The organism is Paenibacillus aceris (assembly GCF_017874035.1).
In the GTDB taxonomy this organism is placed as follows: Bacteria; Bacillota; Bacilli; order Paenibacillales; family NBRC-103111; genus Paenibacillus_E; species Paenibacillus_E aceris.
This window is the reverse complement of record NZ_JAGGKV010000039.1, coordinates 1-42,622: the sequence shown is the minus strand read 5'-3', so window position 1 is coordinate 42,622 and position 42,622 is coordinate 1. Positions and strand designations below refer to the sequence as shown.

The following is a 42,622-nucleotide window of genomic DNA, read 5'->3' as shown; positions in this document are numbered from 1 at the left end:
CATGAAACGCAGCCTTTTGAAAAAAACGTCATAGCTGCGCCTAGTTTCGTATTGCCATTTTTAGTTCTCTGCTATGTGAGATTTTCAGGGTAGTTGAGTCCCTTTAATTTGGTTTTGCATTGATTTCCGTTAAAGTTCATGCATCACGAAGTCCCACAGAGTTAAGGCAGCTTGCTGCCGATCGCGATGCGGTTAGTCGGTGCGGATGTGTCCCGGCAATTACTTTCTCGTTCCTTGTTTCCAGGACCGAGGGTCGCCCAGACCCGGAGCGTGAATGCGGTGTTTATATGATGCACCGACTTCTTCAAGAAACTTTCACACTGCTTTTCTGTTTCTATTCTTACTCTAGTAATGTATATTTTCAGTTAAGTCTTCTTTTAAACGTCACTTATTTATTACCGAGTTGTTCCGCCAAACCGATTAGAAGTCCTTCATTTCCACGAATGTAGCAGAGCCGATACGAGTCCTCGTACTGAACCACTTCGCCAACGAGCTGAGCACCATATTTAGTGAGTCTGGATACCATTTCATCAATGTCTTCAACGGTGAACATGACGCGTAGATAACCGAGGGCATTTACAGGAGCAGTTCGGTGATCTGATATAGTAGGTGGGGTGAGAAATCGCGAAAGTTCAAGTCGGCTGTGGCCATCTGGGGTAACCATCATAGCAATCTCTACACACTGTGAACCCAGCCCGGTTACGCGACCAGCCCATTCACCTTCGACAGTAGCTCGCCCTTCGAGCTTCAAGCCAATCTCCTCGAAGAAAGAGATTGCGTCATCAAGGGATTCCACAACGATGCCAACATTGTCCATTCTTAGTAATTTGTTTTTTGCCATAGTTTTATCTCCTTATGTGTACAAATTTACTACCTGATCATCTTCATATTTATTTTATCAAGAATTACTAATTCCTTCCAAACGATTAACATCTTGGTCACAGTTCATGATAACAAAGATAAGTCACAGTATAGTAAAATGTGAAATTTGGTTTTCGGATATGTCATATCAACTTTTATTCTACAAAATTCAATTCGTAATTACCGTAATAAGATCGTTTTACGTAATAAAATTACGTAGATACCCCTTTTCTAAACTCCTAATATTTCTATACTTTAACAATTCGGAGTTACGATATTATCTCCTGCTTATTATTTTTGATCATTAAACTAAACTCACCGTTACTTCTATAGAAAACGGCAACCGATCGTGTGCAGGCTGCCGTCGTGTCCAATATTTAAATCTCATACTCAGTTGGCGGAACAACACCTTTGAAGATAATGACTTGGTGTTTTTTGAGGTCGGGGAACTCTAATGAAATAGCTTAGAGGACTAGCAATGACCACCTTAAATTCGTTATACATAGCTTTAAACCAAACTTTTCAGCCATAAGGCAAGAGCTTCGCCAACTTCATCGGGTGCGTCTTCTTGGGGATAGTGGCGGCCTGGCACAGTAACTTCGGACTGCGACGGCCATGTACGGCAGAAATCGATATGGGATTGCGGTAATAAGCCGGGGTCGCATTGAATGAATAGTTTGGGAACAGCGCTTTGTGCCAGCCATTCACCATACTCTGTGACAATCTCCGTTACATCAGCCGGATCTCCGTCGAACGGAAGTTGGCGTGCCCAACTGAGCATAGGACGGCGGCTTTCGCCCGGCTCCTGGAACGGCTTGCGGTACTGTGCCATCTCTTCATCCGTCAGCATGCGTAATATGTTGACCGGCAAGTTGAATTCGATGAACGAATTTTGCTCTAGTACCATTCGCTCCCCTTCCGGCGTCCGTAGCGTCTGGAAGATTTTGCGTCCATTCTCCGGAATTTCACTCCAACTGCGCGACTTAATAATCGCCTCCATGTAAGCGATGCCTTTGACCGCGGCGGGATGGCGCTTGCTCCAATCGAAGCCTAGTGCTGATCCCCAATCGTGCACCACGAAAGTTACACGCTCGCCCACGCAAAGTTGATCAAGTAGCTCGTCAAGATAGCGGCGGTGTTCAGAAAAGGTGTACGCGTGAGGCCCGCTGTCCGGAAGCTTTGCGGAATCGCCCATGCCAATGAGATCAGGCGCTATGCAACGGCCAAAGTTCTGGGCATAAGGAATAATGTTACGCCAGAGATAGGAAGATGCCGGATTGCCGTGCAGGAAAACGATCGGGTCGCCGCTCCCTGCTTCCACGTAAGCCATGTCTAGGCCGAATACTTGAATTCGCTTTTTCTCGTACGGGAATGCCTCGTTAATCATTTTTCATCTCTCCCTTCAATACCATTTGATCATAATTGGAACGCGCAATTTCAATGGCATTAGCGACATCTTGCCAAGTATTCAAATAAACGGATACCCAGCCTGAATCGGGATACATGTGATGCGGCCTAGCCTTACCTTCTTCAAACTACCGATCACATTCGGATTTGATCAAAAGTAGGTCGAACAAGCGGCTGCCGTGAAGATGCCCGATTTCTGTAACGTTCAGCTGAAATTCTACCCTTCCGAACCGATGAGGATGCATAGTAACGCCAGCCCAAGTCAATAGCTCTTCCATCAAGTCTACTCCCCCTTACCCATCCATTCTACCTCTCCTCCTGCTCGGTCAGATTGCGGAGAACGATATTCAGCAAGCTTAAGAACAAGTCATACTCCTCATCGGTGATACCTTTCCGGGTTTTGTTCTTCACGCGGGCGAGTGCTTCCTGCACTTTAGGCACCACCTCACGTCCTGAGTCCGTCAAATAAAGCAAATGATAACGATTGTCGGCGGGATCGGTTTCCCTCCGCACGTAACCTTCTTCTTCCAGCTTGGTAATCGCCTTGGCGGTAGTCGTTTTGTCAATGTACAGCTTTTCGTTTAGCGCCTTCTGAGTAATCGGTTGCTGAAACGCAATCGCCATCAGAAAAATATACTGTCCACTCCCTATTCGATATGGCGCCAACTCGGATGAGATCAATACCTGCATGTGTCGGTAGATGGCTGAAATGTATTGACCGTGCGATTCCACTGTGCCCTTGTCATTCTGCTTCCAAAGCTCGCTCATATGATCCCCCTTACAATAGGATGGTATTGCAACTAATTTCAGTTTACACTGAATAGGATGGTATTGCAACTATTTTTGTGAGAATTACCCCAGTCAACCAATAAATATGCTATCGCCTTGACGAATCAAAATTCCGCGTGGGCGGTACGTTACTATTGAATACCAACGAATTTTTTCCATTATATCCACTAACTCTGCCCCTGATCCAAAAACTATATCATGATGATTGACACACAATAACCATTCATACTTTTTTGAAATTATATAATACTCTCTTAAATGTACAAGTTCAGGAATAACTTTCGTTGTCAAGCACTACGTTCTACTGCCCGTTACTTTAACGATACCAGGGTGTCTCCACTTATCGAAAAATTGACAAATATACATGGTGACTGATTTAAAAATGATCTTGATAAATTACTTCTCTCGAGAGCTGACTTATTCGTACTATTTTCAATAACAGCATCTTGATATACTTTAATAACAAAAATCGTTTAAATAAATCATCTAAGCGACAACAGATAGGCTGAATATATCAATGTCTTAACATCTTTTATCTTTTGATATCCTCTTATGGAATAACACAAACTAATAATTCAATCTATTTGAGGGCATGCTAAAATTGTCTGTACATTTACCTTAAGGAGATCATTGACGTGAACAAATCCAGAGCATTAGAAATCGCCTCATCCCCAGAAATGGCGTATGTGACCTATAATGAAATTCCAATTTACATTCAAACTGTTGATGAAAAAAATGATACGGCCATGATCTACACGCTCGATCAGCCAGAACTGGAGCAAGAAGTCCCTCTAATCAATTTAATTGAGCATTAAAATTGAAGTTTTTCTATGAAAAAGATCTATATCCTGAGGCTAGGTCAGTCTAGCGAATAGGTAACGTACGTGTAAATTGACAAGAAAGTCTCCCATCAGCAGCAAATTGTACAGGAACTTCGGTTACTCCAAAACAGATATATGTCAAAAAAAGAGGGTACCCCTCAGTCATCTTTATGACCTCTGGGACATCCTCTAATTGACGTACTTAGTTATGCTTACACTAAAACACAAGCGCCTGCAGGCATACCTGCGTATCGGATAAGAAGCGTCCAGGAATGCAGACCATTTGGCCGCTGCCTTCTTGTTTTAATGATTGAACTATAGTTCCCAGTTAGCGTAGTGATCTCACCTGTCATCTATGGTACTGATCTCCGCACTGACTGTAACGGCAAGTTTTTAAGGCCACTTTTTGCGGGATGGCCCTTACTTTCATACATTGAACGAACTTTTCCGTAAAACAGTTGATTCTAATCTCTCGATTCAAAGTAGTTGATCGGACGGATCTAAATCCCCCATCCAAACTGCTCGCCCGATGCCACTTGTACGGTTGGATGTAAGGAAGCAATCCGGATCGCTTCCTCCATGTCCCGTGCTTCTATGAGAAAAGCACTGCCGATCATCTTCTTCGTTTCGATAAAAGGATCGTTCCTTAACCTTCACTTTCCCATTCGCCCGCCGCAAGCATTTCGTTTCGGATGCGAGACCAGCATCGATAATCACTTGGCCCCTCTTGTAGTAATTTTCTAGGTGGCGCGGACATTCGTTCATTATAACATCAATCTTGTTATCGGTTAGCAATGGCACCATTCCCTCTAGAAATAAGATTTCAATCATGTAACAAATATTTAACTCTCGTTCTCAGGTAGTTCAATCTCTGTAACCAGGAATGGCCATTAGGGTGTTCCCTTTCAAGGGCCACCTTAAGCCATTGCTTTTGCTCCGCATTAAAGGAAGGTAATGCAACATCAAAGTCTTGATAATGGCCTCCTTTGGCCAAGATACAACAGTGATTCGATAGCAGAATCTATATCGGAGGGGAGTGTCGTTGATTCAAATCTTCCTTTTACAAAACCATCACGACCGATTAGAAACTTCGAAAAATTCCATTTTACTCCGTTTCCCGTATAAATTTCTGGATACTTATTCTTCAGAAAACTCTCCATCCAATGTCCTTCATTAGTTTGATGATCAAAGCCTTGGAACGGCGCTTGCTGCGCCAGATATTCAAATAAAGGATGTGAAGCGAAACCTATTACATCTGTTTTCTCAAACATAGGGAATGTTACTCCATGATTCATCTGGCAATGTTCCTTGACTTCTGAGTTGCTGCCAGGCTCCTTCTCGTTGAACTGGTTGCAAGGAAACGCGAGAATTTCGAAACCCTGTTCACGTCGACTTTCATAGAGTTTCTGCAGATCCGCAAATTGACGAGAAAAACTACATTGGCTGGCCGTGTTCACAATTAAAATTACTTTTTCCCTGTAATCCGATAACTTGATCTGTTTCCCATTAATCAAGGTTGCTTGAAAATCATAAATTGTCATACTGACTTTCCTCCCTAAGTTTTGACCTTCATTTATTTAATCCATCATATATCCATAAGGCTTATTGATCTAATATATAAAAAGAATATATTTTATAGGTTTAAGCAATAAAGTTCCCTCGCGATTGAGGAAGATAACTATATAACTTTTTTTAATCATCTGGTTTACTCAGATCTTTCCCATTAGTCTGCCCGTAAGTTCGTGTCCGATCTGTGGAGAACATTGTACCTCTTGGAAATTCATTCCAATAGGTGATTTAACCGTGAAGCGAATGTTTGCTGTTTGCAATTGACCGACAAAAAAATAATCCTCATAGTTTAGGGTTTAAAATCGCAAACGACATACTTATCTCTCTCCAATCCAGTCCCTTTTGAATTATAGGTACGATGTGTAATTGGCCAAATGAAATAAGGAAATCACTTTAAAAACTTAAATTCACTTAAACATTACTTTGATATTACTTTAACATACTTATATTTTATGGTAAACTTACTTACAAGAGGTGATGATGATGTATCAAGAAGAACGATTACTGAAAATACTCGACTATATTAATGAACACCATGCGATGAGTGTTATGGATATCTGCTCTCTTCTAGATGTATCTAGAGATACAGCCCGAAGAGATATTGTTAAATTAGTACAAGAAGGGGTCGTTATTCGTACACATGGAGGCGTCGCTTTACCTCAATTGAGGAAGGAAATAGCCACCTATCAGGAACGTTTAATTGACGAAACAGACAGTAAAAGTAAAATTGGGAAGATAGCAGCTAAACTAGTTCAAGATCGGGAAACAGTCATTTTAGACGTATCAACTACGGTACAGTCTGTAGCAGAACAAATTTCAGCTAAACATATTACAGCTGTCACACATTCCATAGACATTGTAGGGATTCTCTCAGGACGGGAAGATCTGCAAGTATATGTGCTAGGTGGCTATTTACATACCAAAAATCGTTTATTATATGGACCTTCCGTCATTGATAAGCTAAGAGAACTAAGAGCTGATAAGGCATTTATCGGAGCTACATCTATACAAACTGATGGGATTTACTTTCCTTACGAAGATGATGTTTCTGTAAAAAAAGAAATGGCCCGCAGATCGGATCAGGTAATCGTCGTGGCTGATTTCACGAAGTTTACAAGCAAATCGGTTTATCGTTTAGATTTTGACTTTGTGGATATTTTGATTACCGATCAAGAGGTGCCTAACGAAATAAGAGAAGTACTCCATAATAAAAATATAGCGATTATTCAATGTGAAGAGAAAGACAAATACGAGGAGGATAACAAAGATGAGTCTTAAAATTTTGCACAACGTAAACGTGATTCAACCAGACGACCTTGTTCTACCTGCCACACTTTGGATAAGAAACGGAATTATTGAAAAGCTAGAAAGTGGTCTTTCTTCTCTTCCGGAGGGCGAATATGAACTTATGGATGGCCAAGGACATTTATTGATACCTGGTATGATCGATGTGCATATCCACGGTGCTAACGGATTCGATATGATGGATGGCAGTGTGGCGAGTATTCAGGAGGTTTCGCGTGCTTGTGCTGAAACGGGCTGCACCTCGTTTTTGGTTACCTCCGTTAGCTCTACAATTGAAGAATTACTAGCCATGATTCGTAGTGTGAAACGTGTAATCGGGCGTGAAGTCGGGGCCAAAATTGCCGGGCTTCATCTAGAGGGTCCTTACCTGAATCCGAAGCGTAAAGGTATGCAAAATGAACGGTTTTTAAGACATCCGAATCTTACTGAAATGAAAGAAATTTTTAACGAAGCAGATGGACTGATTAAGATGGTTACAATAGCACCAGAATTACCTGGCGGGATGGAGCTCATCTCTTTTCTGAAAGAAAATGGCGTCATAATCGCCGTTGCGCATTCGGATGCTACATACGAGGAAGCAAAGCAAGCCTTTGAAGCCGGAGCGAGTCACGTTACACATTGTTTCAATGGCATGCGTCCGATTCATCATCGTGATCCCGGTCTGGTTGTAGCCGCTTTTGAAGAAGAACATGTAAGCCTCCAAGCGATTGTGGATGGTATTCATTTGCATCCTGCGATCGTTAGAATGATGCATCGTCTGAAAGGACCAGATGGCATGGTACTTATCACAGATGCTTTGCAAGCCATGGGACTAGGTGATGGGAATTATGTGTTCGGTGGCCATCATGTTACGGTTTCCGACGGTGTAGCTCGACTAGAGGATGGGACTTTAGCCTCCAGTACGGTTACGATGAATGAGGCACTTCGTCTAACCGTAGAAACCGGCATTTCTTTAAAAGACGCGGTTCAAATGGCTTCAACCACACCTGCACGAATATTAAGCCTTGATACCCTAGGCAGAATCTCCACGGGCTTTGACGCTGATCTTGTCTTGTTAAATGAACAATTCCAAGTGCAATGGACAATGATTAAGGGGCATATCATCTAATGTTTGGGTAAATTCTCAGGAATCATCATAAGGAAAGGCAATCGAGCCAAAAGTGACCGACTGCCTTCTCCGGTGTTGACACTATCGTTATCCGTTAGTTTAACGATGAACCCACGGATAATAATCATCTGAATTAATCATCTGAATTTGGATGAAGATGATTTTCGATAACAAAGAAATGATTGAAAATACCTATTACACGTAGTTTATTGTCCTCATCTCCGAAAATATGAGAATCCGCTGTCATAAAGAAAATGAGATGCGTGAGTTTTGACGCCAACAAATCATTCTTAGTGTGAAAGCAATCAGATCTTTCGGTAGGTTCGCAATTAAGCTTCTGGACGTTATGCAAATACATTTGATATTCTTTAGAACTTGGTCTTGTAGACGCCATTACAAACATTAAGAGGGCGATTATTAATACTGCATATCTTCTCTTCTTAAAAATCCTTTTCCCTCCTCTCCCCCCATTACCTTAATGATATCCCAATATTCTTCGACAACTATTTTATTCCTCTAAGTCTTTTTTAATAATTTTATTTCAATACTTCAATAATTTTTTTAGCAGTTAATAAGCATTCACTTTTATTTAATTTGCGCGAAGGATCCAAATGTTGAAGCATTTAGGCAACTTTAATTATCGGTCAACATTATAAACACCTTTGAACGCTAACCGGAATAAGTTGAACCATAGGCATCTATCTCATATGCGCTTATGTCCATGCATTTCGAATGTGAAATTTGCTGGTCGCACGATAGGCGCGCAAAGGAGTGTTTAGGTTGATGGAAAATGCATCCCACTATTTTGCTCGCGGCAATACCGCGCTCGGTGCTCATTTTTTGTATAAATCGGCTTTCCAAGGACTGGATAAGATTCTCGTCCTAATGGGCCCCCCTGGTACTGGCAAGTCCACATTCATTCGCAATTTGGCGGAAAGTCTGCTGGACAGTGGGCAGCACGTGCAATGCTTTCATTCCCCGCTTCGACCTGATGAGCTGGACGGCATTATTGCAACCGAATTAAAGGTTGGTGTTGTTGACGGGCAAACTTGTGGGGGGATCTTAGAGGGCGTCGCAGGTGAAACCCTTACGTTCGATTTCGGGATGGCGCTTGATAACAGAAGTATTTCCACGGAGTCTCTTGGAAAGATCGAAGAGCTCGAAGAAAAGCTTATCGATGCTTATTCCAAAGCCTATGAAGCCTTTGCAACCGCTTTACGGATTCATGACGAATGGGAAAAATTTTATATCGAGAGCATGGACTTCATGAAGGCAGATCAAATCACGCAGGAATTGATTCACGAATTGTACGCCGGTTATGAAAACGGGACACCTACCGTTGGACGTCACTTGTTTTTCGGGGCAGCGACTCCGAAGGGAGCGTTTGATTTTATTCAAAACTTGACAGCTCAGTTGAACAGGCGGATTTTTATCAAAGGAAGACCGGGATCTGGTAAATCCACGCTACTGAAAAAGCTTGCGGCTGCTGCCGAAAAGAATGGCATCGAAGTTCAAGTGTATCATTGCGGTTTTGATCCAAACAGCCTCGATATGCTGATCTTCCCGAAGCTCAGCACAGCTATTTTCGACAGCACCGCCCCTCACGAATACTTCCCTGAACGGGACGGGGATGAGATCTTAGATATGTATGAACGTGCCATGACCCCAGGGACAGATGAAACAAATGCAGCTGAAATAGTCGAAATTAAAGAGCGGTATACGGCAAAAATGAAGGAAGCCACCTCTCATTTGGCGGCTGCTGAAGCCATCGATTCACAAATTAAGTCCTTTTATACGGCGGCAACGAATTTTTCAATTGTTGAGGAACTGGGACCTCAACTGCAATCAGAATTAATGAAGCACAGCCTATAGCAGCTGGTGAAATCTTTTAGGGCAGCCAATAATGCGCTGCCTTTTCGTCATGATGCTATCGTTCACCGTTAGCGGAATGCTCTACCCTAATTTAACTGCCTTATGATATATCGCTCTTGGCTAGATCCAGTGCTACTGCGATTTTAATCTGATACATTTTACTGAGTCCCTTCACCCATTTTTCAATTGGATACACTTCAACTATCGGAGTAATTGTATCATCATAACGGTCCAGTTCAATCTTAATAACTGTCTTGGTATCCACAAGAAAGCTAATTATATCCTCACCTTGATCGGGTGTCCATGATATAACGTGTGCTGTCTACATTGCGGGAAATGTCTTTTTAATAATGTTTAAGAACCTTCGCATGGATATATCATTGAACAAATGAAATTTCGAGGCTATTAATGTTTTCCTATATGCCTGTTCGGTTGCCAATTTATTAATTAACTTTACCTTTCTTTATTCAAGGAAGAAGTCACCAAACTATCCTGCCCAATACTTCAAAGTTTCGTAGCTGGCTTTCCGCCACGCGCTACTGCCTGTTACTTTAATGAAGCATCGTCAGTCTAACACTACCGGTAACCAGTACATATTCTTGACCTCGATCGGCAATCGGAACAAATTCTTGTCTTTGAGAAATGATAAGAATTTATTCCGATATAGTAAAAAAATCCGCAATTTCTGCGGATGCTTATCGGTCTAAGTCGTAAGTTAGACTGTTCACCCCCTACTTACTACTTTCCAATTTTATTAATAGATGCGTGCCCAGTTCCCCATCCCCAAGCTACCAGATCCTCCTCCATCCACTTCTTCATACCACCTACAGGATGAAATCCTGCGAATTCATGAGTCTGAGTGCGGAAACTGAATCATTTCGAGGGAGCGTAACGCGGCTGTATCAGTTGTTTTATTTAGCTGTTGTTTCATTTCATGTAGCGATATTCCAGGAGATTCTTCAGATTTGAGATTTTCTGCAGCAGCTTCTCCCCGACATTGGTTTCCCTCACCAGCTTCCGCTCCAGTTCTTTGTCCACCAGCCTTTTTACAGACAATACGTCCGTTCCGTTACATAACACATCTTCTTTTGAATTAAATTTCTGATGGGCAACGAGCTGCATACCAAAGGAATTATACAACAAGGTATATCCGGCGATGCCCGTTGTGGATTGATAGGCTTTGGAAAAACCGCCGTCAATGACAACCATTTTCCCGTTTGCTTTAACGGGGTTCTCTCCACGGATTTCTTTAACTGGCGTGTGGCCGTTAATGATATGTCCATGATCCGGATTCATATCAAACTCCAGTAGGATTTTCCGGCAGATCTCCTCATTTTCACGCAAATGGTAATAAGGATTCTTTCTCTCCTTATAGGTTTCTTTATCTTGGATAAAGTACCGTTCAAAGGTGGTCATTTCTCTCTTTCCAAAGAGCGAGGAACATTCCCCTGTCCAGATGTACCATACCATATCTGTAGCCAGATCATCCGTCTCTTCCGGATGCGCAAAGGCGTAACGTAAATAATATTCAAAAACATCGAGCAGCTTACGGCCCGAATACGTCTTGTCTTCAATCTGCATTTCTTCCATGTTTCCTTCTTCATCCAAAGGAATACAGCCGTGAAATAACAAATTCCCGTTGTATTTTAGATAAAGGCTGCCCTTTTTCATAAAAAAATTCATATGTCTGGCCAGCTTTTCGGAATGCTGAACGGAGAACAGCAGCTTTTCCATCACCTGCTGTTCTTCCTCCAGCAATTTTTCAGGCTGCTGCGGATTTACGGTTGCGAAACAGGTGTTTTCCAGCGGGTAAGTTTTTCCGCCGATCTTGATTTCAGTTTTGTCGTAATCGATTTGCTCAAGCAAAAGCCTTTCAGACATATTAAAGTATGGGCGTCTCTTGATAATAGGGATTTCAAGCTTAAACTGGATCATGGCAATGGCTTGATGAATTTTGGTAATCTGCAGGATTTCCTGCTCCGAACTGTTATGGTCGGTCTGCAGCTTCGGTCTAAAGCCCGGATTGTCATCATAGTATTTCTCCGCCAAGTTCAGCAGTGGGCGAAGATTGATTCCGTATACGTCTTCGATGATGTCCAGATTGTTGTATCTGGCGCAAATCCGGATAATATTCGCAAGGCAGACGAGAGAACCCGCATAGGCGCCTATCCACAGGACATCATGGTTCCCCCACTGAATATCTACAGAATGGTAGTTGATCAGCGTGTCCATAATTTTATCGGGGGCCGGCCCGCGGTCATAGATATCTCCGACCACATGAAGATGGTCAACCACCAGGCGCTGGGTCGTATAAGCAAGGCCGATAATGAGCTTGTCCGCCTGGCCCAAGGAAATAATTTGCCGGTATATTTCCTCATAATAAGGGTCCTTATTGTTGGTCGAATCCGTCTTGTATAGAAGCTCTTCTACAATATATACAAATTGCTCCGGCAGAGCTTTACGCAATTTCGAGCGCGTATATTTGGAAGAGGCATAGGTAATGAGCTTAAGCATTTGTTCAATCGTTTGTCTGTACCATCGGTTCAAGGCTTGTTTATTACACAGGTCTCCTTTAACCAGCTGTATTTTTTCTTCCGGATAATAAACTAACGCCGTAAAATCATTGATTTCATGATCCGTCCAAACCTCACGGAACAAGGCTTTGATTTTCTCTTTTACGGTACCCGAACCGTTTCTTAGTACATGCTGAAAAGCCTGGAACTCCCCATGTAAATCACTGACAAAATGCTCAGTTCCCTTGGGAAGATTGGAGATCGCTTCAAGGTTGATGATTTCTGTTACAACTTTTTCTTCCGTATTATATTTCTGGGCCAATAAATCTAGAAACTGTGCATCCAAAACAGATGTCCCCCTTTAAGGAAATATGATATTGTATAAGAGGTTTTTTTAAACGGGGCTAGCCGCATACCTTTAAGCTTAGTGTAAACAGTAAAGGGGAAAAACATTAGGTTTCCGAGGTTCCCTTTGGTACTCTTACTAACAGCTATTATAACTGAAACTTCACGCACTTTAACAAAAAGGGAGCAGCTGCCGGCCGCGGCGATCTGCTCCCCCTGATTATTCAATCGTATCCCGTTAGCGGAACACCTTGTACGGCTAATTCTCCAACTCATAGCGGGCAGCGATAATGCCCGACTTGAGCGTTCGGCTGGACAGCAGCTTGAGCCTGATTTTCTCGCCGCCGTCGAATACCGATTTTCCGTCGCCCAGGACGACCGGACAAATTGTAAGCAGGAATTCGTCGATCAGGCCGAGCTCAAGCAGCGTCTTCGCCGCCCCCGGGCTGCCGAAGATGACGAGATTTTTGCCAGGTTGCTCCTTGAGTACCTTGATTTCCTCTGCAATATTGTCCTTGATCAGCATTGTATTGTTCCATTCCACCGTGTCCATCGTCCCGGAAATGACGATCTTCTTAACATCCTGCAGCCATTTGGCATGCTCCATATCGTGCCTCGACGCATTAGGATTGTCCATCACCGTGGGCCAGTAGCTCTCCATCATCCGATACGTCGTACGTCCATAAACGGGAGCTCCGACTTCGGCTACGATCTCCTCGGCGTATTTCTCTAATTCCTCGTTGTACGGAATCCAATCGAGTCCTCCGTTCGAATCCGACGCATACCCGTCCAGTGACACATGCATGAACAATACGAGTTTTCTCATGTCCGTTTCTCCTCTGATTTCGAATTTATTTTGTTCGTTTTTTTTGGCCGTTTGCCCGAGTTTCATCCTGCTGTTACGTTCATTATAAATCATTACGGTTCGTAAGGTTCAAGTAGAATTTTTTTTGAAGACAACAATGTTGCGCGAAACTGCCCGTTACTTCAACGAAATAGTGAGCAGCTACCGGCCGTGGCGATCTGCTCCCTGGTGATTAAATTAACGTTTTGGGAAGTCATAGTTAATCCATTTTGCTTTATAACCATCCATTCCAAGTCGTTTATCGTAAACGAAGTCATTTTTGTCATTCCAAAAGAATTGATATTTTACTTTTTCATTTTGTTATTTATATTCTTTTTTATCAAGGCATTAGGATTACTCAAATCATTGACGCATGGTTTCCATGTCACACCATACTTACCAGTATACATTAATACATACAATTTTAGGAAATATGGCTAATCCCTTCAGGATAACTGACCATTACCTTAAGTAAAAAGAGGAGCTGCCGCGAAGCAAGCCCCTCAACTATTGTTCCTCGCTAGTTCAATGATGACCTCCTAAAATAGATCGCAAACTGTCTTTTTTACGAAGAATTCGTGAGGCTTTATTAATTATCCTGCTCTTTGCGAATTGAGGTTGCCACTTGATCCGTGTGCCCAAATTTGCAGCTTATTGGTCTTCTTCAATATTTTTACCACTAATTTCATATTCATGAAAAAAGATACTTATGGTAAGATGTTTTAAGAAAAATGCCAAAACTTTGGAAGAACTAAACATAATTCCAAAGTGCGGGGGAGCTTTATGACGTAGACACGTCTTGGGGTGAATCGCATTGACGAGGGGATGTATCCTCATCCCAAACCCGACAACTAACCTCGCAGGCTTATTAAAAGGAGGAGCATTATGAAACGACATTTTAAGAAAACGATCTTCGCTCTAGCAACAGGGCTTGCTATTACTTGCCTTGGAACCCCTGCCTTCGCCTCTAATTATCAAGCAAAACCTCAGGATACTTTATGGAAAATCGCAAATGCTACCAAAATTCCGTTAGCGTCGATCCTAAAAGCAAATCCAAACATTAATCCGTTAAATCTACAACCAGGGGATCTTGTAAATCTACCAGATCTACGCTATACCGTAAAGGATGTAGATACATTCTGGATCATAGCCAAAAGGTTGCAGCTTCCTTTAGATCAGCTTATGGCAGCCAATCCTAATGTCGATCCATATAATTTATACCCTGGTTTAGTTTTGACGCTGCCTTCAGCATTAAAAGAGAAGACTGTTCGTGTATCTTCTACATCAGCATCCTCTTCCTCCATTTTGGTTGCAGGACAAGCTCAACCTTTTAAAAAGAAGATTTCGGTGAAAGCCACTGCTTACTCCAGTGATCCCTCTGAAAATGGCTGGGGACCTATTGATTACTATGGAAATCCTCTAAAATTGGGAACTATAGCTGTTGATCCATCTATAATTCCAATGGGATCCAAGGTTTTGATTACCGGCTATAATGAGACTGACAAGGATTTGCCTAGTGACGGTTTGATTGCTTACGCTACCGATCAAGGAAGCGAAATAAAAGGGAATCGCATTGATATTTTCCTTCCAGGAAGTGCACAAAAGGTATCGCGTTTCGGCATTCAAGATGTTACTGTATACATTCTAGAACCATAAAACCAATATAAAGTCATACATAGTATTGTTTAATAGCTTGATATATCGATATTTTCGAATCGCCGAGTTTCCGTAAAAAAACGGGAGAATTTTGGGGTGAATCTTGGAAGAGTAGGGCGACTCTCGAGTCCGGATCCGTCAACTAACCTCGTAAGCGTGAATAGAGGTACCGGTTGTCGTGTCTTTTATTCTTTGGAATTAGACCGCGGGAAGAACCTCTTCTTCCCCGGTCTTTTTTCATTTCATATTAGCTCATTCCGGAAGGTGAATGGACAGGCCTATCATAATTGGATCTCCTCTCTAAGCAAACTCTATCTGGCTGAAATGATCATTTCATAGAGTTATTTTAATAGAGGCAGATGAAGATTAATCGGATTCGAAATAAAGATGAGGTGAAGATTACACGAAAAAAAAACCGCATTTCCCGACGTTAAAAAAACACGTCATGAAAAGTGGTTATTAAGTGTTTAAACTTGTTTCTTTAACCAGAAGAAAAACAAAACCCCGTCTTCTGTGTTCGCCGCGCCGTATGGCATACCATGTAACTCCAAAATATTTTTCGATATAGCAAGCCCCAAACCAGTGCCGCCTTGTGAGCGGTGGCGTGCCGTATCTCCTCGATAAAAGCGGTCCCATATTTTTTCTAGCTGATCTGCTGGAATGTGAGCCCCCTTGTTTTCAATGCACACCTTAACCTCATCTAGTTCTTCCTTTATCGAAATGAAGATGTGCTCTTGCTCTGGCGTATAACGACTCGCATTGGTTAGAAAATTTGTAAGTACTTGCTCGATCCGATGTTGATTCGCCATGACTGCAACGGTTGCAAGCTCGGTATGCACATGAAGTTGTTTAGTGCTGAACTCCACGGATAGTTTTTCACAAATATCCTCAATAAGCTTATCGATATTAAACGTTTCCATCTTCATTGTATAAGTGCCTGATTCAAACTTAGCCAACTCAAGCATATCCTCAATCAACAGATTCATCTTATCCACTTCTTTATCCATGGCATTGAAATAATAATCTTTTTTATGTGTAGCAACGCCATCCTTCAGAATCGAAATGCAACTTTTCACAATACTCAGAGGTGTCTTTAGCTCGTGGGATACCCCTGAAATAAATTCTCTTCGTGTGTTTTCCAATTGCTTTTCTTTCACAATGTCCATTTGCAACTGCTCGATATAGGAGTGCAAGGATTGGGAAAGAGAATTAATACTTTGAGACAAGTCGCCGATTTCATCATTCGATCGAATGGCAATCGTTTCTGAAAAGTCTAAACTTGCCATCCGCTTAGTCGTCCTATTGATTTGCAGCAAGGGGTTCGCGATCTTTCTAGAATAATACCAAGCAGCAAGAACAATAAGAAGCATTACTAGCCCAATCAAGTACACATAATAATCTTGGAGCATCTGCACCGCTTCATCAACGGGTTGTAGGGAGGCCATGGAGAAAATATAACGGACCGTTCCGTCTTGATCTGTAATCGGGTCAATGAACAGTTTGTATTTCACGTCATTTTGCGTAAAATCAAGAATTTGCAAGAAAGCATAGCTGATTTTCGTATCATTGAATATTAAATTCGTTTGAAAATCCTTCAATCTGTCCATAAACAAGCTATTGCTGTAAATAAAACTTGAGGATTCATTACCAGTTGGGAATTGTACTTTGCTAATCGTACCGTTGAGTAAAATCTCAGGCGGTACGGTTTTATCTGACTTATTATATTTAATATCAATTTGAAGATCGTATATCTTTTTGGAAATTTTCTCATTTTCCCACATTATATTTCCTTTTTCCACCAATTGCACACGATATGGAATTAACGCAAGATCCTCTTTATACGCTGCAATAGCAACACGTGATTTCGAGGTCAGAAGGGATATCGCTTGACTTGGGGTGCTTGTTATAATCTCATTGATGTTCATCATATGATAAAGCGGAAAGGTCATCGTTTTACCAGAGAATTCTCCGTTAGATTTAGCTGTATCCATCTTGACTTCCACATAGAAATCATTCACATTATTTAAGTTTCCAAAGCTATCTAATGTCGTAATCCATGCATTATTTTGCCTATAAAAATCCTGTTCCAACTTCTGAATGGAAAGTACATCCCCGCTACTTTTTAAATAATTTTCTTTAAAGGATTGGATATTCGTTTGAATGTCATTTACTTTTCTGTTTGCATAGTATTGCTTGAAAAATATCGTTTGCCCAAGATAAATCGTAGTTAATAGGAATAGGCATAACAGGGTGGTCAGCGAAAATAATTTAAATACAATACTCGCTCTCATGCGTTACCCTCGAACTTATAGCCTGTCCTCACAATCGTCGTAATCAGCTTCGATTTATCTCCCAGCTTACTTCTTAAGTTACGAATATGGGTGTTGACTGTACGATCATCTCCCTCGTATTCATAGCCCCAAATTTTCGAAATAAGCTGATCTCTCGAAATGACGATGCCTTTATTTTGCATGAGATAGGCTAAGATTTGGAATTCTGTATACGTCAGGTGGACTTGTTCCCCTTCAACAGTCAACGTTTGTGAAGATAGATTCATCTGAATCCCATTTATAGATAAGGTATAGCTACTGGCATGAGATGGGGATTCCGTTTGTCGTTCTTCCCTGTTCCTGCAATCGATGAGTCGTTTGGCTCTGGCTAATAAGACAGCTGGACTGTAGGGTTTTGTTACATAATCGTCTGCCCCTAGCTCAAATCCTAATAATGTGTCATCTTCGTCTACTCTTGCGGTCAACATAATGATCGGGACATTCGAGGATTTTCTTATTCGTCTACAAACAGACCAGCCATCAAGCTCTGGTAACATGATATCAAGCATAATTAAATGAACGTCATTTGCATGAAATAATAATAAAGCCTCTTTCCCATCGGCTGCTTCTAATACGAGATAACCTTCATTCATGAGATAATCTTTAATAATTTCACGCAGAATATCTTCATCTTCTACAATTAAAATTGTTTTTTTCATATGATTGCTCCTACGTTGCTTTTGAATACCATTCTTACCTATTTAGTTCTAACATAGCCAAATAAAGATTGTGTAAAGATAATTTAAAAAGGAACAGCTGCCTCCGTCGGCATCACTGTTCCTTTTCGTTGAACGATTTATTTACTCCATGCGGTTTCAGTTTTATGCTCGATGACTTGTACCACTTTTCTTTGAACATCTTTCTCCATTGAACTATTGCTATTAGGAACTTCACCCTTATTTTCGGCTTGAATTTGTGCGTCAACCTGTGTTTTTGCAATAGCATCAATCAGTTGTTGTTTTGAAACATTTCTAGACTCGGCAATCTCAACGACAGATTTACCTGTTGCTAACTCTTGTTTTAATTCTTGTGTGCTCATTCTTAATAACGAGATTAATTTTTCATCGTTTAGAAAAAAATCTGCCGTATGATCAGGCTTACCATCTTTAGAAAATAAACCTTCTACTTTAATTGTTGCTGGTGTTGGTTCACCTTTTAATACGGATTCAATTTCTTGAGGAGTTGGAGCTTTGTCCGATGTTTGTACTGGTACTACCTTATTTACTTGTTTTGGGCTTGCATTGGTTGCATTTGCCGCATATGCACTAGCAGCTCCCACTAATAGTACTGCAGAAATACCGAGTACAGTGAATAATTTTGTTTTCTTCTTTACCATGTTAGTAACCTCTTTTCAGTGTTTTATTTGCTGTTACAGGTATTAATATATTGCGTACATGTCAAGATGAAGTGAAGATTATATCAAGTTGAAATTGAGATTTTTATTAGTTAAATTGCAAAAAGCCAGCAGGGCTTGCTGGCTTCTTCTTGCTGTCGGCCTAGTATTATTTCGTTATTCTTACATTGTCAATATATACGGTGCCTGTATCATTTTCGGCAACGCCAACCGCCAATTTGTTGACATCAACCGCTGTCGTATCTCTAATGTCAGCAGAAAATAAAGTAATAGACTGGTTGATTTTATTCCACGCGGCTTTTCGAATTGCCATATCGTCAGTCTCCATAAATTAAGTTTTAGACTGAGCCTGAAAATTGAACAACGACAGCCCAAGGACGAGAAAATAAAGTCCTAGACTGTCGCTGTTTTATTCAACTATCGTTCACCGTTAGCGCAATAAAAGTGCCAATACCTTTGTCGCATCGGCCCCATTTACATCTTACTTCAGAGTGAAGAGTGCAATTTCGGTAAGGTTGCCATTATCGGATAAAATTCCGTAGTCATCACTCCCGCAATAACGGCAGGATCTTTGGCGATGAGTTGTGGAACTTGGTCTGCAGCTTCAACCTCAATGATGGCGAGTCCATGAGGATCGTTTGGTTTTCTAACCGGTCCGAAAACCAGCGCAATCCCCTGATTCTGCTTATCCGTCCAATAGGCGATGTGTTGATGCATAACGTTCCGTTCTTCTACGGTCATATCCTGAGGAAAAGTTGTTCTTGGAGGCGTAGACCATAACATGAAGTGTATTTTCCCAGGATTGTTGCTTGCAGTGTTATCTGACATTACTACAAACCCTCCATTAACCTAAATTTGTGTTTCATACTATGACGCTCAATCTCAATTATGCTCCAAATCCCTTTAGTAATGCAAACACACGAACTAAAATATTCTTCACATTCCTTTAGGATTAACCTGCCCGTCACTTGAATGCGATCAGGGAGCTGCTGCGGCAAGCTGCTCCCTGTTTGTTATGGTATCGTATCCCATTTGTTCAATGACTTTTGGCATCGTAATCCGATTTTGTCATACCGTAAAAAACTAAATCTTCGAAAACATCCCATTTCAAAATATGCTTTTTGAATATGCCTTCCTGTTTCATCCCAATTTTACTCATGATTTTATAGGAGCTTGGGTTTTTGGTCATTGCGGCGGCGAAGATACGGTTTAATTTTAAATCCTCAAATCCATATTGAATCATCCTTTGGGCTGCCTCGGTTGCAAATCCTTGCCCCCAATATTGGCGACCTACCCAGTAGGCAAGTTCGGCACGTTCGTGCTTTTGGGTAACTCCCATGCTCATGTTTCCAATCAATGTTCCATCATCTTTTTTTAGCATAGCAAAAGCAAAGCTATTGCCATTTTCAGCAGCTTGACGAGCACCTTCAATCCATGCTTCGGCTGCCCCATCTGGGTATGGATGAGGGATAGCTAAAGTTGTTTTCGCTACTTCTATATCTCCGGCCAATTCCTGCACACTTTTAGCGTCTGCCAATTTAAATGGTCTTAGGACTAGTCTTCTAGTCTCAAAGATAGGTTGCATATAAAACAGTCACACCCCTCTATAAATTTATTTCTTCACAATATTCTTCCATTACCTTCCAAATTCCTTCGTCAACCACCAGATACTTGGATGATTTATTTCTGAATAATCTTTCCGCTAAACTGCCCGTTACTTGAATGAACAAAAAAGAGCTGTCTCATTGCAGCTCCTGCGCTAAAGTTCCGCGTTAGCGGAATGGACATCAAAATTAATAATGTTGATATTAATCCTCATCATGTGCTCTATAACGAATTAATACCCTGTCACTTTCTTTATGATACCTGTAAGTAACCCAATATCTATCATAATCAGTTTGAAATTCATTTTTTCGTGCAAAGCACCTTGATATATCTTCAATGAGATTATCTGTTTCTAAGCTGTAATGCTTCAATACATTGTCTAATATTTTTATGAGATTTTCATCATAAGCATTAATAATATCTATACTAAAGAGAGTATGGTCTGCTGTCATAGTACATAAGAATTTACTTTGTTTTTTCTCGTTGTATACCTCAAATCGATTATTAGGGTTAAGGTTTTTATTTATAATATATCCGTTTGTGTTATCTATAATCTTCTCTAAAATCTCAATATCAGGAATGCTAACTTTGTCTTTATTAAGCATGTTGTGTCACCTCAAAATAATTTATATTAGACTTCAACATCTATCATACTGTTATCCCTACGACTTTAAAACACTGGTCCTTTCTAACTTTCTCCATAATCAAAAACTTCCAAAGTTTTTTGATAATTAAGTTGAAATGACTAAAAATAGATTATTATATGGAAATTTATTATGTAATAATTTGATTATTAAATTTCGTAACATAACCAATTAAATCCTTTATTTCAAATTAAGACCTGCCACACTCTTCTGCCCGTTAGCGGAGTGAACCAAAACGGGTGCAGATTGGCAACCAAGATTTAGCTATCCATACTCCATTAAGGTAATTTCAAAAAATCAAAACAAATAGAATAAAACTAAAAATCCATAACGAATGAATCAAACATAAGATAGCTGCTAATCGCGATTAATTCTTTCACCACCCAGCCACAGCCGCGTAATACGAATTCCTGTTTTTCATTTAGATAACCTAATATGTAAAGTTTATTTGGGAATTATTAGAAAAGTTTATTACGTCTCGAAACTATTCCCTATTTTCCCCGTCTAATAGTATGGATAAAATTGGATTAATAAAAAGAATTTCCCAATTAAAGGAGAGATGAAGACGATGAAGTTTCATTATTGGTCAAAACGAATAATTCAAAGTGCTGCGTTATTTTCTGTACTATCGCTTTCAAGTATTGCTCCACTGACAGCAACAGCGGCAGATTCTTCGGCAAAGGATCAGTCAAAGATCGTTCATTGGAAAGATCCCTATTATTCATTAGCTATTGACGATCAAGGGAATGCTTGGTGTCTGGCTCTTCATGCCATTTCCGTAAAAGATGGTTTTTTCCCTAATCCGATGGTTAAAGCAACAAGTATTACAGATGTTAAAAGCAGTGCTTCGAATGTTGTCTTAAAAAATGATGGTACCGTATGGGCAGTAGAACGAACAACAGATAATGAGCAACCCGATTACAAGGAGCATATCTCTGCAACTTTGGGAGAGCGAATCCCTCACTTAGAAAATATCGTAAAAGTTGATGAGCTCGGTACCATCGTTTTAGCTCTTGATCGAGACGGAAAAGTATGGATCATTGAAACTGTAAAATATGATCTGACTATTCCATTGAAAGCAGAGCCAGTTCTTGTTGAAGGTATCGACCATGTTAAAGACATGTTAGTTTCTACTGACTACGATGAAATAACATTTTTAAAAGAGGATGGAACGGTTTGGAACATTGATGAATATAACCCATGGGGTTCGAGCAGGCCCTTATATGACACGATCCGCTATACTAAGCCAGTGCAACTCGAAAATCTAAAAGACATTGTCCAGCTTAAAAACAACCATTATGCCATTAAAAATGATGGTACCGTATGGAATTGGGGGAGAACAACTGATTTCTTCAAAAATAGAGATTCCCTCAATGTAGCTCTCACTCCTGCAGCACCTTATCAAATTGATGAACTTTCGGATGTTGTGGACGTTTCTAGCAACTTTGAACATGTACTTTTTGTGAAGAAAGATGGAACGGTTTGGGGTAAGGGCTATTTTGTTGAGAAATGGGAAGCGCTTGGCATTGAGCCTCAAACCGTTTGGAAGGAATTATTTAAATTGATGGCATTGACGACGCTGCTTCAGTTAATATTAATAATTACTATTCGCCGACAGAGTCCATTATCAAAAGAGATGGAACGGTTTGGATGTGGGGACTTGATCACTTCAGCAAGTATATTGATAAACCACAGCAAGTAGAGTTTAGGGGTTAATTTTTAATTCGTGTGTAGACCCATGCAGGCCCATCAAGGGCCTGCAAATTGGTCTTTTTCAGTTATTTGGGTGTCCTCCGACTGCCGATATTTTGCGAATGCAAAATAATTAAAACTGTGTACCGAGCTTGTTCGGATTTTTTGGATCCTGCGCAAGTTCAATATCATATACCTTAAAAGTGTTTCAAAGGAGATATCTCTGTCTATACCTGTGCAGAAATGTGTTATTACCTCTCCCTCGAGAATCAAATCAAGCTTATCGGAACCCTTTGTCAGATCTGCCCTCAAACTACCTTACGTAATCCACTCTAAGCCACATATTCCCACAGTTTAAGTCATCTGGTTGGTGCGTTTATTCCCTTACCCTTACTTCAACAGACAACGGCAGCCGATCATGTGCCAGCTGCCGTCATATTGTAATTGAAAAATAGTTTTCCGTTAGCGTAACTAAATGCCACTAGTTTTCGAACTTCTTTTTTTCATGTGTTATTCAATTTGACTTGAAGCCTTACCAAATAAGGGGAATTAAATGATACCGTGTTTTCTTACAATAATCCTCATATCCTTTCAACTCTTTTAACAATACTTTTTCTTCATTTAACAGCCTTAGAACAATAATAATGATTATAGAAATCGAGGGAATCAATGCCCAAATTGAACCTAATGCTAAAGGAGTGAAAAGTATAATAAATATAGCCCCTGTATACATTGGATGCCGAACCAACGCGTATGGACCTGTTGATATAACTTTCTGGTTCTCGGTCACTTCAATTATGGCAGACGTATAAGAATTCTCTTTAAAAACTAAGAAAACAATCAAAAAGCCAAGTAAGATGATGACATCTGCTACAAATACAATAAATAAAGGAAAACTTGACCAACCAAATCGATAGTCTAAACCAGGAAGGATTAACAATCCGACAAAAAAAGAGATACCAGATATGGTTTGGAAAATTTTTTGTTCCTTTTCTTTTTCTATAGAATTAGTTCTTCTCTCTATTAGTTCAGGATCTCTCTTCAAAAAATAGCCATTGATAAAGAACGTTGAACCTAAAAAGATCACAAAATAAATCCATGCCTCCCAAAAGTTAAGTGATCCTGCGGGCAAAAAGAGAAAAGTAAAGAAAACGATTGTAAATAGGAGAGTCCTTAAGTACACTTTTTTCTTTAACAAAAATTACACCTCCCATAAAAATTAATCCATTCAGAATTGCTCCAATATACAATTGGATAACCACACTTGTTTCCCCTTCTTTATGGTACAATCCTCCCTCACTTCATATTCATTAGGTTCCGTTCCCAACCGTCTGCGCTCTCATGTTTCGTTTCATTCACTTCTATGTCATCTCTCCTGCCCCACTCTCGGTACTTAAGCTATTTTCCTGAACCCATGTCCACATAGCCGCAAAAATAGGCTGCAGATTCCACCCTACCTACCCGTAGCTCAACGCCGTCCGCTAGAGTTTAATAATTTTTTTATACAAAACACACTCGGCCGTACTATCGTCAAAGTGTCATGGCTCCCCTACATTAGATTTGCGACAAGGTTGAGACACTCCGGGTAAATCGGCAACCGGTATATATTCTTGACATCCGGCAGTTGACAAGAACATGATGTCATAAATGACAAGAACATTATCCCATTCCCGACGAGCCCCACAAACGAAACTAATCATATAGGAAAAACCATCACCATAATAGGTAAGGGTCTTGCTCGTTACGTTGTACTATTAGTCTCCACTCATTCGATCTCAAAAATAATTCTTATCTAAGTTACGGTAAAATAAAAAGGAAATCAAGTATTCTGAATGAACCACCTATAAGATCTCCGTTGGTCAACATGCCGAACCACTTTATCTCTTCTGTCCTTTTATCACTTTAATGACATGCTTGAACGAAAAGATTGAATGGAAATGCCTTCAATGGCCTTCGTGAAATAAGGTAAAATGAAAAAAAGCCCTATAAATAAGGCTTTACTCTCTTAATGAACTCTAGTATGTTAGGTGGAATGTGCTGGGTTACGTTCGTCCTTAAATGAAGCATGAAAAGCATTCACGCTATCCTTTGGTCCCGCCTTGGAGGCCGAAACCTTTGGACATAAATTGCTGAGAGAGAATATACATGACAACTGACGGAATGGCATAGAGCGTAGAAAACGCTGCCAATTTACCGTAATCCACCATACCGTACTGCCCGAAGAACTGATATAGCTTGAGCGCCGCCGGGAACTTCTCAGGCGTACTCAAGAGAATGTAGGGAACGAAAAAGTTGCCCCAGCTACCGGAGAAGGTAAAGATGGCAACCGTGCATATTCCCGGAATCATCAATGGTGTGACGATCCTGCGGATGCCTGCGAGAATGGACGCACCGTCCACCCATGCCGCTTCTTCTAATTCGTTCGGTACGGAATCCATGAAATTTTTGAGCATCCAGATGCCATATGGCATGGCGGAGGCGACTTTAAAAAGAATGACGCCGAAGATATTGTCATAAAGCTTTAATGTCAAAAACAATTGATACACAGGGACCATAACTGCTGTGATTGGCAGTGAGGTCATAAATAAGATGGTCAGCATGAACGGCTTTTTATACTTCAATTGATATCTAGACAGTGGATAAGCCGCTAGCAGACCTATTAAAACGACAATCAAAGCTTGACCGAGCGAAATGATGAGTCCTATTAGAAATGCGCGCTGGTTCGCGCGACTAGTGATCACGTCGATATAGTTGCCTGCTGTCAAAGAACTGGGGATCTTAAGCGATTGCATGGCGTTAGGATCCACGGAGGCAACTAGCACCCATAAGAGTGGGAGCAGGAAACAAATGCCGATGAAGGTGAGCGCTGCGTAGGGCAAGGTGCGATAAACGACTTTACGGTAGATCTCAGTCATACCAACTCTCCTTGTGGTTTTACTCTTTTAAAGTGCGAATATAGAACAAACTCAACACAATACCCAGAAGCAAGAGCAATAAAGAAATGGCCGTACCGTAACCGAGCTGATAGTTTATAAAGGCTTGGTTATACATAAAGATTGGTAAGGTCGTTGTTGCTGTGCCTGGACCCCCGCCGGTCATCGCATAGATGAGGCCGAAAACGCCTAGGGTCTGTAAAGTAACCAGCATCGCATTGGTAGTAATCGTTCCTTTAATATAAGGAAGAATAATAGAAGTTAAAATTTTCCAACGTGATGCTCCGTCGACAAGCGCCGCTTCCTCGATTTCTTTCGGTACATCGTCAAGTGCTGCTTGAAACACAAGCATAGAGAAGGCTGTTCCATGCCATACGTTCGCTAAAATAATCGTGAGCATAGGAACGGTGTATAGCCAAGTGACCGTCGGAATGCCTAGTGTACTTAGAATGGCGTTTAACGTACCCTCGTCGCCGAAATAGCTGTAGAGACATAATGCGCAAACAATTTCAGGTGTTACCCAACCGGCGAGAACGACAGTTCCAATCACACGGCGAAACGTTTTATTTTTACGTTTCATCAAGATTGCGATCAGAAATCCCAGCACTTGTTGGCCGATGACAGCTGAGCCGATCAGGAAAATTAACGTGTTCCAGATACTGATTCTAACGGTTGGATCCGCAAACATGCGGACATAGTTGTCAAAACCAACAAATTTTAGCTGTTTTGCTGATTCTCCGGTCAATGCCAAGTTCGTAAATGAGTAGAAAAACGTTAGCAAGATCGGATAGATGAAGAAAACTAGCATAACGGCCAACGAAGGGAATAAAAAATACAACCATGTGTACGTCTTTCTGGAGGTTACTGGGATTGCCGTACTGCTCATCATAGTTCTCTCCTTTCTCTCTGGTGATGTTAGGGCAAACTGGGCTTGCCCTGACCCCGTATTCTTAAATAGGGCGCCAGGGCAAGGTGCTGCCATTACTTCACGCTGACTTTATCCTCTCCAACAATGCGGGTTACGTCTTGCTGATACTTCTTCATCGCATCGGCAGGTGAGGTGCCTGTCGCCACAGACTCAACCATAGCCTGAATTTGTGTGGATACTTCTGGATATTTGTCACGAGCAGGTCTGAACTCCGCATTTTTCAAATAATCGGTAGCAATTGCATTAAATGGCATTTGCGTATAGCCCGGATCTTTTGCGACGTCGGCCCGAACCGTAATGTTACCGCTTGCAGTTACAAGTTTTTGTGTGTTTTCTTTGTTAAGGGCATATTTAATGAAGTCCCAAGCTTCGTCTTTATGCTGAGCGTTAGCAGGAACAGACAGCGCCCATCCGCCAGCTAAAGTAATGGAACCTGGAGCTTGACCTTTGCTTGTAGGCATTGGAGCAAAGCCCAGAACATCTTTATACTCCGGCCATGGAGCTGCTCCATTCGGCAAATAGTTGCCTGCAATCCAGGAACCGTCCAAGGAGATGCCGAGTTTGCCCTTTGGCAAATATTCACGAGCAGAGGAGTTGCCCGCTTGGCCGTTCAATACTTTGGAAAGAGGAGGGCCAAGTTTCTCTTTGTTAATGGTATCGACAAATGAAAGCGCATCCAAAATACCTTGACTTTTAACGGTCCACTTCGAACTCGAATCATCGTAAAGTCTTTCGCCTGTTCCGTAAAGCAGCATTTCATAAGTTTGCATGGAAGTCGCTTCGCCAGTTGCTTTACCCATGTTCATCCAGAAAGGTACAACGTCCTTGGCTGCTTTTTCCTTGATTGTTCTTGCTGCGCTCAAGACTTCATCCCAAGTTTTTGGTTTCCAATCTTCAGGCAGTCCGGATTGTTTGAAAATTTGCTTGTTGTACCAGAGGCCCCGGGAGTCCGTGTTATACGGTACGCCGTAAATTTTACCGTCGGCGGCTGTTACCCCTTTTTTCATCGCTTCGATGAAGGAACCATTTGTCCAGTCAGTCCAGCTTTTTACCTTGTCATCCAAAGGAGACAAAAGGCCGGCGCTGGCATCGGAGTTTAACATGAAGGTGTCTTCTGTAACGATATCCGGTGCTGTGTCTTTGGATTTGAGGGCTAGCGCAATTTTCGCGAAGTAGTCGCCTTCAGAAGCCTGGATCGGCGTCTGCTTGATGATGACATCTTTGTTCGGATAGCTGGCAGCCACATCTTTGAACCATTTGTAAAGCGTTCCGTTCTCACCAGTACCATCGTCTCTATATGTGATGGTGATGGTTTTTTTGGCTGCATCGGGTGCTTTCGTTTCCTTTGCCGCAGCCGTAGCTGCACTGGTTGCTGCCGGGGTCGTCGTACTGGCTGTGGTGTTTGTCGTTTCAGTCCCCTTCGAACAACCGAATAACATAGATGCACACAAGACACAGGTGGAGATGGATAACATTTTTTTACTGCTCCGATACATACTGTTACCTCCTTCAGAAAAGCAAGAATAGTATGACAATTACTGATACAAACAAATCAGTAAAATACGTTTGTATACTAAGTATAATAATATGGGGAAATATACCATGTCCACTACGATTTCGCGACATGCCTGTAAGAAATTTGCCTTTTCAGAACAGTTAGGGCAATTAGAAAAACAAAAACCATGGCATTCGAATTCCACGGTTTCTCTGTTAATTCACTTTACTTGTTATTCTTTCACAATCATTCTATGTTCGACAATTCTTTGTTCGGTGACAGCTTCTCCATATAACTGCGAGATCAACAATTCCACCGCTTCTTCGCCCATCCGTTTCTCATCTTGTTGAATGTGGGTAAAAATCGGCTTACCCAAAAAATCGTTTAATGAGTCGAAGCAGACGATATCGTAGTTTTCCAACTTTTTTCCTTGTGCATCAATGGCTTGAGCCAACATGGTGGCGACCAGATATTCCGAAACAACAAATGCTTTTACATCGGTGTTTTGTCCTAAAAAGCTTTTGAGCGTCTCTAAATCCCCTGCCCATGAACCTGAACGGGTGCCTGTAATATTCGTTAAGCAATAGTCCTGATTTAACTTCAACCCTTCCCGGGTAAAAGCCAAGGTATATCCCAGAAGCCTGTCTTCCAGGGCTGATGTATTTTCGACCGGTGGCGACAAATAGGCGATGTTTTGATGGCCTTTCCCGATCAGATGAAGCGTAAGATCTTGCGCAGCTTTTCTGTTATCCGTGTAAACGGAACATACCGGAATTCCTTTCAAATACCGGTCGACCAATACGACAGGAAACTTGCCCAAGACAACACGAATGAGTTCTGCATTATAATGCTCGCCATGGACGGGGGTCACGATTAATCCCTTGACACCTAGGCTGACAAAAAGTTGGATCGCATGCTCTTCTTCTTCTTTGCTACCGCCGGTCCTCTTGATGATTAGATCACACTCATGCAGTGCGCTCTGCTTTTCCATGGCATGAAGGAGCTTCAAGCCATATTCATCCGAAAAACTTGGAATAATTAATCCAATGAGATGTCTTTCTTGAACACGGATTGCCGCGCTCGTTCTTTCCTCCGATTGGCGCATTAGTTCCAAACCCGAAGTATGGCCATTCGCCACAAACGACCCTTTTCCCTGGATACGTTTGATAACACCCGCTTCTGCCAACTTTTCGAGCGCCTTCTTGGAAGTGATGCGGCTAACGCCAAATTGTTCGGCCAATTCTTTTTCGGATGATACACGATCTCCGGTCTTTAATTTTCCCTGTTGAATCTCATGTACAATATGCATATACAACTGTTTGTATAAATGCGTTTCCATTTTATTCTCCCTAGAGCTTTATGTTGATATACTTAATATATCATTTCGTGGAAGAATATCAATTCTATTCTATTACTCAACAAAATGTATGAATTAGCGGGGTATCGGTAATTGGTTAGTTAATTTTTACCAACCCTTTGTCCCAATGAAATGTATTCAAGTTTAAATAAGACACATCAGTAACATCATTAATCGGAAGTTCTACAGCTTCTCGCATTTTTAGCCTTGAATCGTATTCCATAATTTCATTACGTTCGGAGATCACCTTCACTAGCATTGGTTGCGACTTTACAGAATAAACGTATTTTTCATCGGAACACTCCTAGCCTAACACCCCATTGGTAATTATTTCCTTTAATATATACCTAGACGCCATAAACAAACGTTCAGTTCCGTTATGCTGCCCTTTACTTCAATAGAAAAAGGAAGCAGCCGCCAATTGCGGCGATCTGCTCCCTAGTTATTACACTAACGTTCCCAGTTAGCTCAACAGTAGTCGCGACGGTCATACAGCAGCACCGCGGGGTTGAACTTAATGTTAAGTCATCATCTAATTTGTTTTGCTAAAGCCATCCCAAGTAATTGAGCGGGAGTAAAACTTACGCAAATATATGAATGTTCGCATAAAATACCTCCCGTTTGTAGTTGAATGAGTTATTTATTTTCATAATGTACTAAGTCGTAGTTCAAAAAAATACTGTACAATTGGATGCTTTAACTTCATCTTTTCGGTCATGTTTAAAATCCGTTTTTTTCCAACTCGTCTATCAACTAAAGCTAGAATATTCAATAAGATATCATTGCTCTCTATGCTTTCCTCTATAGAAATGGATAAAAACTTGTTAGCTATAACGATAAAATTTGATTTACTCAATGATGATTGTGCTGACAAAAGCTCCTTTGCATATTCCGATAGTTTTCTACTTCTTGCTATTACTTTTAAACGATCCTCCGGAACACTCCCTTTGGTATCTTTTCTGACCGCTTCAATGTCATCATCGTTGATAGGAATCTGGATATCTGAATCATTCTTAATTTCCAATTCCGTCTGATACCATCTGATTAAGGTATCACTCATATTGAGTACGTTCTTTTTGTCTACCGCAATATAACAAAGTCCCGCCTTATCTGGTAAATAGCGGTAACTGGATGAAAGGTATTCGACCCTTCCATATAGCGCAGGACTGAGAAAACTTTCCAGATGTTGCTTCAATTTGCTCCAGGCCATTTCATCCTCCTATGTTTTATATTATAAAACACCCATTTGGTTGTCTTTGAGTGTACAGGTACCATCTTTAATGCTTTCAAGCAGTAAGTGTATCTGTTCCTCGGAAATTCTTTGCATATTTACTTGTCACCTCATCAGCCACGAATACCTATATTTTAACACACCATAAACTAAGATAACTGCCCAATACTTGAACAAAACCAGGGGGCAGCTGCCGCGGCAAACTGCTCCCTGGTTATTGTGCTATAGTTCCAAGTTAGCTCAATGCCCAATTGATAACAAAATTGGAGCTAGGCTATCAGCTAAAATAAAAAAGCCGCGATTATTCGCGGCAATTAATGTGATAAGGTTGTTGTCACTCGATATTCTTAAACCAGTCACCATTTCTTTTAAGCAACCGGCCAATCCACCGGCTTATCCGGAATGACAGCATCCGTCTTTTCCCACTGGCGAAGACTGCTTGTTTGGACTTGAACAACTACAAAAAATAAATCCTCGGTACCGATATTGCGGAGCGTACGTTCTCCTTCAGGGCTAACACGAACCGCAGTTCCTTCCTTGACTTCAAAAATATGCCCATCCACCTGAAACTGGCCCCGGCCGCCTGTGAAAAGGTACAGCTCCTCATTTTCACGATGTTTGTGGTAGAAAGGAACTGCTCCTCCCATCGGCAATTGGTTAAGTGAAACCTCCATGCCGGTCAGTCCAAGCCTGTCCTTTAAATAATACTTTCCAGGTGGCCCTTCCGGTTCATTGAGAAGACCATCAAACGGTCCTGCATTCATAACAGTAAAATTCGCTTCATTCATTTGTCGAATTCACCTCTTTAAAATTAAAAAGTTATTTTGAATCTCGGATCGGCTGCGGATCGGGATCTCCGGCAGAAGCTAGCAACCGTTTCATAAAGTGGGTCCAGCCTTTCACATGTGATTCAATCTCTTCTAAAGGCAAATCATAATGTGACAATATCAAAAGTGTGCCGTGATCCTGAGCCTGCAACCGGAATTCAACCTTGCTTGATCCTGGAGGAACGAGCTTCGACTTCTCCCAGCCCCATGACAATACAACTTTCTCATTGGGGACGATCTCCATGTATTCCCCCAATGCGATGTCATTACCATTGAGGTCAATCCGGAACTTGCCACCCAGTTTGGGCTCCAGTAAAACATGTTGGCCCATCCAGCGCTTCATTTTGTCTGCATCAGTAAAAAAAGAAAACAATGTCTCCGGTCGGCATTCAATAAATATTTCCTTTACGAGTTTATCTTTGGCTTGTTGGTTCATCGGATATACGATTTCTCCTCTCTTCCTCTTCCGCCGCTTGCTTTAAGCGCAGCAGACTGTCATCCCAATAACGGTCGATATACTGCTTCAATTCGGAGAAGCCCTCCCTCCTGATTCGATAGTACCGTTTTGTTCCCGCTTTCCGGATAACGACGAGTCCAGATTCTTCAAGAACTTTGAGATGCTGAGAAACTGCTGGGGCGGTAATGTTAAAATGGGATGCGATGTCGCTCGATGGGAGCTCTCCGTTCTGAATGAGAGACAATATGTCTCTGCGACGAGGTTCAGCCAGAGCATGGAGTATTTTTTCAATCATGTTATTAATGTAGCATACACTTAATTAAGTGTAAACTAAAGTTATGAATTTGCTGTATATAACCACATCAAAAGCTCGTCAAGGTCGAACACGGGTGACATCCAGGTGCATCCGTAGCAGGGGTCCGCCCGGTGAGTTAGCGATGCCGATGACGACGAACCCCACCGATTCGTAGAACGCCTTCGCGTGTTTGGCGGACACCTCTATACGCAAGCCGCGACGCGCAATGTCGGCGATCAGCGCACTCGCAATGCCTTGGCGCATCCAGTCAGGATCGGTGAACAGATCCTCGAGCTCAAGGAAGTCGTCGACCTGACGCGACGATGCGAAGCCGACGATCCGCCCGTCAACAACAGCAACGTGCGCGAAAGGCAGCATCGCGACATCCCACACGAGCCACTCGGGATGAGTGGCGATTAGATCGTGGTCGGCTTCGTTTGTCAGCGAAGCTCGGCGATAGATGTCACGTATCGTGTCGACGTCGCCCGTGACAGCGCTCCGAGTGACGAGGACAGACGATATGAATCGTGAGGTCGGCAACCCATCGTCAAACCGATGAATCCACTCTCCTTCTCGCTTGAGGTTTGCGATTCTATCTCTGATCAATTCGGAGAACTGACTCTCACCTTCTCCATCAACTAATGTTTTCTCTAATGCTTTAATCTCGATTGAAATGATAAATCGCTTAAGCTCAGCCATATTCATAATTATCCAACGCTCCTCGCCCGGTTAAACCGCACAGTATTCTGGATGTATATTGTTACTGAGCAAATCTTAGTCTATCGAACTGACGATCTCGCACCGTCTCCACGCAGTAATATCCTTCATTTACCATAACCACTCAACATTACAGACCGTTAGCTTCATAAGTAAGAATGACCTTACCCTGCTGTTTGATGGCGATGTATGACTCTATTGATTTCTTTTTATTTGTTAAAAGCGAAAACCAAGAAAAGGTCCTTAAAGCATTGCTCGAAGGACCTTTTGATGTCTTATCTTAAAACTTACCAGAAATTATAATTGTTTCCGAAGTTCCTCTCACTTCGCGGTCATGCTGTTCACATCGATAAAAGGCGTCGCGCCGCCAGTGACGGAAGGCAGTTTGCCATCCCATTTCTGTATGGCCTCTTGTTGTACTTCAATTTGCTTGAGCGCGATGAGGTCCGGCGTTACTTCCTGCTTCTTCAGTTTGAGCGACTCCGCTTCAGCTTGGGCCTGCGCGATCGTCTGCTGCGCTTCAATCTGAATTCTTTTCAAGTCGTTCTCCGCTTTAAGGGCTTGCTGTTGCGCCACTTGCTTGGCCTCGATCGACTGATTGAAAGCATCCGAGAACTTGAAATTGACGATGTTGATGTCATTGACGACCAGATCATAACGCGACATCCGCTTAGTTAGCAGATCACGAATTTCATTCGCGACCATATCACGTTTTGCAATCAGATCTTCGGCCGCATATTTCGCTGTCACTTCTTTCACGATTTCCTGAATCGCCGGCGCGACAATAATTGTATCAAACGAACTGCCGATGTTGTTCATCAGATTATACGCCGATTCTTTGTTTACGGAATAGTTCAGTGCCACATGCGTGGAAACGGGCTGAAGATCCTTCGAGGACGCCGAGGTGTCCGTTTCCGCTTTGGTCACTTGCACGTTAACTTGAATAATTTTTTGAACGAAAGGAAATTTGAAATGAATGCCTGGCATTAGCGTTGTATCACTTAATTTGCCCAACGTTTTGTAAAGTCCGACATGGCCAAACTGAACGATAGCGAAGCTGTTGAGCACTGCAATAAGGAAAACTACACCGAGCAGGCTCCACACTATTATTCTGCCAACGGGGCTCTTTCTTTTCGCCATTGTGCTATTCGGTACCATACCAAGTTCCATGTGCATACCTCCAACGTTATTAGTGTTTGCTACACAGTACGTTGGGAGGCATTTCCAAGTTTCAATGGCAAGACCAAAATTCAACTATCGTTCACCGTTAGATTAATTCCCCATTACAAACGAGTTGTCTTCACGAACCCAGCTATTCATTGAATAGAATTACTTCGTTCCCATCTTTATTCATATGAAACCCGTCAATCACAGGAAGTTGAAATTTTTCTTTACTTGTTGAGTTAAATTCTAATACACATATCGCTTTACAAGGGTTTATAATTGTACAAATTCTGCACTCAATTTTTTGATTGCTTTGAAGGCTATCTATATCTGAATCGATGTATACTTCAAGCCGCCTTCCATTATCGGATTCACGTTCTGCCACCATAACGATAAAACCACTATCAGGTGAAATCTTGTGTTAATCACTGTCCTACCGTTAGCGAAGGATCGCCAGCCGATCGTCATAGCCGACTGCAAGCTATCGTTCTCTTCTTCACGAAAGAGAACTGCCTTTTTTCAGCTCCTTTAGTTCGAAAAGGGCCGTCGATCCAAATCATATTCATGAACGGTGTATTATCCCGAAGATAACTATGACGCATCTATCCAATAATGCCATGATCGTCATTCTTTAAGATGAACATTTCATTCTCTCTTATCTTCGGTATGATGATGATCTCGCTCTTTTATGTACTTCTGTACCATATATTGGAACTCCCCTACCCGAATAGCTAACATGAAAAAAGAGCAGCGCTCCGGCGTGCTGCTCTCAAGTTTTTTTAACTATCGTTATCCGTTAGTAAATTAATGATTTTTTTCAAACTCAGAAGAGATCATTTTTGGTTACTTTCAGGAAAAACCAATGCAATTAAAATAGTTACAATAAACCATGACGATGCCCCAACAATACTAGCACCTATGTTTTTATTTAAAAAATAGCTAACTACTGCCCAACTAACCCCACCAGCTAATCCTAATTTTACTGCTTTACGCATTCTGCGCTGCATTACATTCCACCTTTCAGTGTTAATACCCGAACAAGGTCCTGTATCTTTCATACTTTATATTCATTCGCATGGTTTTTTTCTTTTCCTACCGTGTTTCCCCGTAAACGGAGAAAAGGCAGCCTCTTGATCTAGGATGCCTTAACTAGTGTTTTATTAAGCTACAGTTCTCCGTTAGAGGCTTAACAATCAAACGTTAATATGAAGCTTTAGTAAGTAAAGAGCAGGCGCAACAGTTCTATCATCGGCGTCGCCTTCTTAATGATAGGACCAGCAAGACGAGCAATGTTAGAGAAATTGCAAGAACTAAAACGATTATGACGGATCGGTTATCTACTTGATGGATTGTTATCATAGAGGGTTCATATCCTGCCCCCAATGCTTTAAGATCACCTTGTGCGGATGCAGTAGTCTTAGTTCCTTCACAAAGTCCTGTTTCAAGTCGATCTGGATCACCATAGGCAAAAACAATATATTCTTCATTTACTTCGAATCCCTCATATCCACAACTTGCCGAACTCAATGCTGTGTAAACAGTCGTTTGAGAACTCAGTGTTCCTTTCCATATCGTTTTCACTTCGAATTGAGCTTTTACTTCTGCGGAAGACCAAATCATCCCATTAACAGATTTTTTCAAACTCAATAATTTGCCCTTAAAAATTGCGGTTTTTGGATTCAACTGATCTTCTATACTTGGTGGTCCAGCACAAGAGCATGCATTGACAGTTAAAGGCTCCACCACAAACAACGTACCGAACAAGAACAAATAAATCAGTAAGACCTTTGTTGTTCTTTTCCACAATTTTTATCACCTCCACTGGAATGGTAGAAATCCCCATATCTTATTAGACGAAACTAGCCTAGTATTGTTGCGTAATCATGCCCATTAACGTAATGGAGGCTGCCGTTTGTGCCGGCAGCCTCGTTTCGTTCTGTATTGAGCTATAGTCCCTCGTTAGTATATTAATAATTTGTCATGGTTTTAGCGGTAAAACCTCAGATCGTTCAGCTTCACGAATCATATCAATGTCAACTCCTATATAACCCTTGTCTCACATTTTATTCCACATTACAATTGCGCATATCTGCCCTTTAGTTCAACGAAAAAGCAGCCGTTCATTGCCGGCTGCCGTCAAGTAATCAATCATTTCCCTCCGACCGACCGGTGCAGCGACCCGACCAGGTCTACAAAGTGACGCCCGCGCTCTTCAAAATTACGATATTGGTCAAAAGCAGTGCATGCAGGACTCAGCAGCACAGTGTCGCCTGGTACGGACAGCTTGTGCGCCTGCGCCACTGCTTCGGCCAGGCCTTCGCAGCGGACAATAGGTGGGCAACTTGGCATTTTGCGCGCCTCTGCCTCGATTTGACTGGCCGCTTCTCCGATCAACAGCAGCACCTTGACATGATCAGGTAGCAGTTTAGCCATCTCGTCAAACGGTACTTTCTTATCTCGCCCACCGGCGATCAGCAGCACTCGGCCCACATGCGCATGCAGCGTAGCGACGGTACGTGCGGGGCTGGAGCCGATTGAATTGTTGTAATAATGCACCCCGCCAACAGTAGCTACCCACTGGTTTCGGTGCTCCACGCCGACGAAGTTGCGCACCGTCTCTAAGATTGCTTCATCAGACACGGACCCCCGTACGGCGGTCATGGCAGCCATAACGTTCTCCACGTTATACCAACCCGGTAAACGAATATCACTGATGGGTAATAGACCGTCGATTATGCCATCGTGGACAGTGTGCACGCCGAAATACTTGGTCCGACCCCGCCCGCGCAGTTCAGCGGTCACCGGATTGTCGCCGTTAAGGACGGCAAAGTCGTTAGCACTTTGAAAATCTAGCAGGCGACGCTTAGCGGCGGTATATTCATGTATGTCGCGGTGCCAGTCGAGGTGATTGGGCGAGAGGTTGGTAATCACCGCCACATGGGGAGAGCGCGTCATGTCCATCAGCTGGAAGCTGGACAGCTCAACCGCGCAAGCATCCAGCGGCGACATCTCGCCCACGCGCGTCAGAAGTGGTGTGCCAATGTTGCCTCCCAGATAAACCGTACGCCCTCCGTCAGCCAACATGTCTGCAATCAACGACGTGGTGGTGGTCTTACCGTCCGAACCGGTCACGCCGAAAATAGGACAAGGACACAGCGCAAAGAACTCCTCCATCTCACTGGTCACTCGGCTGCCGCCAGCACGGGCCGAGTCCAACGCCGGATGGTCTGGGCGCATACCTGGAGTGCGGAACACTACGTCGCCCCCAATGCTATCCAGATAATTCTCCCCCAGGCACAACCCGACGCCTAGATTGTCCCACTCCTCCCGCGGCAAGGCCGGATTGCGGTCGCACACGGTGACGTGCGCCTCGGCTGAGCAAAGCATGCGGATCAGTGGTGAATTGCTGACGCCAGCGCCGATGACGGTCACGTTCCGACCGGCTAGCGATTGGATGTAGGTGTCAAAAGCAGGATTCATAAGCACCTCCGCTTAGAAAATGTCATTTAATCAAATATACCACATATTGGAACTATCCTGCACTTTAGCTTAATGGCAATGTGATAAACCATTGCTAATCCAGTCGTTACTATAAGCATGATTCTGCGCCTATGTTTGTGTCGTGGCCTTGCGACACAAACATAGGTGCTTTGAAATAAAAAATCCCCGATTGACGAGGATCTAAATGCAATTATGTTTGTGTCGCCTGACACTTCTTGTCTAATGACACAAATCTGCCTACATTAATGACACAAACGGGCCCTCTCGCTTCTCAACTGACCAACAGCCCATTATGCTAAATTTTTTATTCTTAAATCGATTGAAGGCAGGCGTTTTTTGCACACCTGCTTTCATACAATGAACATGTCCCGATAGTTAATACGGACATACTGATGAGAGCTCGGTTACTTCTCATTCAGATGCGTTAAGCCACTCGGGTCCGACATCGCTAGGCTGTAAAGGCTTGTTCCTTATAGGCGTTTTGGATACCTCATCCGCTCCGGCATCTCTGTTGCCTTGAGGTCGGGGCTGGCCATCCATATCTTCTTTTACGGAGTAAGCCCCGTTTTTCAACGCGTTGATAATCGGACTTTCTTCGCCCGCACGGTATAATCCGTCTTCTGCCAAAGCCAGCTGAGGATTTTGCTGCGTAATCCCTGCGACCGGCCCGATCCCGAGTTCGGCGCCATACATGAAATTCCCTTCATATGTAAGAGCTGCTGAATCGTCGATTACCTTAATAAGAGGAAGCTTAGCGTTCCCGCTTGCCTGTACGACGTTATTTGCTATAATCGTGTCTACAGGCGCTAACGTATTCGTACCGCTCTTTTTATCGCCAACGATGATGTTGTTATCATTGTTCACGAGTGTGTTGTGAGTAATGAGCACATTTTTGACTTGAAAATATTTGTTCAGATCCGAGTTAGGTATGCCATTCGTTAGAACAATGGCCCCACGTGTCGTATTGCTGCCCACAATGCCACTAATATAATTGTTGGCAATCACATGGTCTTCGCCTATAACGCGGATCGCGCCGGCGTTCGCCTTGCCATTAGCGAAAAAGAAGTTGTTTTCAATGTGCGTTCCATTGCCATGACGAAGTGTAACGGTCGCTGCATTGTTCAAAAATGTATTGCCGCGAATCACATTCTTCCCTGATTTAACCGAGATCATTTCGATTTCTCCATCATTGTTCTCGAACAGGTTGTTCTCTACCGTCGTATAAGAATCCGAGAGAGAATAGGTACTCGTTCCGATTCTCAGCGTTTCCGCTTCATTACTAATCACTTGTCCACTATCGTCGTGCAGGATGGGCCGGCCGGCAAAATGATTGTGATCAATGACATGGTGCTGCTCGCCCGCTTGCTCTCTCCAAACTACCATTGTTGCACCAATGTTTTTCTTACCTTTGAAATAGGAATGATCCACTCTGTTATAGCTGCCGTATAATCCAACCCACTTCGTGTTCTTCTCGTTGCTTAGAGGATTATAGTCAAGCATTTGGACGTTAGTAAGCCGGGAATGCGTCGCTTCATGATCTCCCACCCTGAACTCAATGACACCGGAATCATCGATATCTCCCCCATCTTTAAATACCAAGCCATCCACCACAAGATACGATCCTCCGATGTTGAGTGTGGAGGCGCCGCTGAGCACTACCTGACCCGGTGTTTCCGCGCGCAGCGTGATGGGTTTATTCTGCTTGCCTGCGCCTTCCATCACAATAGCAGCATCCTTCCATACTCCGTTCCTCATCACAATCGTATCACCGGGTTGCGCTTTGATCATGGCTGCTGAAATTTCGTCCACTGAAGAGACCTTCACTACCGATTCCTCAGCCGATGCACCGAAAGGGATTGCGTAGAAAGCGGTTACAATACAAAGCGACAATAAAGATTTCCTCAACTTTTTCACTATGATGCCTCCTTTATGTAAATCTACAGATATTATCCTATACTTTCCGAGACAAGTTTATGGTTTTTTTTAGTTTGACTATGGATTTATTTGGTAACGATAATACATAAAATCCACCCTCCGAACCGATTTAGAATATAAATAACTTCCACCTACTAGACGACTCTCTTCAGTTTATTTCGTGCTCGTTAAACCATCGTTCTCCGATAGCTTAATCAGGCTTTGTTAAATGTTGATTTTTATCTATAAACAAAAAGTAGCCAATGGCTACCTAAAATTTCCTCTAATCTATGTTTTTTAATGCTTTTTGTATTTTTCCTCCGTAATTCGTTTCTGCTAACTTTGGCGTTCGACTTGTTGAGTTAACATTGCCGGTGCGTGGGAACTAAGAAGCTGTATTTTCTCTTCGAAATGTTTATTTCCAAGGTCTCGTTTTTTTTTCGAACCAAAATCATAAACCCTTATTGAACTAACGTTCACCGTTAGAGCTTAATCCACATGAAGAGCTCAAACCTCTACAAAATTTTATGCCTTATAGGACAAGTAATCTGTTTGATCATATATTGTATAACCACACTCACACATTAATTTCATCCTAATGATCATCCTTCCTTAGTGGTCAAATCACTTGCCTAATCTATCTTTTAATTCAATGGTTTGCCGTGGCATCCTACCCTTAAGTTCCACGAAGTAGTAGTCGATGATTCTGACCGGCTGCTGGCACATCACGAAGAAACAGTGACGGACTAGGACTTAAAAAATAAAGTCTGCTGCCGCCGCTGTTTTTTATTGAACTAACCTTATCCGTTAGATTAGTCTTTTCTCCTCCAGAGTCCTCCAGGACAAGGAACAAAACCACAATCTGAGTAAAACGTATTATGTTTAGAATCGTAAGTCAATGTTACAATCTCTAATCCAAAACGTTCCGCTTCTTGAAGTAATTTATTTACTAAGGCTTGACCTATCCCTTTTCTCTGGTGTTGCGGATGTACAATGATATCTTCCATATATCCGTGTTGCAACCCCATTCCTGCAATATAACCAAATGCTATTAGTTCATTCTTTCCATCCCTGAGTCCAGCCCAGAAATTGCAACGTTCAAATAAAATTGGATAATCAGAATGCCTACCATCCCAACCCACCAGTTCTCTTAAAGTTGGGACTTCATGAGGCTCTAACGGTAAATTAATAATTATCTCTTGATTCAGTTGACCATCTCTCCTTTGCAATTCATTGCTCTTAAAAAGTTATGCATCTGTTGGCGCAATCCTTCCCGTTAGTTAAATAAACTCTTGTAACCCCAAAGAATTTTTTAGTATATTCGCAACTTCAATTAATTCCTTATCCACAACAAACCATATTTTAACCAAAATATTCACATTTTCACCACCGCAAAATAAAATTGCTCTTTCATTCAAGTTACCTATATAACATATGTTCACCTGTCTTTAGTTCACCATCGACTTCTACAAGCAAATCGCCTGTCATTGGAGCATAAAGTCCATCAACATACTTTCCATAGGTCTTAATCTTCTTTATGAGATATTTTGATGCTTGAGAATCGTCATTAACCAAATAAAGATATTCATCAACAAAAATATGCTGTAAGGCTCTCCCCCTTAGCCATACTTGCTCATGTTCTCTTACAATCTGACCAACAAAAAATGCTTCATTTAACATATCAACCCTCCAATTACACCTCATAATTTTGCTGATCCTTATGGCCGACTGGCGCGTTTTTTTATTCAGCTATCGTTCTCCGTTAACAAAGGATTTTTCATTTTCAGTTTCGAGCAAAATTAGAAGAAACTACCGTTTTGTTCCATTCTACTCTTATACTGTACGAACCAGGCTGCAAATTTGGAAATGTCTTTTTATCTGTATAATCTTCTCCAGGATCCAAATCAATGTAGTCTTTTACTGGAACAATACCTTCGTCTACTAATTTGTTGTCTCTATGTAACTTATAGCTTGCTCCGCCAATAACAGTTACCCTTTTTCCACTTTGATTTTTGAATGTATACGTCACTGTTGTTGCTGAATCTAAATTTTCTACATTGACGGTACCGACTAAGTCCGAATGTGCTTTTTCACCTTTTAAACACCCTGCAAAAATCATAGACACCATTATTACTAACAGAATAATCAAGTAACTTCTCATATTCATTTATGTCACCTCTAGTACCTTAACGAACTATTTATTCAATTTGATGTTTTTACCTGATTTCAATAACCACCCGTTACTTTAACGAAACCAGGGAGCATGTTATTATAATCCTACTACTTAACGCACATCATAGTCTTTCTTAAGTAATGCATATATGACAGTATCAACAAATCGACTCCTCCAATAAAAATGTTCCTTCAATATACCTTCTTCTCTAAACCCAACTTTCTCAAGCACCCTCCTTGATTCCATATTCTCTGGTTCTACAAATGCTTCAATTCTGTTTAATCCAAGATTGTTAAATCCGAATTCATTTATCTTCAGAATCACCTCAGTCATAAAACCTTGCCTCCAATATTCTGGTGATAGTTCATATCCAATTTCAATTTTACAATGATTTTTCGCCCAACCATGAAATCCACATGTTCCGATTACTCTGCTTTCCGAACGCAAAGTGATTCCCCAGCGAATTCCTTGATTGTTTTCAAATCTCTGATTCCATCTGCGAATTAAATCTTCTGCTTGTTCGATATTCGTAAAACTCTCCAAATCATAAAATTTCGTAACTTCATCCATAGAGAAATATTGAAATATTTCTTTTGAATCATCTTGTTTAATCTGTCTAAGTACAAATCTTTCTGTTTCTAATATAGGGAATTGAGACATGTATTTCTCCTTCCATGATTTAGGATATTCCGCCTAACTATTCAAGGTTGCTACCAACTATCCGGCCATTTAGCCTAACGACAGAAAGAGCGGCTGTCGTGGCGACAAACTGCTCTCTGGATCACTGAACTAACGTTCCTCGTTAGCCATCCATGCCCCTACGGGGCACCACGGACAAATGAAAATTTGTTGAGTTTGGCTATAATGTTAATACGGCTGGCGAGGAAGGTCGTTCAACTATGGTGCCGAGAGCCC

Annotated in this window: 41 protein-coding genes, 1 pseudogene and 2 riboswitches; of the genes and pseudogenes, 6 read left to right on the top strand and 36 right to left on the bottom strand. The window is 41.9% G+C overall.

Translation table 11 applies throughout. From position 1 onward, the window contains the following. Positions 1 to 388 precede the first annotated feature (388 nt). The 6 genes and pseudogenes from J2Z65_RS33905 to J2Z65_RS36255 form a co-directional block, all read right to left on the bottom strand. Positions 389 to 841, bottom strand: a complete 453-nt coding sequence (locus J2Z65_RS33905) for a VOC family protein (RefSeq protein ID WP_047679368.1) — start codon at positions 839 to 841, stop codon at positions 389 to 391. 528 nt (positions 842 to 1,369) lie between these two features. Next, positions 1,370 to 2,248 carry a haloalkane dehalogenase gene (locus tag J2Z65_RS33900; protein WP_167064621.1) on the bottom strand — a complete coding sequence of 293 codons (879 nt, stop codon included), beginning with the start codon at positions 2,246 to 2,248 and terminating at the stop codon, positions 1,370 to 1,372. Then, a pseudogene (locus tag J2Z65_RS36325) lies at positions 2,241 to 2,381 on the bottom strand (luciferase domain-containing protein); the annotation flags it as partial. The pseudogene J2Z65_RS36325 and the gene J2Z65_RS33900, both read right to left, overlap by 8 nt. A gap of 15 nt (positions 2,382 to 2,396) precedes the next feature. Then, positions 2,397 to 2,546, bottom strand: a complete 150-nt coding sequence (locus tag J2Z65_RS36320; RefSeq protein ID WP_476739280.1) for a hypothetical protein — start codon at positions 2,544 to 2,546, stop codon at positions 2,397 to 2,399. A 28-nt stretch (positions 2,547 to 2,574) separates the two neighbouring features. Continuing rightward, the gene (locus J2Z65_RS33890) at positions 2,575 to 3,036 is read right to left on the bottom strand and encodes a MarR family winged helix-turn-helix transcriptional regulator (protein WP_209856320.1); all 462 of its coding nucleotides are present in this window, start codon (positions 3,034 to 3,036) and stop codon (positions 2,575 to 2,577) included. Between the two features lie 93 nt (positions 3,037 to 3,129). Continuing rightward, entirely contained in the window at positions 3,130 to 3,348 is a 219-nt protein-coding gene (locus tag J2Z65_RS36255) for a DUF6756 family protein (protein ID WP_205301049.1), read from the bottom strand. 344 nt (positions 3,349 to 3,692) lie between these two features. On the opposite strand from J2Z65_RS36255, the gene J2Z65_RS33885 reads away from it, so the two are divergent. Then, positions 3,693 to 3,872 (top strand): H-type small acid-soluble spore protein, encoded by a 180-nt coding sequence (locus J2Z65_RS33885; protein WP_167064618.1) that lies wholly within the window; start codon positions 3,693 to 3,695, stop codon positions 3,870 to 3,872. A gap of 483 nt (positions 3,873 to 4,355) precedes the next feature. Here the strand turns inward: J2Z65_RS33885 and J2Z65_RS36250 are convergent, their stop codons facing one another. Both J2Z65_RS36250 and J2Z65_RS33875 read right to left on the bottom strand, forming a co-directional pair. Continuing rightward, a complete protein-coding gene (locus tag J2Z65_RS36250) occupies positions 4,356 to 4,595 on the bottom strand; it encodes a hypothetical protein (RefSeq protein ID WP_425326212.1) in 240 nt (79 codons plus the stop codon). A 245-nt stretch (positions 4,596 to 4,840) separates the two neighbouring features. Beyond that, the gene (locus tag J2Z65_RS33875) at positions 4,841 to 5,419 is read right to left on the bottom strand and encodes a glutathione peroxidase (RefSeq protein ID WP_167064615.1); all 579 of its coding nucleotides are present in this window, start codon (positions 5,417 to 5,419) and stop codon (positions 4,841 to 4,843) included. Positions 5,420 to 5,924: 505 nt separating this feature from the next. Here J2Z65_RS33875 and J2Z65_RS33870 point away from each other — a divergent pair. The 3 genes from J2Z65_RS33870 to J2Z65_RS33860 all read left to right on the top strand — a co-directional run bounded on the left by J2Z65_RS33870 (position 5,925) and on the right by J2Z65_RS33860 (position 9,732). Further along, positions 5,925 to 6,725 carry a DeoR/GlpR family DNA-binding transcription regulator gene (locus J2Z65_RS33870; RefSeq protein ID WP_244999186.1) on the top strand — a complete coding sequence of 267 codons (801 nt, stop codon included), beginning with the start codon at positions 5,925 to 5,927 and terminating at the stop codon, positions 6,723 to 6,725. Beyond that, positions 6,715 to 7,860, top strand: coding sequence for an N-acetylglucosamine-6-phosphate deacetylase (nagA, locus tag J2Z65_RS33865; protein WP_167064612.1), 1,146 nt, complete (start codon positions 6,715 to 6,717; stop codon positions 7,858 to 7,860). Before J2Z65_RS33870 ends, nagA begins: the two co-directional genes overlap by 11 nt. A 783-nt stretch (positions 7,861 to 8,643) precedes the next feature. Then, complete coding sequence (locus J2Z65_RS33860; protein WP_338111771.1) at positions 8,644 to 9,732, top strand: PRK06851 family protein; 1,089 nt, start codon at positions 8,644 to 8,646, stop codon at positions 9,730 to 9,732. 927 nt (positions 9,733 to 10,659) lie between these two features. Here the strand turns inward: J2Z65_RS33860 and J2Z65_RS33855 are convergent. Together J2Z65_RS33855 and J2Z65_RS33850 are read right to left on the bottom strand one after the other, a co-directional pair. After that, entirely contained in the window at positions 10,660 to 12,591 is a 1,932-nt protein-coding gene (locus J2Z65_RS33855; RefSeq protein ID WP_167064607.1) for a fructose-1,6-bisphosphatase, read from the bottom strand. Positions 12,592 to 12,849: 258 nt separating this feature from the next. Continuing rightward, the gene (locus J2Z65_RS33850; protein WP_167064605.1) at positions 12,850 to 13,416 is read right to left on the bottom strand and encodes a dihydrofolate reductase family protein; all 567 of its coding nucleotides are present in this window, start codon (positions 13,414 to 13,416) and stop codon (positions 12,850 to 12,852) included. A gap of 740 nt (positions 13,417 to 14,156) precedes the next feature. Continuing rightward, positions 14,157 to 14,314, top strand: a riboswitch (cyclic di-AMP (ydaO/yuaA leader). 5 nt (positions 14,315 to 14,319) lie between these two features. Here J2Z65_RS33850 and J2Z65_RS33845 point away from each other — a divergent pair. After that, on the top strand, positions 14,320 to 15,090 hold the full coding sequence (locus tag J2Z65_RS33845; protein WP_167064602.1) for a LysM peptidoglycan-binding domain-containing protein: 771 nt from the start codon (positions 14,320 to 14,322) through the stop codon (positions 15,088 to 15,090). Between the two features lie 50 nt (positions 15,091 to 15,140). Beyond that, a riboswitch (cyclic di-AMP (ydaO/yuaA leader) is annotated at positions 15,141 to 15,261 on the top strand. A 296-nt stretch (positions 15,262 to 15,557) separates the two neighbouring features. On the opposite strand, the gene J2Z65_RS33840 is transcribed toward J2Z65_RS33845, so the two are convergent. The 7 genes from J2Z65_RS33840 to J2Z65_RS33810 all read right to left on the bottom strand — a co-directional run bounded on the left by J2Z65_RS33840 (position 15,558) and on the right by J2Z65_RS33810 (position 20,984). Then, a complete protein-coding gene (locus J2Z65_RS33840) occupies positions 15,558 to 17,381 on the bottom strand; it encodes a sensor histidine kinase (protein ID WP_167064600.1) in 1,824 nt (607 codons plus the stop codon). Continuing rightward, positions 17,378 to 18,079 (bottom strand): response regulator transcription factor, encoded by a 702-nt coding sequence (locus J2Z65_RS33835; protein WP_209856317.1) that lies wholly within the window; start codon positions 18,077 to 18,079, stop codon positions 17,378 to 17,380. Before J2Z65_RS33835 ends, J2Z65_RS33840 begins: the two co-directional genes overlap by 4 nt. Before the next feature lie 137 nt (positions 18,080 to 18,216). After that, the gene (locus J2Z65_RS33830) at positions 18,217 to 18,756 is read right to left on the bottom strand and encodes a hypothetical protein (protein WP_167064597.1); all 540 of its coding nucleotides are present in this window, start codon (positions 18,754 to 18,756) and stop codon (positions 18,217 to 18,219) included. 166 nt (positions 18,757 to 18,922) lie between these two features. After that, positions 18,923 to 19,087: a hypothetical protein gene (locus J2Z65_RS33825; protein WP_209856314.1), complete on the bottom strand. Its 165-nt coding sequence runs from the start codon at positions 19,085 to 19,087 to the stop codon at positions 18,923 to 18,925. 173 nt (positions 19,088 to 19,260) lie between these two features. Then, entirely contained in the window at positions 19,261 to 19,602 is a 342-nt protein-coding gene (locus J2Z65_RS33820; RefSeq protein ID WP_167064592.1) for a YciI family protein, read from the bottom strand. Between the two features lie 208 nt (positions 19,603 to 19,810). Continuing rightward, the gene (locus tag J2Z65_RS33815; protein ID WP_167064589.1) at positions 19,811 to 20,359 is read right to left on the bottom strand and encodes a GNAT family N-acetyltransferase; all 549 of its coding nucleotides are present in this window, start codon (positions 20,357 to 20,359) and stop codon (positions 19,811 to 19,813) included. Between the two features lie 223 nt (positions 20,360 to 20,582). Continuing rightward, complete coding sequence (locus J2Z65_RS33810) at positions 20,583 to 20,984, bottom strand: hypothetical protein (RefSeq protein ID WP_167064585.1); 402 nt, start codon at positions 20,982 to 20,984, stop codon at positions 20,583 to 20,585. Positions 20,985 to 21,591: 607 nt separating this feature from the next. Here J2Z65_RS33810 and J2Z65_RS33805 point away from each other — a divergent pair. Next, on the top strand, positions 21,592 to 22,725 hold the full coding sequence (locus J2Z65_RS33805) for an RCC1 domain-containing protein (protein WP_209856311.1): 1,134 nt from the start codon (positions 21,592 to 21,594) through the stop codon (positions 22,723 to 22,725). Between the two features lie 522 nt (positions 22,726 to 23,247). On the opposite strand, the gene J2Z65_RS33800 is transcribed toward J2Z65_RS33805, so the two are convergent. The 19 genes from J2Z65_RS33800 to J2Z65_RS33710 form a co-directional block, all read right to left on the bottom strand. Beyond that, positions 23,248 to 23,913 (bottom strand): methyltransferase family protein, encoded by a 666-nt coding sequence (locus J2Z65_RS33800; RefSeq protein ID WP_167064580.1) that lies wholly within the window; start codon positions 23,911 to 23,913, stop codon positions 23,248 to 23,250. Between the two features lie 883 nt (positions 23,914 to 24,796). Continuing rightward, positions 24,797 to 25,630, bottom strand: coding sequence for a carbohydrate ABC transporter permease (locus J2Z65_RS33795; RefSeq protein ID WP_209856308.1), 834 nt, complete (start codon positions 25,628 to 25,630; stop codon positions 24,797 to 24,799). Between the two features lie 19 nt (positions 25,631 to 25,649). Continuing rightward, the gene (locus J2Z65_RS33790; RefSeq protein ID WP_167064634.1) at positions 25,650 to 26,534 is read right to left on the bottom strand and encodes a carbohydrate ABC transporter permease; all 885 of its coding nucleotides are present in this window, start codon (positions 26,532 to 26,534) and stop codon (positions 25,650 to 25,652) included. A gap of 95 nt (positions 26,535 to 26,629) precedes the next feature. After that, the gene (locus tag J2Z65_RS33785) at positions 26,630 to 28,072 is read right to left on the bottom strand and encodes an ABC transporter substrate-binding protein (protein ID WP_167064577.1); all 1,443 of its coding nucleotides are present in this window, start codon (positions 28,070 to 28,072) and stop codon (positions 26,630 to 26,632) included. Positions 28,073 to 28,303: 231 nt separating this feature from the next. Then, entirely contained in the window at positions 28,304 to 29,410 is a 1,107-nt protein-coding gene (locus tag J2Z65_RS33780) for a GntR family transcriptional regulator (RefSeq protein ID WP_209856305.1), read from the bottom strand. 664 nt (positions 29,411 to 30,074) lie between these two features. Beyond that, positions 30,075 to 30,638: an SF0329 family protein gene (locus J2Z65_RS33775; protein WP_167064571.1), complete on the bottom strand. Its 564-nt coding sequence runs from the start codon at positions 30,636 to 30,638 to the stop codon at positions 30,075 to 30,077. A 389-nt stretch (positions 30,639 to 31,027) separates the two neighbouring features. Continuing rightward, positions 31,028 to 31,447: a cupin domain-containing protein gene (locus J2Z65_RS33770; protein ID WP_167064568.1), complete on the bottom strand. Its 420-nt coding sequence runs from the start codon at positions 31,445 to 31,447 to the stop codon at positions 31,028 to 31,030. Positions 31,448 to 31,478: 31 nt separating this feature from the next. Continuing rightward, positions 31,479 to 31,922, bottom strand: a complete 444-nt coding sequence (locus J2Z65_RS33765; RefSeq protein ID WP_167064565.1) for an SRPBCC family protein — start codon at positions 31,920 to 31,922, stop codon at positions 31,479 to 31,481. Beyond that, positions 31,900 to 32,238, bottom strand: coding sequence for an ArsR/SmtB family transcription factor (locus J2Z65_RS33760; protein ID WP_193581075.1), 339 nt, complete (start codon positions 32,236 to 32,238; stop codon positions 31,900 to 31,902). Before J2Z65_RS33760 ends, J2Z65_RS33765 begins: the two co-directional genes overlap by 23 nt. A gap of 78 nt (positions 32,239 to 32,316) precedes the next feature. Further along, positions 32,317 to 32,943, bottom strand: coding sequence for a GNAT family N-acetyltransferase (locus tag J2Z65_RS33755; protein WP_240159925.1), 627 nt, complete (start codon positions 32,941 to 32,943; stop codon positions 32,317 to 32,319). A gap of 333 nt (positions 32,944 to 33,276) precedes the next feature. After that, on the bottom strand, positions 33,277 to 34,125 hold the full coding sequence (locus tag J2Z65_RS33750) for a prohibitin family protein (protein WP_240159924.1): 849 nt from the start codon (positions 34,123 to 34,125) through the stop codon (positions 33,277 to 33,279). An 827-nt stretch (positions 34,126 to 34,952) separates the two neighbouring features. Then, a complete protein-coding gene (locus tag J2Z65_RS33745) occupies positions 34,953 to 35,126 on the bottom strand; it encodes a hypothetical protein (RefSeq protein WP_167064562.1) in 174 nt (57 codons plus the stop codon). 238 nt (positions 35,127 to 35,364) lie between these two features. Continuing rightward, positions 35,365 to 35,925, bottom strand: a complete 561-nt coding sequence (locus J2Z65_RS33740) for a hypothetical protein (RefSeq protein WP_167064559.1) — start codon at positions 35,923 to 35,925, stop codon at positions 35,365 to 35,367. 342 nt (positions 35,926 to 36,267) lie between these two features. Continuing rightward, entirely contained in the window at positions 36,268 to 37,599 is a 1,332-nt protein-coding gene (gene murD / locus J2Z65_RS33735; RefSeq protein WP_167064556.1) for a UDP-N-acetylmuramoyl-L-alanine--D-glutamate ligase, read from the bottom strand. Between the two features lie 432 nt (positions 37,600 to 38,031). Continuing rightward, positions 38,032 to 39,534 (bottom strand): chondroitinase-B domain-containing protein, encoded by a 1,503-nt coding sequence (locus J2Z65_RS33730; protein ID WP_167064553.1) that lies wholly within the window; start codon positions 39,532 to 39,534, stop codon positions 38,032 to 38,034. Positions 39,535 to 40,346: 812 nt separating this feature from the next. Then, entirely contained in the window at positions 40,347 to 40,763 is a 417-nt protein-coding gene (locus J2Z65_RS33725) for a GNAT family N-acetyltransferase (protein ID WP_338111769.1), read from the bottom strand. Positions 40,764 to 40,953: 190 nt separating this feature from the next. After that, a complete protein-coding gene (locus tag J2Z65_RS33720) occupies positions 40,954 to 41,214 on the bottom strand; it encodes a hypothetical protein (protein ID WP_167064550.1) in 261 nt (86 codons plus the stop codon). Between the two features lie 103 nt (positions 41,215 to 41,317). Further along, complete coding sequence (locus J2Z65_RS33715; protein ID WP_167064547.1) at positions 41,318 to 41,701, bottom strand: hypothetical protein; 384 nt, start codon at positions 41,699 to 41,701, stop codon at positions 41,318 to 41,320. 117 nt (positions 41,702 to 41,818) lie between these two features. After that, positions 41,819 to 42,367: a GNAT family N-acetyltransferase gene (locus tag J2Z65_RS33710; protein ID WP_209856302.1), complete on the bottom strand. Its 549-nt coding sequence runs from the start codon at positions 42,365 to 42,367 to the stop codon at positions 41,819 to 41,821. Between the last annotated feature and the right edge of the window lie 255 nt (positions 42,368 to 42,622).

Excerpts from the sequence above, each read along its gene's own strand:
- J2Z65_RS33795 (WP_209856308.1), bottom strand. The coding sequence starts at position 25,630 with ATGACTGAGATCTACCGTAAAGTCGTTTATCGCACCTTGCCCTACGCA.
- J2Z65_RS33710 (WP_209856302.1), bottom strand. The coding sequence starts at position 42,367 with ATGTCTCAATTCCCTATATTAGAAACAGAAAGATTTGTACTTAGACAG.
- J2Z65_RS33900 (WP_167064621.1), bottom strand. The coding sequence starts at position 2,248 with ATGATTAACGAGGCATTCCCGTACGAGAAAAAGCGAATTCAAGTATTC.
- J2Z65_RS33745 (WP_167064562.1), bottom strand. The coding sequence starts at position 35,126 with ATGCAGCGCAGAATGCGTAAAGCAGTAAAATTAGGATTAGCTGGTGGG.
- J2Z65_RS33845 (WP_167064602.1), top strand. The coding sequence starts at position 14,320 with ATGAAACGACATTTTAAGAAAACGATCTTCGCTCTAGCAACAGGGCTT.
- J2Z65_RS33775 (WP_167064571.1), bottom strand. The coding sequence starts at position 30,638 with ATGGCCTGGAGCAAATTGAAGCAACATCTGGAAAGTTTTCTCAGTCCT.
- J2Z65_RS33720 (WP_167064550.1), bottom strand. The coding sequence starts at position 41,214 with ATGTTAAATGAAGCATTTTTTGTTGGTCAGATTGTAAGAGAACATGAG.
- J2Z65_RS33890 (WP_209856320.1), bottom strand. The coding sequence starts at position 3,036 with ATGAGCGAGCTTTGGAAGCAGAATGACAAGGGCACAGTGGAATCGCAC.
- nagA (WP_167064612.1), top strand. The coding sequence starts at position 6,715 with ATGAGTCTTAAAATTTTGCACAACGTAAACGTGATTCAACCAGACGAC.
- J2Z65_RS33755 (WP_240159925.1), bottom strand. The coding sequence starts at position 32,943 with ATGAATATGGCTGAGCTTAAGCGATTTATCATTTCAATCGAGATTAAA.
- J2Z65_RS33805 (WP_209856311.1), top strand. The coding sequence starts at position 21,592 with ATGAAGTTTCATTATTGGTCAAAACGAATAATTCAAAGTGCTGCGTTA.
- J2Z65_RS33830 (WP_167064597.1), bottom strand. The coding sequence starts at position 18,756 with ATGGTAAAGAAGAAAACAAAATTATTCACTGTACTCGGTATTTCTGCA.
- J2Z65_RS33825 (WP_209856314.1), bottom strand. The coding sequence starts at position 19,087 with ATGGCAATTCGAAAAGCCGCGTGGAATAAAATCAACCAGTCTATTACT.
- J2Z65_RS33850 (WP_167064605.1), bottom strand. The coding sequence starts at position 13,416 with ATGAGAAAACTCGTATTGTTCATGCATGTGTCACTGGACGGGTATGCG.
- J2Z65_RS33715 (WP_167064547.1), bottom strand. The coding sequence starts at position 41,701 with ATGAATATGAGAAGTTACTTGATTATTCTGTTAGTAATAATGGTGTCT.
- J2Z65_RS33875 (WP_167064615.1), bottom strand. The coding sequence starts at position 5,419 with ATGACAATTTATGATTTTCAAGCAACCTTGATTAATGGGAAACAGATC.
- J2Z65_RS33815 (WP_167064589.1), bottom strand. The coding sequence starts at position 20,359 with ATGCAACCTATCTTTGAGACTAGAAGACTAGTCCTAAGACCATTTAAA.
- J2Z65_RS33840 (WP_167064600.1), bottom strand. The coding sequence starts at position 17,381 with ATGAGAGCGAGTATTGTATTTAAATTATTTTCGCTGACCACCCTGTTA.
- J2Z65_RS33835 (WP_209856317.1), bottom strand. The coding sequence starts at position 18,079 with ATGAAAAAAACAATTTTAATTGTAGAAGATGAAGATATTCTGCGTGAA.
- J2Z65_RS33770 (WP_167064568.1), bottom strand. The coding sequence starts at position 31,447 with ATGAATGAAGCGAATTTTACTGTTATGAATGCAGGACCGTTTGATGGT.
- J2Z65_RS33820 (WP_167064592.1), bottom strand. The coding sequence starts at position 19,602 with ATGTCAGATAACACTGCAAGCAACAATCCTGGGAAAATACACTTCATG.
- J2Z65_RS33905 (WP_047679368.1), bottom strand. The coding sequence starts at position 841 with ATGGCAAAAAACAAATTACTAAGAATGGACAATGTTGGCATCGTTGTG.
- J2Z65_RS33785 (WP_167064577.1), bottom strand. The coding sequence starts at position 28,072 with ATGTATCGGAGCAGTAAAAAAATGTTATCCATCTCCACCTGTGTCTTG.
- J2Z65_RS33790 (WP_167064634.1), bottom strand. The coding sequence starts at position 26,534 with ATGAGCAGTACGGCAATCCCAGTAACCTCCAGAAAGACGTACACATGG.
- J2Z65_RS33780 (WP_209856305.1), bottom strand. The coding sequence starts at position 29,410 with ATGGAAACGCATTTATACAAACAGTTGTATATGCATATTGTACATGAG.
- J2Z65_RS33870 (WP_244999186.1), top strand. The coding sequence starts at position 5,925 with ATGATGATGTATCAAGAAGAACGATTACTGAAAATACTCGACTATATT.
- J2Z65_RS33760 (WP_193581075.1), bottom strand. The coding sequence starts at position 32,238 with ATGATTGAAAAAATACTCCATGCTCTGGCTGAACCTCGTCGCAGAGAC.
- J2Z65_RS33750 (WP_240159924.1), bottom strand. The coding sequence starts at position 34,125 with ATGGAACTTGGTATGGTACCGAATAGCACAATGGCGAAAAGAAAGAGC.
- J2Z65_RS33765 (WP_167064565.1), bottom strand. The coding sequence starts at position 31,922 with ATGAACCAACAAGCCAAAGATAAACTCGTAAAGGAAATATTTATTGAA.
- murD (WP_167064556.1), bottom strand. The coding sequence starts at position 37,599 with ATGAATCCTGCTTTTGACACCTACATCCAATCGCTAGCCGGTCGGAAC.
- J2Z65_RS33810 (WP_167064585.1), bottom strand. The coding sequence starts at position 20,984 with ATGCTTAATAAAGACAAAGTTAGCATTCCTGATATTGAGATTTTAGAG.
- J2Z65_RS36320 (WP_476739280.1), bottom strand. The coding sequence starts at position 2,546 with ATGGAAGAGCTATTGACTTGGGCTGGCGTTACTATGCATCCTCATCGG.
- J2Z65_RS33860 (WP_338111771.1), top strand. The coding sequence starts at position 8,644 with ATGGAAAATGCATCCCACTATTTTGCTCGCGGCAATACCGCGCTCGGT.